This window comes from Gemmatimonadota bacterium, assembly GCA_041390125.1.
In the GTDB taxonomy this organism is placed as follows: Bacteria; Gemmatimonadota; Gemmatimonadetes; order Longimicrobiales; family Gaopeijiaceae; genus JAGQIF01.
Genome location: JAWKQN010000002.1, coordinates 288,358 through 346,028, shown reverse-complemented (window position 1 = coordinate 346,028; position 57,671 = coordinate 288,358). Strand labels below are relative to the sequence as shown.

The window sequence follows — 57,671 nt, the reverse complement described above, 5'->3', positions numbered from 1 at the left end:
ATGGACTTCCGTGGGCGGAACCGGAGGCGGTGTGCGCGGACGAATGAAGGCGGGACTCATCCTCGGGCTGGCGGGGCTCGGCGTGACCACCAGCGGGTGCGAACCCGGCCGCGAGGGCCGGGCCTACGCGGCCGGGGGCGAGGCCGACGGGCAGCCCCTCACCGGCGTGGAGGTGACCTTCATCGCCGAGGACGGCTCGGGGGTGCATCGGGCCACGACGGGAGCGGACGGGACCTACGCGCTGCCCCTGCTGCCGGGTGGATATCGGGTCGTCGCCACGCATCCGGACCGCACCGACTGGAGCGGCCGCACGGTGGTGGAGGGGTCGCGAACCGAGCGTCTCGACCTTCCGTTGCCGGCGCCGGCGTCGACCACCGTCTTCGTGGTCCGGCACGCCGAGAAGATCCACCCGGACTCGAACGGTGTGGAGGTGCCCCTGAGCGCCGAGGGAGCTGCGCGAGCGGAGGCGCTGGCGCACGTCCTGGCCGACGCCGGCGTCACCGCCGTCTACTCCACCGCGACGACGCGCACGCGCGCCACGGCGGGCCCCCTGGCCGACCGCTGGGGTCTGGCTCCCACCGACTACGGGAATCCGGCCGAGCTGGCCGGCGCCCTGCAGCATCGGAACGCGGGCGACGCCGTCCTGGTCTCCGGTCATTCCAACACCGTCGGGCCCACGGTCGCCGCGTTGGGGGCCGCGGTGGATCCGTCGACGATCGGGGACTACGACAACCTCTACGTGGTGACGCTCACGCCGGAGGGCGCGAGCGCGGTGAACCTGCAGTACGGCGCCGACACCGGCCCCGACGAGCGCAAGACGGCCGTGGTGGTCCCCACCGTGTTGCTGGTGGAGACCGCGGGTCCCGACCCGGCACGCACGGCGAGGATCGCCCATGCGCTCGCGAAGAGCGGTGTCGACGACCTGTGGGCCACCAACGGGGACAACCCGCTCGTGGAGCTGGCCACGGCCCTGGAGACGCAGGTGCGGCCGTTCGATCCCGCAACCGATGCGCAGGAGTGGCTGGCGGCGCGCCCCGTGGGCGTGACCACGCTCGCCGCCGGGCCCGAGGTGGTGACGCGCATCCTGGAGGCGGCGGGGGTTCCCGATCCAGGGGGCAGCGCCGGGGCGCGCACGATCGTGCTCACGCGCTCCAGCGCCGGCGCCGTGGCCCGGGCGCTGGCGTTCTGACGGACCGGAAATCCGGCACAGCGGTGAAGGTCGAATCACGTCGTCTCTCGCTGCGGGCAAAGGTGGCGGCCGCGTTCGCGGCGCTCGCGTTGGTGCCCCTCCTCGTGCTGACGGGGGTGGCCGTGGGGAGCGCGGTGCGGTACCTGCGCACCCAAGCGCAGGCCTCCCTCGAGTACGATCTCGAGATCGCCCGTCTGCGCGCGGCGCGTTCCCTGCGACAGGTGGGCCAGAACCTCGATTTCCTCGTCGAGGCCGTGCTGCGCGAGCGGATGCAGGGCGATGGCGACGACGAAGCGGCCCGAGCCCTGACGGCGACGTTCCTGCGAACGGATTCCACCGCGATCCTGCGGGTGAAGGCGATCGACGCCGGTGGCGATCTCGTGTTCATGAGCACCGTCCTCGCCGGCGACGAGGCGACGCCCGGGGCGAGCGGCGAGATCTTCTACCTGCTGCAGGCGGAGGAAGCCGAGCGCGGTCGGACGCTGTACCTGCCCGTGGAGCTGAGGGCTCCGGGGTCCGCGGCCGAGCCCGGCGTCATCCCGGCGATCGCGATCGTGGAACCCGTCTACGACGCGGCCGAGCTCGTCGGGGTCGCCGTGGCTGAAGCGAGCCTCGCGGAGTTGTTCGAGGGCCTGGAGTACGCATCGCCTGGACTGGGGGGCGTGACCGGGCTCGTCGACGAATCCGGCCGCTTTCTCTACCACTCCGAGCGCAAGAACGACTGGGCGAGCCTGCTGGCCTCCCAGGGAGGCATCAACGTTCGCACCGATTTCCAGGAGGCCGTGGCCGACGAGCTCCTGTCGGGGGGCGCCGCCACACGCCGTATCCCGGGTGGCGGCATCGTCAGCTTCCGGCCCCTCGCTGCGGTAGATCTCGATGCGCCGCTCCTGGTGCTCTACCGGGCCCTGGCTCCGGGGACGCTCGAAGCGTCGGTACGGCAGTTCCTGCTTCTCACCTCCGGCATCGTCGCGGGGACGCTCGTGCTGGTGCTGGGAGCTGCGACGGTGAGCGCCCGTCAGTTGACGCGTCCGCTGTACGAGCTACGCACAGCGGCACGCGGACTGGCTCGAGGCGAAGCGCGCCGACCCTTCCACTTCCAGACCGGGGACGAGCTGCAGGATCTGGCGGACGACTTCACGCGCATGGCCGACGCGCTGCAGACCCAACAGCAGCAACTCGAGGACCTCCTCGTCACGCGGACCGCTGCGCTGCAGACCACCCGAGCCGAGCTGGCGCAAGTCGTGATGCACGCCGCGGACGCGATCATCGGTCTCGATGGGCAAGGCCGGATCCGGTTCTGGAATCGGGGCGCCGAAACGCTGTTCGGCTACTCCGAACCGGAGGCCCTCGACCAGGACGTCGACCAGCTCATCGGCGGGCGGGCTTCGGCAACGGAACAGGACTTCATCCGCCGCGCCATGGAGCAGCGCCGTACCGTGTCCAATCTCCTGACGCGGCGGACCCCGAAGTCCGGGGAGCCGTTTCCGGTCACGCTCACGCAGGCGCCGGTCGTCGACCCGGACGGCCACGTCGTGGGCGCGTCGTTGGTCGTGCGCGACCACCGCGCCCAGAGCCGCATCGAAGAGCAGATGCGCCACTCGGAGCGTCTGGCGGCCGTGAGCATCATGGCGGCGGGTCTGGCGCACGAGATCAACAACCCGTTGGCGATCCTGCAGAACCGCATCGAGCTGATGCAGCGGGACGCCGAGGATGGGACGGCGCTCGCGCGGGACCTGGAGGTCCTGCTGGCGCACGTGGACCGGCTCCGCGGGATCACCAGCGACCTGCTCGCCTTCGCCCGCGAGGAGTCGAGCGGAACCGATCGGGTCCAGGTCGATCGCGTGGCCGAGCGACTCGTGGGATTGCTGGAACGCACCTTCGTGACCCAGGGACTGGAGCTGGTGGCCGACGTGGTGGCGCTTCCCGCGGTGCAGGGGGACGAGAAGGCGATCGAAGCGGTGCTCGTCAATCTCCTCACGAACGCGGCGCAGGCTACGCCGGACGGTGGCCTGGTGCGCCTGACCATGGGGCTGAACCAGGAGCGTCGACGCGTCTGGGTATGGGTCGAGGACTCCGGTCCGGGCATTCCGGCGGAATTGCGCGAGCGCATCTTCGAGCCCTTCTTCACCACCAAGGGTGGTACCGGCCTCGGGCTGACGCTCTGCCGCACGATCGTGGAGCGTCACGGTGGCGTGCTGCGTCTGGACGACTCTTTCGAGGCGGGTACCCGATTCGTCCTGGAATTGCCCATCCATGGAGATGCGTCGTGAAGGGATCGCGCATCCTCATCCTCGACGACGAGCCCGAGATGCTCGAGAACCTCAGCCGTCTGCTCACGGGGGACGGCTTCGTCTGCCACACCCGTAGCTCCGCCACGGGCCTGGAGCAGGAGCTGGAGGAGTTCCGACCGGCGATCTTGATCTCGGACCTGCGGATGCCAGGCGCCGACGGGATGGAGGTGCTGGACCGGGCCCGCGCCGTGGACGAGGGGCTGCCCGTCATCCTCATCACGGGGCACGCGACCGTCTCCTCCGCCGTTGCAGCCATCCAGAAGGGTGCGTTCGACTATCTGGCCAAGCCGTTCTCCGCAGACCAGCTCTCCGTCGCGGTGCAGCGGGCGTTGCGGTACCGTGGCCTCTTGATCGAGAACGAATCCTTGCGCCTCCGCGTCGGGCCGACCGCCGTCCAGCGGATCGTCGGAGAGAGCCCGGCCGTCCGGCGCATCTTCGCACAGATCGAACGCGTGGCCCCGACCGAGGCCAGCGTGCTGATCACCGGCGAGAGCGGCACGGGGAAGGAGCTCCTGGCACGAGCGGTCCACGAGGCCAGCGCCCGCAGATCCGGACCCTTCGTGCCGGTCGACTGCGCCGCCCTCCCGGAGGGGCTGCTCGAATCGGAGCTGTATGGTCACGAGAAGGGGGCGTTCACCGGGGCCGTGGGTCGCAGGGAAGGACTGATCGCCTCGGCCAACGGAGGCACCCTGTTCCTGGACGAGATCGGGGAGATGCCGCTTGCCTTGCAGGCCAAGCTGCTGCGGGCGCTCGAAGAGCGTCAGGTGCGCAGCGTGGGGTCGTCCCGCTATCAACCCATCGACGTTCGGATGATCGCCGCCACCAACGTGGATCTGGCCGAGGAAGTGGACCGGGGCTCCTTCCGGGGGGACCTCTACTACCGCCTCAACGTCGTCCACTTCGAGCTTCCCCCGCTGCGGGAGCGGGCCGGCGACGTCCCGCTCCTGGTCCAACGCTTCGTGGAGCGGTTCGCTCGGGAGTCCGGACGCAAGCTGCCGCATCTCGAGCCTGGGTTCCTGGCGACCCTGGAGGCCTACGCCTGGCCCGGCAACGTGCGGCAGCTCCGGAATGCCATCGAGCGAGCGGTGATCCTGGATCAGGACGGTCGGCTCGGAGTGGATGATCTGCCTCCGGAGGTGACGGCGGCGGCGGGGGGCCCGGCGGCGTCCCCGTCTCCCGTGTCGGGTCCCTCCCTGGCGGCGCTACCCTACGGGGAAGCGCGGGAGCGCGCCTTGAAGGCGTTTCGCACGGGCTACCTGGACGCCCTCCTCCGCGAGCACGGCGGCAACGTCTCCAGCGCCGCGCGTGCGGCCGGGGTCAGTCGTCGCTCCCTCCACCGCTGGATCGCCGAGGGGGACGCGGCGGGCGAGCTGGACCCGTCGGACGGATGAGCGCCGTGCGCATGATCCTGCTGCTGACGGCCCTCCTCGCGTGCACCGGGGCGCTGCACCGCCTCGACGCCCAGGGCCAGCTCTCCGGTCGCGTGTCCTGGCGTGGAGCGCCTGCCGGCGACGCCGTGGTGGAGCTCATCCCGGACGATGGCGCCCCACCCCCGGCGGTGCCGGACACGCTGTTCATCGATCAGCTCCACCTGCGCTTCACACCGGGCGTGCTCGGCATCCCGGTGGGTTCGGCGGTCGAGTTCCACAACTCCGACCAGATCATGCACAACGTCTTCTCGCCGGAGCGGCGGGGAGACGATTTCGACCTGGGAACCTATCCCACCGGGGAGAGTCGCTATCACGTCTTCGACCGCGCGGGCAGCTTCGTGGTCCTCTGCCACGTCCACCCGGAGATGGCGGCCTGGATCGTGGTGAGTGCAAGCCCCTGGGTCGCGGCGACCGATGGAGAAGGCCGGTTCCACCTGACGGACGTGCCGCCCGGGCGGTACCGCCTGGTGGGATGGTACCGACGTCGCGTGGTCCACGATGTGCAAGTGCGCATCGTGGAAGGGCAGGATACGCTCGACGTGGAGATGGGACGATGATCCGCAGATGGTACCGACGCCTTCTTGTTCGCTCGAACGCCGCCCGCGCGCTCGCCTCGACCGCCGTCGTGGCGGTGTGCGCGGGAGCGCTACCTGCGGATCTCGCAGGGGAGGACGGGCCTGCCCGCGACGGATCGACCCGAAGCCATCGGCACGCGAGCGGTCCGGCGGGTCCGCTCGATGGGGCCGGTCTGCACCTGCCCATCCCCGCCTTCTCACGCCAGTTCCGGACGGCATGCTCCACGTGCCACACGGCCGCTCCCAAGCTGAACGTGCTCGGGGAGGCGTTTCGCCTGAACGGCTATCGGATGCCGGACAACCAGCTGTTGCTGCGCGAGGACGAGCCGGTGTCCCTCGGCGATGAGGCGTGGAAGGACCAATGGCCGCGCGCGATCTGGCCCGGTGATGTGCCCGGGCAGTCCCCACTGGCGGTGCGGATCCAGAGCGACATGCAATGGACGCGCGACGAGGCGGTCGACTACGACTTCACGTACCGCTTTCCCCACGAGGTCTATCTTCTGGCGGGGACCAGTCTCGGCAACAGCATCGGCGTGTTCCTGGAGACGGAGTGGAGCCGGGACGAGGGGCTCAACGTCGTACAGGCCAAGTTCAAGTTCCAGGACGTCATCCCCGGCGTGGCTCCACGTCGGGCCAACCTCTGGCTCGGCCTCCAGAACCCCTATCTCCTGTCGTTCGCGGATCGCCAGATCGATCGCGCCGCACGGCAGCAGTTCGCCTGGCAGGACTTCCGCGCCTCAGACCTGCGCTTCGTCGATGCCAACAGCGGTCAGGACCTCGTCTCGCGCAACGCCTTCCGGCTCGGCTGGACGCAACCGTCCCTCGAGCTCAACGGCCTGCTCACCCACCGACTGTACTACGGCGTGGGTCTGGCGCAGGGCACGGCCCGGCAGACGGAGGACAACAACACCGCGAAGGACCTGTATCTGAAGCTGCGCTACAAGCTCGGCGGTCTCGATCTCCAGGGCCAGTACGCCGATGGCGACGGCCCCGTGGTCGGGGCGGGCGGTCAGCTCCTGGACCGCTCGCTGACGCTCGAGACGTTCGGCTACTTCGGCTCCCAACCGGCGTCCCAGGGCGTCGAGGATCGCACGCGTGCGCTCGGTGGCGCGCTCCGCGCCATCTCCGGTCCCCTGGACGTCGGGGTCGGTGTCGTGCACTCACACCACGACGCGCCTTGGGGGCGTGACGCAGAGGGCACGCTGGACTACTGGTCCACGTTCGGCAAGCTGGAGTATCTGCTCTTCCCCTGGGTGATCGGCTCGCTCAAGGTGGAGCGCTTCGAGGCGCCCATCCCCGAGAACCTGCGGTCGCTCGGCTACTCCATCGGCGAGCGACGCCGGACCACGCTGGTGCCGGGCGTCGTGGTCCTCTTGCGCCAGAACGTGCGCGGGGTCGTGGAGGGCGAGTTCTTCCTCCGGGAGACCCAATCGCGCGAGCTCGGGCGACGCCTGCCCCACAGCCTGTGGGTCCGTCTGGACGTGGCGTTCTGAGTCGGTAACGCCTGTGTCACGGGTCCGCGACGGCCGGGTCCCACCTGTGACGCTGGGTGTCCCACCCCAGGCCGCAGGGCCTGGCGCCGGGCGTGACGCGTAGCTCCTAAACCAATTCGTAGCAAGCAGTTGCCTGTCTGCGCCCGGATCCTGGTCGGGCGGTACAGCGGTTGCCCTCCTCCCGTGCGGCCTTCGTCGTCTTCTGCCTCTGCCCTGACGAAATGGCCACCGGGAAAGCCCGGTGGGTGCAGGTCCGACCCACCGGGCATCCCGAAGCAGGCACCTTCGGACACAGGAGCGGCATACGCGCGTCCTCACGTTCTGCCACGACTCGTTCGGGCTCGGTCACCTGCGTCGGACCACCACGCTGGCGCGTGCCATCGTCGCGCGGGATCCCGCCAGCAGCGTCGTCTGCGTCACGGGGTCCCCACGGCCCGACCTCTTCGACGTTCCCTTCGGCATCGACCTCGTCCGGCTCCCCGGCATCACCAAGGCGGAAGGCGGTGCCTACGTCCCGCGCGCGCTGGCGATGCCCACGGCGGATGTGGTCTCGCTCCGCGCGGGCTTGATCAGCGCCGTGGCCCGCGAGTTCCGTCCCGACGTCATCGTGGTGGATCATTCCGCGATCGGGGTGGGCGGTGAGCTGCTCCCGATGCTGGAGGAGCAACGGCGTCTGGGGAACGCGCTGCTGGTCCTGGGCATGCGCGACATCGTCGACGAGCCCCTGCGAGCGCGGAAGGAGCTCGCGCGTGAGCATACCCGCTTCGCGATGGAGTCGTTGTACCACCGGATCTTCGTCTACGGACATCCGCACGTATGCGACGTGGCCCTGGAGTACGGCCTGGGTGCCGAGATCACGCGCAAGGTGCGGTACGTGGGCGTCGCTTGCGAGACCCACGCGGACGCTTCGGATACGCCGCACGCTGGGCCGCTCGTGACCGTCGGTGGCGGCGAGGATGGGCATCCCGTGCTGGAGGCGGTCTGCGATTGGATGGCCGCACGTCCCGAAGTGGCTCGCGGAGCCACGGTGGTCACAGGTCCGATGATGGAAGGCGCGCACAGGAGCGACGTGGTCCGTCGGGCCCGAGACGCCGGAGTGCGCGTGCTCGAGAGCTCCTCCGACTTCGGCCGCCTGCTGGCGAGCGCGTCGCTCGTGATCGGGATGGGTGGATACAACACCGTGTACGAGTCGCTGGCTCTTCGCAAACGCCTCGTCATCGTGCCGCGGGTCCACCCGCGTCGCGAGCAATGGGAGCGCGCACGCCGCCTCGCGGGGCTGGAGCTGGTGGATGTCGTCGAACCGACCGCGCTGACCTGCCCCGGACAGCTCGACCGCGTCATTGCCCGGGCCTCCGGGCGCACCCCCGTGGACCCGGCGGACGTCGGTCTGCGCTTCGACGGTGCCCGGGTCGCCGCGGAGACCCTCCTGCGCGAGGCCACCGGGCACGCGCTCCCTCTCGCGTCCTGACCGGGAGTCCTTCCGTGAAGATCGGCTATGTGCTGAAGTACTTCCCCAAGCTGTCGGAGACGTTCGTGCTCCACGAGATGGTGGCGGCGGAGGAAGCGGGTGCCGAGGTGACGGTCTTCGCCCTGGGGGCCTCGAGCGGCGACCCGGCGGCCCCGGCCCTGGGGCGGCTGGCCGCCCCCGTCCACTACCTCGGAGCGGTAGGCGACGACGCCCTCGTCTCGGCGCTGGCGGACGACGCTGGTTGGCTGCGGACGCGCCTCACGCTCCACCTGCCCGCTCTGCTGGCAGAAGTGCAGCAGGAGAAGGGTGCGCTGTCCACGCTCCGCAGGGTGGCGGAGCTGGTCGCACTCGTGCGGCAACTGGGGATCGAGCACCTGCACGCCCACTTCGCTGGACCGGCCGCGGACCTCGCGCGCCTGGCCGCGCGTCTCGCAGGTATTCCCTACAGCGTGACGTGTCACGCCAAGGACATCTATCACGATAGCGTCACTCCCGCGGCCTTCCGCCGTCGCGTCTCGGGTGCTCGCGCAGTCGTCACCGTTTGCGAAGCGAACCGCCGCCATATCCTCACCCACCTTGCACCGGAGCTCGCGCCGCGGCTGCACGTCGTGTACAACGGCGTCGACCTGGATGCCTTCCGACCCACGGGTCCGGCTTCCGTGGTCACACCCCCTCGGGTGCTCGGCGTGGGCCGACTCGTGGCCAAGAAGGGGTTCTCCGTGCTGGTCGAGGCGCTGGCTCGCGTGGGGGCCGACGGCGGGCGTCCCGTGGAGGGAGTGATCCTGGGTGAGGGTCGGGAGCGCGAGGACCTGGAGCACCGTGCGCGTGCGCTCGGCGCGCCCGTGCGGCTCCCCGGTTCGGCGCGGCACGACCAGGTGCGTGCCGCCCTGGCGGAGTCGTCCGTGTTGGCGCTTCCCTGCGTCGTGGACGTGGACGGGAATCGCGATGCGCTTCCCACGGTCCTGCTCGAGGCCATGGCGGCGGGTGTGCCCGTCGTCAGCACTCCGGTGACGGGAGTCACGGAGATCATCGAGGACGGCGTGAGCGGCGTCCTGGTCCCCGAAGGCGACCCCGAGGCGCTCGCGGTCGCACTGCGCCGCATCCTGGACGACCCGAGCCACGCGGAGTCGCTGGCGCGAGCGGGTCGGGCGCGCGCCGAAGAACGGTTCGATCTGCGCCGCAATGTGCGCCACCTGATGGAGTTGTTGGCGGCGGAGCCGACGGCCGAGGCGGTCGCGTGAGGGCCCCGGGCAGGTTGGCCTACGTGTGCGCGGACGCGGGAATCCCGCCCGACGGCGCCAAGGGCGCGTCGGTCCACTTCCGCGAGCTCGGGCGGGCCCTGGTCCGTGAGGGCTACGACGTGCAGGCCGTGACACGACGGCCCCCGACCGGGGCGTGGAACGACTTCCCGCTGCGCGCGGTCGGTGGGGGCGGCCGAGGCGTGCCCGCCCCGCTGGTCCGCGAGCTCGCCGAGCTCACCGATCAGCGCGGGCTGGCGGAGGCGCTCACGGAATGCGGGCCCGTCCAGGCTGTCTACGAACGCTACAGCCTCTGGGGTCTTTCGGGCCTGCGCCATGCGCGCGCATTGGGCGTACCGTTCTTCCTCGAGGTCAATGCCCCTCTATGGGAGGAGGCCGAGCGGTACCGCGCCCTGGCCCTGGGCGCGCCTGCGCGCGCGGTCGCACGCGAGCTCTTCCGGCGCGCGAGCCGGGTCCTGGTCGTCTCGGCCCCGCTGCGCGACCGGATCATCGCGGAGGGCGCGGAGCCGGACCGCGTGATCGTGTTCCCCAACGGCGTGGCGCCAGCCTTCCTCGAGGATACAGCGCCGGCCGACGTGCCGACCGCGCTACGCGGACGCTTCATCCTCACGTTCGTCGGGTCCCTCAAGCCCTGGCATGGGATCGAGATGCTGCTCGACGCGGTGCTGGCGCTGCCGACGTCCCTGAACGTCGGGTTGTGGGTGGTGGGCGATGGTCCCGAGGCCCCCCGGGTGGACGAAGCGGCTCGCCTCCATCCCGACCGGGTCGTGCGTACCGCGAGTGTTCCACACGAGCAGGTGCCGTCGGTGCTTCGGGCCTCCGATGCCACCGTCGCCCCGTACACGAGCTCGAGCCCCACCTACTTCTGTCCCTTGAAGGTGGTCGAGGCGTTCGCCGCCGGCGTGCCGTTGCTCGCGAGTGCCGTTCCTGCGGTGCAACGCCTCGACCTCCGTGGCTTGACCCTCGGCACGTTCCAACCCGGCTCGCGCAGCAGCTTCCGCTGCGCGCTCGAACGCCTGCTCGCGGATCCGACCGCGGCCCGGGCGTCCGCCGACCACAACCGGTCCGTCGCTCGCGGGCGCTTCACCTGGGATCAGCGCGCGCGGGAGCTGGGAGCGCTGCTGGAGGATGGCGCGCCGCTGTCTACGGTAGGTGCCGCGTGAAGGCGGACGAGCGGGGAGGCGGGATCGGGAGGAGCTGGGCCCGGTACCGCACGTTGGGGGCCTACGCGCGCCCCCACCGGATGACCTTCGTCAGCGCCGGCGTCCTCACGCTGGTCGTCATCCTGGGCGAGCTCCTGCGGCCGTGGCCGACCAAGATCGTCCTGGATCAGGTGATCCTCGGCCAGCCATGGCCCGTGCTCCCTCCCGCGCTCCAGGGGTCGGACGGACGCCTCCGGCTTCTGGCGGTGAGTTGCGCCGCGCTGCTCCTCATCGCCGGCCTCGCGGGCCTCGCCGACTACGCGCGCACCGTGAGGATCGCCCAGGCGGGAAACCGCATCGTCTCCACGCTCCGAGCCGATCTGCACGCACGGCTCGTGCGCATGTCGCTCTCCTTCCACTCCGCCCACGCCAAGGGCGATCTGCTGGTGCGTCTCACCGGCGACGCGGCGATGCTCAAGATGCTCCTGCTGGAAGGGCTCGTCCTGCTCGCCCAGGAGCTGCTGCTGATCGTGGGTGTCGCCACGGTCGCGTTCTACCTCAACGCCCGCCTCACCGCGGTCGCCGTGATCACGATGCCCGTGGTCGTCGGGATCGTCTACGTCTACGGTCAGCGGATCCGGGGAGCTGCCCGTAAGCAGCGGCGCAAGGAAGGGAAGATCGCGGTCACCGCGGCGGAATCGCTCCAGGCGATTCCCGAGATCCAGGCCTACGGCCTCGAAGCCCAGGCGGGAGCGGCCTTCGGGAAGCATTCGCATCGGAGCGCCAAGGCGGCCGTGGCGGCCACGCGTCTCGAGAGCCAGATGGGTCGAGCGACGGATGTCGCGATCGCGCTGGGCACCGCGGTGGTGCTCTGGGTGGGCGCCCAGCAGGTCCTGCGGGGGAGTCTGACGCCCGGAGAGATGCTGGTCTTCGTCTCGTATGTCCGGGCGTTGTTCAAACCCCTTCGTCGCGTGACGACACTGGCTGCCAAGATGGCCAAGTCGGCTGCGGGCGCCGAGCGGCTCCTGGAGATCCTGGCGTCGGAGCCCGACCTGCGCGACCCGATCCCCGCACCGGCTCCCGTGACGCTGCGGGGTGACCTCCGGCTGTCGCATGTCAGCTATGCCTATGCCGACGACGGGCCCGACGTCCTCCACGACGTCGACCTCCACATCCGGGCGGGCGAGCACGTGGCCATCCTCGGCACGAACGGGGCAGGGAAGTCCACGCTCGCCTCCCTGATCCCTCGCCTCCGCGACGTGCGCACCGGACAGGTGCTCATCGACGGCCGGGACGTCCGTTCCCTGACGCTGGCCAACCTGAGAGCGCAGGTCGCCATGGTCTTCCAGCGCACCGTTCTCTTCGACGGGACCGTCGCGGAGAACGCCGCCCTCGGAGCCCCCGGGGTGGAGCCCGACCGGCTCGCCGATGCGCTCACGCTCTCGGGCGTGTCGGAGAGCGTACGGGACCTCCCGCTCGGGGCGGATACGCGGGTGGGGGAGGTGGGCGACGCGCTCTCCGGCGGGCAGCGTCAGCGCGTGGCTCTGGCGCGCGCGCTGATCCGCGACGCCGCGATCGTGGTTTTCGACGAGCCGACCAGCGCATTGGATCCGGCGGGCGTGCGTCGACTGGTGGACCGCGTCCTGCCGGCCCTGCGCGGGCGCACGGTGCTGCTGGTCACGCACGACCACCGGCTGGCGCGGGCCGTGGACCGGGCGGTGGTGCTGGAACGGGGCCGCGTGGCCTTCGACGGTACCCCCGAGGGAGCGGCGCGCTGGATGGAGCGTCGCAGGGCGACGTCGGAGCTGCAGGTCGTGGGGGTCGGATCATGAGTGCCGTGCCGCTCCCGCGGGGTGACGAGCACGCCGTCCCCCTGGGCCGCGCGGTCGAGGACTCGCGGAGCCCGCGCATGGTGCGACGACTCGTGCAGCGCCACCTGGTGTCGGAAGGATGGGAGGTGCGTGGTCTGGCCCCGGTGTACTCCCGCTACAAGGGTGTCGACGGCGGGCTGGTCACCTACCGGGTCGACGTCGCACAGCGGCGCGGCGAGGCGCGGACCAGCTTCGTGAGCGTCCGCACAGGCCCACCGTCCCGTCTCGAGTCCCAGGCGGAGCGATTCCGCGATCCCTCCTGGGCGAAGCGTGCCCTGCCGTTGCAGCCTTTCCACCTCGACGCGGACACGCAGCTGCTCCTCTACGCGTTTCCTCTGGATCGAGGGATGCGGGACCTGCATCGCGCGCTTCGTCCCAAGTGGATCGGGCGCTGGCTCGCCGAGGCGCCGCTGTCCCCGCCCGCCTCGACCACGCCGCTGCTCCATCGCAAGAGCACCGTCACGGTTCTGAGCTACCGGCCGGAGCGGCGTGCCGTGCTCCGTCTGGACGCCGCATTCGAGGGTCGCGCGTTCGGGAGTGACTCGTTCGTCCTCCGGATGCACGCCGATCCCAGGAGGGCCAGGCCCGCGGTCGTCGCCGGCGCTGCGCTCCAGGTGGCAGGCGTGGCCGCTCCGGCCACGTTGGGGATGCTCCGCCCCGACCTGAGCATCGAGCGCCATTGCACCGGTACGCCGCTCCCCGCGACGTCCATCGACAATGACGTGTTGATGCGCGCCGTGGGTCGGCATCTGGCGCGTGTGCATGCGGTCGTCCCGCCCACGACACTCGAGGTGTTGGACCACAGCGAGCTCCACCTGCGCGCGTTGCGCTGCGCGCAGGATCTCGCGCGGGTCCACGTCGGACTTGGAGCGTGGGCGGAGCGTTGTGCCATGGCCCTGCTTCCCGCGCCTCCTGTGGGCCCCCGCGTACTCCTGCATGGAGATCTGCACCCGGGTCAGGTCCTGGTGGAGGGCCCGCGACTCCTCTTCGTGGATTGGGACCGGAGTTGTGCGGGCGACCCGGAATACGACCTCGGCGTGCTTGCCGCCCATCTCTTCCACGGATATGGGCGGCGCGCGGAGCGCGCCTTCCAGGCCGTGACCAGGGGTTACCGAGACGGCGGTGGCCTGCTGGACGAACCCCGTCTGCACTGGCACCAGGCTCATGCGCTGCTGCGCCTGGTGGACACCCCCCATCGCAGCGTGCGCCCGGATTGGCCGGAGCGCACCGAGTGGATCCTGACTCGATTGGAGGAGGTGGCGCGGTGTTGAAGACGAAGACGGATCCGGCACTCGATCATGGTCCCCTCCGTCGGACGATCATCCGCTCCGCTGCGGACGCCGTGCAGGCGACTGCGCCGCTCGATGTGATCGATCCGCGGGGGATGATCTTCGATCGCGCGCCGGACGACCAATGGACGTTGCGGGTGCGAGGCAGCGACCGTCAGCGCGTCCTGGGCCTCGGGTCCGGTCCGCAGGTGTGGGACCGCGCGGACCGATTCGCCTGGACCGAGCTACCGCTCGACGAGGACGACGCACTCCCCGGGCGCCGGCTCCCGGGGGACCCGCACGCGCTCGGGGATCTGCTGGGCACGGCGGAGGCGGTGGACGTTGCTCCGGTCACCTATCGCAGGGGGCGGCGCGCCGTCCTGCGGGTCGTCGAACGCTCCAGCGGCCGGACCCACTACGTCAAGCTCCTCTCGCGCAAGGCATGGCGGAAGGCCGATCGAGCCCTGCAGACGGCTCGTAGCCTGCAGGCGGACGCCGTCCTGCAACCCCGCGTCGCCGAGCCGTCGCGCGCCTTGCTGGTGTTCGATGCGCTGCAGATGGGCTCGCTCCACGACCGCCTCTGGGCGGGTGAGCGCGTCGACCTCGAGCCCCTCCTGGAGGGGATGCGCCGCTTCGCTGCCCTGACCGCGCCGGTGGACCTGCCTCGACGCGATCTCGAGACCGAGCGCAGCGCCGCGGCCCGCCAGCTACGCACCTCTCTCGACTTCCTGCCCGCGCTCGGGAGCCTCCTGGCGGCCGTCGAGCGCGTCGAGCCCCTTCGGCTTCCGGGCGACGGCCTCGTACACGGGGACCTCCACGACAAGCAGATCTTCCTCTCCGGCGACCGGCTGCGCCTGATCGATGCGGAGAGCCTGGCCTCGGGCTCGCCGCTGCTCGATGTCGTGAACCTTGCCGAGCATCTCCGCCTCCGAGGCCTGCAGGGGTGTGAAGGAGCGCCCGGCGCCGCCGAGCGCTTGTGGCGCCAGGCGGCGCTCGATCCGGCGGACCCCGCCATCCGGCAGCTGCGCGGACTGGTACGCGCGCGTCTGGCCGCGGTCTACGCCCGCCGACCCTGGTGGTGGGATCTCGCGCTGGAGATCGCACGGGACGCGGGCGACCTCCTGGGGCAGCGACCGTGACCGCCGGAGGCCGCGGGTGGGGGGCGGTCCGTGCGGTCGGCTGGGGGCTTGCGGCCCTGCTGGCTCCGACGGTGCCGCACCTGGCTGGGCAGGTCCTCATCCCCGGTCAGGGCGTGTCGATCGATCTGGTGGAGGATGGCGCGGGCGCGCTGCTCGCCACGGACATCGAGATCCTGGCACTCCCCCACGGGCTGTCGCTGCGGGGGCCCATCGAGGCGGTCGATCCAGCCGACGGACGGGTGCGCGTCCTCGGTCGTTGGATCCTCGTCTCGCCCGAGGTCACGAGGGTCGTACCCGAACGGACCGCGCTGGCCCTCTCTGCGTTCGAGATCGGAGAATGGGTCGAGATCCGGCTGGTCGATGCAGGAGCGCAGCCGTGGACGGCGCGCCGGGTCGAGCTGTACGCCAAGCGGACGCGCACCATCGAGGGCACGACCGGTCGGGTCGTTCGCGGGCCGGACGGGACGATCCTGGACGTCGGCGGCATCCCCGTGAAGCTGAGCCGCGCCACCGACGTCGACGAGGAAGCCGGGGGCATGTTCGCCGAGTTGTTCGGCGAGATGAAAGCGGATGACATGATCGGGGACGACCCGGGCTATCGGCAGGTCGGCCACCATCTCTTCTTCTCGGGGAGCGTCCGTCCCATCGCACGCGTCGAACGGGGCTTTGGCCTGGCCGCTGGCGCGGACGACATCTTCAGTGTCGGCGAGCCGTCGATACGGCTGGAGGGCATGGCGGTGTTGCCGGAAGGCATGCGACTGTTCGCCCAGGGACAGATTCGCAGCCGCTACGAGCTGTACCGTTCGTCGGACGCCCACGCGGACGACGTCGCGAACGCCCCCGAGCTCCAGATGCGACAGCTCTTCCTGTCGGCGCCGTCCCTGGCGGGTGCGCCCCTGGGAGTGACCGTGGGGAAACAGCGTGTACGCGACACGCGCGAATTCCTGTTCGACGAATACCTGGACGGAATCCGGCTCTACGCATACCCGCTGCAACCTCTCGTGCTGGAAGCATCCTTCTTCACTCCGGTCCTGCCGCTTCGGGAGCGGTACGAGACCTGGCGCGACCTCCTGCTCCAGGCCCGTTGGTTCCCCAACGACGATTGGCGCGCCGCCGTCTACGCGCTGCGCCGCTGGGACTCCGACCCGGAGCGGGGACGGAACGTTCGCTACTACGGCGGCTCCCTCGAGGGGGAGCACGATGCGCTGAGGGTCTGGGCCCTGGGCGCGCTGCTGCGCGGGAGTGACAAGGGAAGGGAGCAACGGGCCTGGGCCTGGGACACCGGCCTGGCGCTACGGGCGCGGCATCTCGCCCTCCAACCCGGCATCAGCCTCTCCCTGGCGCGCGGGTCGGGAGAGACCGCTGGGGGAACGGAGTTCCGCCAGTCGGGCTATCACGACAACTCCTCGCGGGTCTGGGGCTTGGCGTCGTTCAACCACTATGGTGAGGCGCTGGACCCCGAGCTGACCAACCTGGAGGTCGCCACCGCCAGCGTCGGGATCCGCCACGGGTCGCGCACCTCACTCGACCTGGTGGCTCACCGATACCGTCTGGTCCAGCCCACCGATGAGCTCGACACCATCGGGCTCGACGTCGCGGACGAGCCATTGACCGGTGAGAGCCTGGATGTGGGGCACGGGGTCGACGGGATCCTGGCCGTCCGGGACCTGCTCCCCGGGATCCACTTCACCTACAAGCTCGGAGTCTTCCTCTCTGGCCACGCGTTCGTGGATACGGCGGATCCGGCCTGGCTGCACAAGCTCGAGCTCCGGATCGACTTCTGACGGCTGCCGTGGCGCCGCCCGGAGGAGGCTCCTGGGTGCTGCCCTGGGAGCCGCGACGGCCGCGTTCAGCGGATGCTCCGCCCCGCCCGTGGGCGTGGCGTACACGCCGCGCGTCACCGTGTCCCTGTCATCCGGTTGGACGCAGGCCGGGGTGGCGAGCGCCGACATCGTCCAGACGGACGGGGTGCGCACGCTCCGCCTCACCCGCGTCCAGCTCGTGGTGCGGTCGCTGGAGTTGAAGCGGCGGTACCAGAGCGGATGTGCAGCGTCCGGCGGCGCCCCGGGCGCCTGCCGCGCCTACGTGGTGGGCCCGTTGTTGCTGGACCTGCCGCTCGACCGCGAGTCCTCCTCCTTGCTGGCGCTCGACGTGCCTCCCGGCGTGTACGACGAAGTCGACTTCGATCTCCACAAGCCCGACGACGACAGCCCGCAGGACATCGCGTTCCTGGCGGAGCATCCCGCGTTCCGCGGTGTGTCCGTCCGTGCGGAGGGGGAGTTCGAAGGCACCTGGTTCGTCTTCGTGCAGGACCTGAATGGCCGCCAGGAGGCGGACCTCGTCCCACCTCTCCAGATCCAGACCGACGCGCCCGAGACGGTCGTCACCCTGCGCGTCGACGCACGGCGGTGGTTCTGGGACGGGCCCACCCTGTTGGATCCACGCTCGGGCCTGAAGGGCCATCCGAACGAGCGGATCATCGAAGACAACATCGAGGCCTCGATCGAGGCCTTCGAGGATCGGGACCGGGACGGCGCTCCCGACGCCTGAAGGCGCGCGCGTGTCCGCACGCGCCCTGATCGCGCCTGCCGACTGCGCGTGCAGCTATCCCGCGGGCTCCTTCTGCAGGGCCTGGAAGCGCGGATCGTCCCGGATCGGCGCCCAGGTCAGGCGCGTGCGCAGGGACGCCCGGGTGACCTCCGACGGTACCGAGAGCAGGTAGGCCAGGTCGGCGACGGCGCGATCCACCTCGCCCAGCTCCGCCCAGGCCTGGGCCCGTCGCCGGATCACCTGGATGCGCTCGAGATCGGTCACCTCGATTGCGTCGGCACGCGCGAGCTCGTTGCGGGCTTCGTCCACGCGGCCGGCGCGCGCCAGGTCGCGCGCGACGCGGGCCCGCCATTCCGCCTCTTCGAACGCCGTGAGACCGTCCGGAACCTCCCGCCGGGTGGCGGCCAAGGAGTCCCAGTAGATGCGAGCCAGGTCGGGTCGCCCTGCCGCCCGATGCATCCAGGCGCGCTGGGCGTAGCAGGCACAGCGATACGCCTCGTCCTCGGCATCCGAGCGGAGCCGTGTGACGAGCGTATCCCAGGCGCCGCCGACCAGCAGCTCCGGAAAGGCGTTGAGCCACCCCGCGACCACGGTCGGCGGCATGGGGTGCTCGGCGTGCTCCTCGGCGAACACCTGCTGGACCACGCCGATCCCGGCTCCGGTGGCCAGGTGGAGCCAGAGGTTCTCGCTGAGCACCTGGTTCCGGTCGCCGCCGCTGCGCGCCATCCGCTCGGCACGGGCCAGGTAGTAGCGGGCGTCGTCGAAGCGGCGCAGGTAGCGCGCGAGCCGCGCGGCGGCCACCCGTTCGGCGGTGCCCGCCGAATCGGCGTCCGCGATCTGGGCGACCCGCTCGTACTCGGCTTCGACCGCCTTGTCGGCCTGGGCGGCCAGCGGGGGTGCCGCGAGCAGCCCCGCGGTGAACAGGAGTGCAGCACGTGGCGTCATGGCGTCCTTCCGGTCTTCGAGACCCCTCAAGATAGGGGCTCGGGGCCGTGCAGGCGCGCGGCGCCGCTGCGACACCCCTCCGGGGCTTGCGGTGGGGCGGCCCGGCTCTCCTCTTGGGACCCGAGGAGAGGTTCCCCGCCCGAACCCGTCCGATCCCCGTTCCGGAGTCCCCATGCGTCGGATCCTGCTGGCCGCCTCGCTCACGCTCGCCGGGGCCGCGCCCGCCGCCGCCCAGCTGCCGCGTCCGGAGCCGGCCGCGCCGAGCACCCGCGTGCTCACGCACCGGGAGGAGGCGCCCATCATCCATGCCCGGATCCAGGAGCGCTTCCGGACCGTGCTGCCCGAGCTCATGCGGCGCGAAGGCATCGACCTCTGGCTGATCGTCTCCCGGGAGTACAACGACGATCCGGTCTTCCGGTCCATGGCACCGCTCACCACGTACTCGTCGCGCCGCCGGACCGTGTTGGCCTTCCACGACCGGGGTGGTGTCGAGGGTGTGCAGGCCCTCTCGATCGGTCGCTTCGACTACGAGGGGCTCTTCGAGCTGTACCGGACGCACAACGACTCGCAGTACGTCGGCCTGCGCCGACTGGTGGAGGAGCGTCAGCCGCGCCGGATCGGCATCAACGTCTCGAACGCCTGGAACCACGCCGACGGCCTCACACAGAATGAGCATCAGCGCATCGTGGAGGCGTTGGGGCCGTTCGCCGACCGGTTGGTCAGCGCCGAGATGCTCGCCGTGGGATGGCTGGAGACCAAGCTGCCCTCCGAGACGGAGCACTACCGCTATGCCCAACGGCTCGCGCACCAGGTGATCGCGGAGGCGTTCTCGAACGCCGTGATCGTCCCGGGTGTGACCACCAACCAGGACGTGGCCTGGTGGATGCGCCAGCGCGTCGCGGAGCTGGGGCTCGGCGCCTGGTTCCATCCTTCGGTCAGCGTGCAGCGCGCGGGCGGCACGCCGGATGCGGGTCCGCACGGTGTGGTGATCGAGCGCGGAGACCTGCTGCACACGGACTTCGGCCTGATCGCGCTCGGCTACTCCACCGACACGCAGCACCACGCCTACGTGCTGCGCGCGGGGGAGGACGACGCACCGGCCGGCCTCAAGGCCGGTCTGGCCGCCGCCAACCGGCTGCAGGACCTGACGATGATGCATGCGAAGGTGGGCCGCACGGGCAACGAGGCGCTCGCCGACGCGCTGGCCCAGGCGAAGCGGGAAGGTCTGACGCCGTCCATCTATTGCCATCCGATCGGCTACCACGGCCACGCAGCCGGGCCTCCGATCGGAATGACCGACTATCAGGACGGGGTGCCGGTGCGCGGCGACTACGTCTTCCGCCCGAACACGTGGCACTCGATCGAGCTGAACGTCCGGCACCCCGTTCCCGAGTGGGGCGGGCAGGAGGTGCGCTTCGCCCTCGAGGAGGACGCGGCCCTGCTCGACGACGGCTGGCAGTGGCTCGACGGACGCCAGTCCACCTTCTATCTGATCCGCTGACGCCCGCGCTGGACGAGGAGGTCCCATGACGTTGCCGCTGCGCTGTCTCGGTTCCGCGACGATGCTGGTCGCGCTCGCGGCGCCCGTCGCGGGCCAGGATCAGTTCGGGCGCAGCGTGGCCATTGCCGCCGGGGACGTGGTGGTCACCAAGCCCGTGGTGGGACGCGGACCGGCGATGCTGTACGTGTTCGCATCCGACGGGACCGAGCGGGCGCGTCTGGTCGTGGGCCGGAGCGCGGAGACCGGAGAGGGCGTGAGCCCGTCCGTGGCCGCGGACGGAGCGCGCGTGCTGGTGGGGAGCGGCGATCCCGGGACGCGCCTCGCGGGACACCTCTTCGGACGCGAGGACGGTGGCACGTGGAGCGATCAGGGCAGCCTGCCCCTGGACGCCGCCCGGCGCGACGCGGCCGCCGCGGGGACGCTCGACTTTGCGGGAATCCTGCGCATCCTGGAGCCGCCGGCTCGGATCGTGGCGCTGGACGGCGCGCGGGCGCTGGCGGCCGTGGTCGGGGGCCCGGGTGCCGTGGACGTGCGCGTCCTGGAGCGGGCGCAAGGCGAGTGGCGGCCGGCCGCGGTGCTGCCGGCCCCGGCCGGCGCCGACGTGCGCTTCGGAAGTGCGCTCCGCCTCGACGGTGCGCGCGCGTACGTGGGCGCTCCCGGGCTCGGGGGGACGGGTGCGGTCTTCGTCTTCGAGCGCGACGACGCGGGGGCATGGAGCGAGGTTGCGCGCCTGGGAGCGGTGGACCTTCCGCCGGGCAGCCGCCTCGGCGAGGCGCTCGCGATCGGAGACGACGTGCTGGTCGCGGGCGCCCCCGGATTCGACGGCTCGCGGGGCGCGGTCCTGGCCTTCGCGCGCGACGCGAGCGGCGGGTGGACGGAGGTGCAGCGGCTGGAGGGCGGCGAGGGCGGGGACAGCTTCGGGGCTGCGCTCGCGCTGTCGGACGGAGAGCTGTGGGTGGGCGCGCCGCAGCGCGAAGGCCGCGCCGGTGGGGTGGAGCGCTACCGCCGGGAGGGAGGCGGCTTCACCGCGGCCGGACCGCTCTCGCTCGAGGGGGTGGAGCCCGGGTTCCTCGCCGGCACCGCGCTCGACCTGGAAGCCGACCAGGGCGTGGTCGGCGCGCCGGGCGCCGACGGCGGTCGGGGACGCGCCGCGCTCCTGTCCCGGAGCGGGGAGGGCTGGCGCAGCGTGCGCTGGGTGGAGCCCATGGCCCGCCTCCGCTCGGCCGACCAGGGCGAGATCCGCTGCGAGGAGGGCGAGGCCGCAGGGTTCGGGTGCGACAACGTGGATCTCCTCTCGTTCGTGTCGCTCGCGGACCTGGGCTCCGCGCCCGGCGAGCGGGTGAGCGACCTGTGGGGCTGGACCGATCCCGCCACCGGCCGCGAATACGCGCTCGTGGGCCGCACGGCCGGGGCGGCCATCGTCGACGTGACGGACGCCGCCGCGCCGCGCTTCCTGGGCCTGGTCCGCGCCAATCCCAGCGGCGCGCGCGATCTCAAGGTGTATCGCGACCACCTGTTCTTCACGGGCGACGGAGCGGGCGAACACGGCCTGGTCGTCTTCGACCTGACGCGCCTGCGGACCCTCGCTTCGCCCGGCGCCGATCTCGCGCCCGACACGGTGTACCGGGGCATCGCCAGCGCGCACAACCTGGTCATCGACACGGGAAGCGGATTCGCCTTCCCGGTCGGCGCCAGCGGCGGGGGGCAGACGTGCGGCGGCGGCCTCCACATGGTGGACATCCGGGATCCCAAGGCGCCCACCTTCGCCGGATGCTTCACGGACACGGAAGGCCTGATCTGGCAGGGACGCACGCACGACGCGCAGTGCGTCGTCTATGCAGGGCCGGACGAGCAACACCGGGGTCGTCAGATCTGCTTCGCCTCCAACGAGACGGCCATCCGCATCGTGGACGTCACCGACAAGGCCCAGCCCGTCCCGATCGGCGTGGCCACCTACCCGGGTCGGGCGTACGTGCACCAGGGCTGGTTGTCGGACGATCAGCGCTACTTCTACATGAACGACGAGCTGGACGAGCTCGTGGGCACGGTGCCGCGCACCCGCACGTACGTCTGGGACGTGGCCGAGCTCGACGATCCCATCCTGGTGGCCACCGTGGACGGGCCCGACGGCTCCACCGACCACAACCTCTACGTGAAGGGCGACCGGATGTACCAGGCCAACTACCAGGCCGGCTTCCGCGTCTTCGACCTGACCGATCCCGAGCGGCCCCAGGAGATCGGCTGGTTCGACACCACGCCGTACGAAGGCAATCCGCCGGGCTTCGTCGGGGCCTGGACCGCCTATCCCTTCTTCGAGAGCGGCACCGTGCTGGTCTCGAGCATGAACGAGGGGCTGTTCCTGCTGCGCCCGCGCGGACGCCCGTTGATCCCCTGACCGCCGCCCGGGACGGCGCACGCTGAAGGCGGACGATCCGCCAGGAGGACGCCATGGCCGAGATCCGACTCCGACCCACCTTCGAACTGCCGCTGTCGCTTCCTGCCGACGCGGCGCTCGAGCGCATGCGTCGCCGCCTGAACGAGGAGGACCTCCCCCGCTGCTCGGCGGCCGCGGGCCGCTGCATCGATCTGCGCGTGGCGGACGAGGAGCGGCGACTGTGGTCACCCCACCTGTCCATCCAGGTGGAGGACGCCGCGGAGGGTGCGACGCTCTACGGACGGTATGCACCTCATCCCGAGGTGTGGACCTTCTTCATGTTCGTCTACTTCGCGGCCGCCTTCGCGGTGGTGCTGGGGGGTTCGTGGGCGTACGCGCAGTGGGTCTCGGGTGAGCCGGCCACCGCGCTCTGGGCCGTGCCCGCCGGCTTGGCGGTGATCTTCGGCATCCACGCCGCGGGTGCCGTGGGCCGGCGCCTGGGGACCCCGCAGATGTACCAGCTGCGCACGCGGTTGGAACGGCTCCTGGGCGAGGTGACGTGACCCCGGGGCCCGATCGCCGCGCGTTCTTCGAGCAGGTCGGTCTGGCGCTGACCGCAGGTCTGGTGGCGTGTGGGGGCGGAACGGCGTCCGGATCGGCGGGGACGGCCCGCCGGCGCATCGAGCGCATCGGTCTGCAGCTCTATACGGTGCGTTCGGCCATGCGCGTGGACGTCGAGGCGACGCTGGCTCGCGTCGCCGAGATCGGCTACCGCGAGGTCGAGTTCGCGGGCTGGTTCGATCGTTCGCCCGCCTGGTTGCGGTCGACGCTGGACGCGCTCGGGCTCGCGGCGCCGTCCTGCCACGTGGGCCTGGACGCGTTGCGCGCCGACCGGGACCGCGTGTTCTCCGACGCGGTCACGCTCGGGAATCAGTGGGTCGTGGTTCCGTCGTTGGCCGAAGCCGATCGCGCCACGCTCGATGCGTGGCGCCGTACGGCGGACGAGCTCAACGAGCTCGGCGTGGCGGCCCGGGCCGCGGGCCTGCGCCTCGCCTACCACAACCACGACGTCGAGCTGCACCCCCTCGAAGGACGGATCCCCTACGATCTGCTGCTGGAGTCCACCGACGCCACCCTGGTCGACCTGGAGATGGATCTCTACTGGATGGCGGAGGGCGGCGGAGACGCGGTACGGACCATGACACGGTGGCCGGGACGCTTTCCCTTGCTGCACGTGAAGGATCGCGATCGCAGCGGACGCATGGTGGATGTCGGCGCCGGTCGCCTGGATTTCGCCGGGATCTTCGCCCATGCAGACACTGCGGGCACGCGGCACTGGTTCGTGGAGCACGACCAGCCCGGCGAGGATCCGTTCCCCTCCATCGAAGCCAGCTTCCGTCACCTCTCCACGCTCGAGTACTGAGATGAACCGACCCGGACGCCGCGAAGCCCTTGCGACCCTGGCGCCCTTCGTGCGTCCCCGACAGGAGGTGCGCGACGTCGTCATCGTCGGCTCCGGAGCCGGAGGTGGGATGGCCGCCAAGGTGCTGACGGACGCGGGCGTGGACGTGCTCATGCTCGAGGCGGGAGCGCCTTGGGACAACCGTACGGACTCGGCCATGTTCACGTGGCCCTACGAGACCGCGTGGCGCGGAGCGAGCACGCCGGAGCGGCACTTCGGCGAGTTCGACGCCGGCCTGGGCGGTTGGTCCCTGCCGGGCGAGCCGTACACACGGGCGGAGGGCACGAGCTTCGACTGGTTCCGCCTGCGTATGGTGGGGGGCCGCACCAACCACTGGGGTCGGATCTCGCTGCGCTTCGGTCCAGACGATTTCCGGCGCCGTTCATTGGATGGGCTGGGCGATGACTGGCCCATCACGTACGAGGACCTGGCGCCCTGGTACGACCGGGTGGACCGCACCATCGGCGTGTTCGGAAGCAACGAAGGGATCCACAATCAACCGGACGGGCTCTTCCTGCCGCCCCCCGAGCCGCGCTGCTGGGAGAAGGTCGTCCAGCGCGCGTCGCAGCGCATGGACATCCCCTGCATTCCGTCACGGCTCTCCATCCTGACCCGTCCGGTGGAGGGGCGGGCGCCCTGCCACTACTGCGGCCAGTGCAACCGCGGGTGTGTGACCAACTCCAACTTCACCTCCACCAACGTGCTCATCCATCCGGCCGTGGAGTCCGGTCGCCTGGAGCTGCGCACGGGCGCGATGGTGCGGGAGGTGACGACGGATGCTCGGGGTTGGGCCAACGGCGTGATCTACATCGACAAGGAGACGGGCCAGGAGCGGCGCGTCGGTGCACGCGTGGTGCTCCTGGCGGCCAGCGCGTGCGAGTCCGCGCGCATCCTGCTCAACTCGGCGTCCACCCGCTTTCCCGACGGACTTGCGAACTCCAGCGGCGTGGTGGGCCGCTACCTGACCGACACCACCGGCACGGACGTCGCGGGCTTTGTCCCGGCCTTGATGGACGGGATCCCCCACAACGAGGACGGTGTGGGGGGCGCCCACCTCTACATGCCCTGGTGGTTGGACAACCGTCGGCTGGACTTCCCGCGCGGCTACCATATCGAGATCTGGGGCGGCCGCGGTCAGCCGAGCGCCGGCTTCATGGGTGGGATCCAGCGGTATCCCAACGGCGGAGGGTGGGGACAGGCGCTCAAGGACGACTACCGCCGCTACTACGGTGCCGTGGTGGGCTTCAGCGGCCGCGGGGAGATGATCCCCAACGCCGACACCTACTGCGAGATCGATCCCGACGTCGTGGACCAGTGGGGCATCCCGGTGTTGCGCTTCCACTTCCGGTGGAGCGACCACGAGTACCGCCAGGTGCGGCACATGCAGGAGACGTTCCGTGCGCTCATCACGGAGATGGGGGGCACGCCGTTCGGCGACATGCCGTCCGCCGAGAACGGATACGGCATCGCGGCCGGAGGCCGCATCATCCACGAGCTGGGTGTGACGCGCATGGGGACCGATCCCGGTGCGTCCGTGGTCGACGGGTTCGGGCGCGCGCACGACGTCCCCAACCTCTTCGTGGTGGACGGCGGTCCGTTCGTCTCGCAGGCGGACAAGAACCCCACCTGGACCATCCTGGCGCTGTCGTGGCGCGCGTCCGAGCACCTCCTGGAGCTGCGCTCCCGGAGGGAGGTGTGACGGCGCGGTCGGCCGGGGACGGCTCTTCTTCGACGGAGGCTCCATGACCCACCCCACACGCCGCGAAGCGCTCGGTGTCCTGACCGCCGCGGCCGCCGCCGGTGTGCTGCCCCTCCGGCCGGAGGAGCTGCACGCCGCCTGGTCGCACCTGGCCGGACTGCGCCAGAGCGGGCAGGCCTACCGTCCGCGTTTCTTCCAACCCGACGAGTGGGCCACGCTGCAGGTCCTGGTGGACATGATCCTCCCCGCCGACGAACGCTCGGGCAGCGCCACCGAAGCGGGGGTGCCGCCGTTCATCGACTTCGTGCTGGCGGAGGGGACGGACGAGAGCGCGCGCACCCAGGTGCGCGAGGGCCTGGCCTGGCTGGACGCCCAGGCGCAGCGAAACGGGGGCCGCACCTTCCGCGGGTCTTTCGAGGACGTGCGCTCCGCGGTGCTGGACCGCATCGCCTGGCCGGCGCGGGCCGCGGCGGCCGACGCCGAGGGCGTGCGGTTCTTCAATCGCCTCCGCGACCTCACCGCCAGCGGCTTCTGGTCCAGCCGCACGGGCGTCGAGGACCTCCAGTACATGGGCAACGTGATGATTCCCCAGTGGACGGGGTGTCCACCGGAGCAACTGCGCAAGATCGGACTGGAACCATGAGCGACGGCAGGCTCGGCATCGGCTTCGTGGGCAGTGGCTTCAACGCCCGTTTCCACATGCAGGCGTTCACCACCGTACGCGATGCCGACGTACGCGGGGTGTGGAGCCCCAACGCGAAGAACGCGGCCTCCGCCGCAGCCCTGGCACGCACGCTCGACGTGGGGCCGGCCAAAGCGTACGGGTCCATCGCCGCCATGGTGGAAGATCCGGCCATCCATGCGCTCTGGCTCTGCGGTCCCAACCACGCACGCATCGAGAACGTGGAGGAGATCGTCGACACCATCGAGCGCGGGCGTGGCACGCTGGTCGGTCTGGCGTGCGAGAAGCCACTCGCCCGCAACGTCGCCGAGGCCAAGCGCGTGTGCGCGCTCGTGGACCGCGTCGGGCTGCAGACCGGCTATCTCGAGAACCAGGTCTTCGCGCCGCAGGTCGAGCACGGGCGGGAGCTGCTGTGGAAGCGCGGCGCTTCGTTGACGGGCCGTCCGTATCTGGCGCGCGCGGCGGAGGAGCACAGCGGTCCGCACATGCCGTGGTTCTGGCGCGGGGACCTGCAGGGCGGCGGCGTCCTCAACGACATGATGTGCCACTCGGCGCTCGTCGTGCGCCATCTGCTCACCCGTCCGGGAGAGCCCCTCTCCACCGTACGCCCCGCCCGCGTCACGGGACACATCGCCAGCCTCAAATGGACGCGCCCGGAGTATGCGAAGCGCCTCGCGCGGACCATGGGCAAGGGTGTGGACTACACCCGCCAGCCCGCCGAGGACTTCGCGAGCCTGCTCGTCGAGTTCGAGACCGACGATGGACACACGGTCATCGGCGAGGCCAGCACGTCCTGGAGCTTCGTGGGGGCGGGCCTGCGCCTGTCGGCCGAGCTGCTGGGACCCGAATACTCGCTGGCGTGGAACACGCTCAGCTCCGGCCTCACGCTGTTCTTCAGCCGGGAGGTGCAGGGCAAGGCCGGCGAGGACCTCGTGGAGAAGCAGAACGCGGAGACGGGACTGATGCCGGTCGTGGCAGGCGAGGCCTGGGCCTACGGCTACGAGGCGGAGGACCGCCACTTCGTGCGAGCCTTCCTGGGGAAGGAGACGCCGCGTCTCACGTTCGCCGACGGGTTGGACGTGGTGCGCATCCTGATGGCCGCGTACATGAGCGCGGAGCGCGGCCGCACGCTGGAGTACCCGCCCCGCGGACTGGACCGGTTCGTGCCGGCGGTCGCCGAAGGGGACTGGCAGCCGCGCTGAGCCGGGGGCCGTAGCGCTGCGGCCTCCCGCGAAAGCCTCTGCGCGTGGGGGCGTACACCGTGGACGTCATGTCCAACGTCCCACGCCCCGCACGCACGCCGATCCGGCGTCCCTCCTGGCTGCGCGCTCCGTGGCTCGCCGCGACCGTGCTCGCCGCGGCCCTTCTGGCCTGCGGAGCCACGGAGGTGCCGTCGGCGCCCGAGCCCGACGCCGACCTCGCGCTCCTGTTCATCGGGAACAGCCTGACGTACGCGAACGGGCTGCCGGAGATCGTGGAGGCACTCCTGGCGGACGCCACCGGCGGGACGGTGGTCGCGCAGCAGGTGGCGCTCCCCAACTACGGGCTGGAGGACCATTGGCGGGAGGGCACCGCCTCGGCCGCCATCGCGCGGGGTGGGTGGGACTGGGTGGTGATGCAGCAGGGACCGTCCGCGACCGAGGGACGTCCCTCCCTGCTGGAGTACGCGCACCGCTTCGGTCTGGAAGCCACTGCGGTGGGCGCCCGGCCGGCGCTCTACATGGTGTGGCCGTCCCGCGTTCGCAGCTTCGACTTCGACGGCGTGGCCGAATCGTACGCCATGGCCGCCGACAGCGCGGACGGCGTGCTGTTCCCGGCCGGGGACGCCTGGCGGGCGGCCTGGCGCCGGAACCCGCAGCTGGCGTTGTACGACTTCGACGGCTTCCACCCGAGCGTGCTGGGCACCTGGCTGGCCGCCCTCACCATCGCCGACCGCATCGTCGGCGGCACGCTCGACCCGGACTTCAGCGGCGCGCCGATCCCGGTCGGCGTGGGGCCGCTGCTGCTCGAGGCCGCACGCGAGGCCAACGCCGCCTGGCCGTAGGCGCGCACGGCGGGCGGCGGAGTCGCGACCGCTAGATCCGCCAGCCGGCCCGGTAGTCGGGCTGCACCCAGGCGCGCGGCACCTCCACGTTGGTGATCCGGCCCGTCTCCGGCTCCACCTCCAGCGAGCGTCCCATCCGCACGGCGAGGTTGCCGAGCAGGATCATCTCCGTGAACGGCGCCGCGTACCCCGGGAAGTTGGAGCCGGGCTCCGGCCCGCCCTTCACGGCGGCGGCGAACTCCGCATACACGCTCTCCAGGCGGGGGAAGCGCTGCGGCAGGGGCTCGGCCTCCACCTGCGCTCGCCGGGCTGGATCCAGCAAGCGCGGCTCCTGTCCGTACGTCCCCGCGATCAGCTTGCCTTCGCTGCCGATCCAGAGCTGGCCCCCGTCCTCCGCGGGCGGCCAGGCACTGCGCTCCGCGACCTCGGGCGGGGCGGGCGGGAGCAGCCCGCCGTCCCGCCACACGAGCGTGACCGCGGGACGTCCCTCACGCGCCGGGAAGGCGAAGTCCACACGGGAGGCGCGTGGTCCGGTCTCGTCGAAGACGGCCGTGCTCTCCACGTCCACGCGCGCGGGGTAGCGCAGGCCCAGCGTCCAGTACGCCGCATCCATGATGTGGCAGGCCATGTCCCCGAACGCACCTGTGCCGAAGTCCCACCACCCGCGCCAGCGGAAGGGTGCGTACGCCGGGTGGTAGGGCCGATCCGCTGCGGGCCCCAGCCACAGGTCCCAATCGAGATGGGCCGGTACGTGGTGCATCTCCGTGGGGCGCTCGATGGCCTGCGGCCAGATCGGCCGATTGGTCCAGAAGTGGACCTCGCGCACGGTGCCGATCAGGCCGGCGTCCACCCACTCACGGATGAGCCGGATGCCCTCGCCGGCGTGGCCCTGATTGCCCATCACGGTCGGGACACCGGCCTGACGGGCGGCGTCGGCCATCGCGCGGACCTCGCCGATGGTGCGCGCCAGTGGTTTCTGGCAATACACGGGCTTGCCCGCGCGCAGGGCGGCGATGGCGGCCACCGCGTGGGTGTGATCCGGGGTGCTGACCGTGACCGCGTCGATGGAGCCCGCTTCGCGGTCCAGCATCTCGCGGAAGTCCCGATAGAACTTTGCGCCGGGGAAGGCCTGCACGCTCTCGCGCGCGCTCTTCGTGTCCACGTCGCACAGCGCGTAGATGTTCTCGCCGCGCATCCCGCGCACGTCGGAGGCGCCCATGCCGCCGACGCCGATGCAGGCGACGTTCAGCGTGTCGCTGGGTGCGGTACGGCCCCGTCCGCCCAGGACGTGCCCGGGCACAATGGTGAACGCGGCGCCGGCCAGGCCGACGTCGCCCAGGAACTCACGTCGTGACGGGAGAGGGCTGCGTGGCTCCATCGAGGGCGCTCCGGGAACGGAAGAAGAGGAGGAACAGCACGAGCACGAGGGCGGCGCCCGCGGCGGGGATCCGCCAGATGAGATCCCAGTGGTGACCGGGTGTGCCGGCGACGCCAGCGGCGGGGAACGCGTCCACGACCACCCCGGCCACCCAGGACCCGATGAACCAGCCTACGCCCAGCGTGACGAACGCGATGAAGCCCTGGGCAGCGGCCCGGATGTGCGGGCCCGCGCGCTGGTCCACGTAGATCTGACCGGTCACGAAGAAGAAGTCGTAGCAGACGCCATGCAACAGGATGCCCGCATAGAGCATCCAGGCGCCGGATCCGAGGTCGCCGCTGGCGAAGAACAGGTAGCGCAACGACCAGGCGGCCATCCCCACCACCAGGATGCGCTTCACTCCCCAGCGCGTCAGGAACCAGGGCAGCGCCACCAGGAACGCGATCTCCGACATCTGACCGAGGGTCATCTTGGCCGCCGCGGCCGTCATGCCCAGCTCGTTCAGGAAGAGATTGGTGAAGCCGTAGTAGAACTGGAGCGGGATGACCAGCAGGAACGACGCGACCACGAAGGTGGCGAAGGAGCGGTCCTTCATCAGGGCCAGGGCGTCCAGCCCGAGCACGTCGCGCGCGCGCACCGGCCCCTCGGCCGGCTGCGGAGGCGTGTGGGGCAGGGTGAGGCAATACAGGCCGAGCACGAAGGAGGCGCCGGCCGCCAGGCGCAGCGGGATCACGGTCGGCTCGACCGCGAGCCAGCCGATGAGCAGCCCCGCCGCGATCCAGCCCAGCGTGCCCAACACCCGGATGGTGGGGAAGTCCTTGGCGGGATCGGCGACGTTGTGGAAGGAGATGGAGTTGGTCAGCGCGAGCGTCGGCATGTAGAGCAGCGAGTACGCGATCATCGCCGGATAGAAGCGCGCAAAATCGGTCTGCGCCGCGGCCAGCAGCATGAGCGCGCCCCCACCCAGGTGCAACGCCGCCAGGATGCGTTCGGTGGCGAAGAAGCGATCCGCCACCATGCCCACGAAGAACGGCGAGACCATGGCCGCGATGGCCGTCGAGCCGTACACCAGCCCGATCTCGGTCCCCTCGAACGAGAGGGTCTGACCGAGGTAGGTGCTCAGTGTCACCGCCCAGGAACCCCACACGAAGTACTGGAGGAACATCATGACCTGCAGGCGCAGGCGGACGCTCACGGGAGTTCCAGCAGCTTGATGTTTCGGTAGGAGACGCGGTCGCCGTGGTCCTGCAGCCCGATGTGGCCGCTGCGCGCGCGGCCGTACTCCGGCCACTGCGCGAACTTGCTCCCCTGCACGAGCGCTTCCCACTCGGGTGTCCAGAGCTCGTACTCGACCACCTTGCGGCCGTTCAGCCACTGCTGGACATGGGCGCCTTCCACGATCAGGCGCACCTGGTTCCACTCGCCGGCGGGTCGCACCACGCCTTCCGGGGCGGGGTGCAGCGCATAGTTGGCGCCGGCCGCGGTCAGCCGCGACAGACCGTCCTGGTGTCCGGCGTCGTCCAGCACCTGCATCTCGGGAGCCGAGTGGTAGGTCTCCTCTGCGCTCTCGTCGATGCGGTACAAGATCCCGCTGTTGCCGGCCGGACCCACCTTCCACTCCAGGGTCAGCTCGAAGTTCTCGAACTGCTCCTCGGTGATGAGGTCGGCGCCGCCGTCCGTGCGCGTGAGCTCACCCTCCACCACGGACCACCCGGCGTCCGCGCCGTGGAAGCCGCGCCAGCCGGTCACGTCGCGGCCGTTGAACAGGAGACGCCAGCCGGCGGCCTCCTCGTCGGCGGTCAGCTGATTGGTCATGGGGCGCGTCGAGGCAGCGGTGTCCTGGGCGGCGCCCCCACAGCCGGGCGCGCCGAGCAGGCTGCCAGCCACCAGGAGGCACAGGGTCGGGGTGGGGCGCATGGCGGTCTCCTGCAGGGTGTCCCGCACAATACGGAGCCCCGGGGCGCGCCGCCACGCCGTACCAGGCGCCTGGAGGCGCGCGGTCCCCGACCGGGGTCGCACGAGGCGCGGCGCCTCCGCGGCCTCACGCACCCGGGCTCCGGTCCTGGTGTAGAACCGGGCAGGTCGTAGCGCACCGTCGGTGCTGCGGGGTCGGGTGACCTGCCGACATTGCCGCCGTGCCAAAGGAGAGAGGGAGATGGAAGTCCGGGCGATCCTGGAGCAGAAAGGCCGCAACGTCCACACGGTGCAGCCGGGGATGACCGTGGGTGCCGCGGCGGAGCTCATGAAGCTGCACAACGTCGGCGCGCTCGTGGTCTCGCCGGACGGTCACCGCGTGGAGGGGCTCTACGCCGAACGGGACCTGGCGCGCGACCTGGTCCGGCTCGGGCCGGATCTGCTCAAGACGCGGGTGGAGGAGGTCATGCAGACGGCGCTCAAGACCTGCGGACCCGGTGATCGCCTCACCGACGTGATGCGCACGATGACGCGCTTCCGGGCCCGGCACATCCCCGTGCTGGAGCAGGATCGTCTCGTGGGTCTCGTCAGCATCGGGGATGTGGTCAAAGCCCGCCTGGACGAACTGGAGACCGAGACCGGAGTGCTGCGCGACCGCCTGGCAGGCCTGGGCGGCTGAGCCGCCCGCGCCCTACCAGCCCCAGAGGATGGGCACCCCGATCACGATCGCGGTGATCATCACGATCGTGAGCGGGAAGCCCAGGCGGAAGTAGTCCCCGAAGCGGTATCCGCCGGGGCCGTAGACCATGGTGTTGGTCTGGTAGCCGATCGGCGTCAGGAACGAGCAGGAGGCCGCCACCGCGACGGCCACGGCGAACGCACGGGGATCGAGACCGAGCTCGTGGGCCGCGGCCAGCCCCACAGGGAACATCAAGGCGGCGGCCGCGTTGTTGGTGACCAGCTCCGTGAGCACAACTGTGCCGACGACGATCCCGAACAGCACCGCCTGCGGGCCCAACGGACCGGTCAGGGTCTCGATGCCGTGCGCCACCACGGCGGCCAGGCCCGTCTTCTCGATCGCCAGCCCGTACGCGAAGGACGCGGCGATCAGCAGGACCACGTCCAGGTCCACCGAATCGCGCGCCTCGACGGCCGTGAGCACACCCGCGAACAGGAGCACGGCCACGCCGGCCAGCGCCGCCTGCAGGATGGGCAGCAGCCCGAGCCCGCCTGCGAACACGATCCCGATCGCGGTGGCGGCCACGATCCAGGCTTTCCGTGTCACACCCGGTGGCGTGCCGCGCATCGGCGCGACCAGCAGGAAGTCGTTGCGGTCCCGCCAGCGCGCGCGGAAGTCGGGATCGGCCAGCAGCAGCAGCGTGTCACCCACCCGCAGCCGCACGTCCCCGGGCTTGGAGTGCACGTGCTCTCCGGAGCGGTGGATGGCCACGACGGCCGCCTGGTAGCGCGAGCGGAACTCGACCTCCTTGACCGTCCGGTTCACCAGGGGCGACGCGGGCCCGATCACGGCCTCGAAGAACGCGTGGCGCGCCGTGTCGTAGTGCACCATCTGGTGCTGCTCGCTGGAGCGCAGCCCCTTCTGGGACTGCAGGTCCACGATCAGGTCCACGCGTCCTGCGAAGCAGAGTCGGTCGCCGGCGTGCAGGGCCATCGTGGGCGGCACCGGAGCCAGCACTTCCTCATCCCGTTCGATGTGCGCCAGGAAGACGCCTTCGAGATTCCGGAGCCCCGCTTCCTCGATGGTGCGTCCCACGAGCGGCCCCTCGCCGTCGACGTCCATGAAGACGACGAACTCGCGCAGGCTCTGCTCCAGGTGGCCGCGGACGGGCGCGCGCTGGCGCAGCAGGATCGGCGCGGCCAGCACCAGCACCGCGAGCCCACTCGCGAGGACGGGCAACCCGATGGGCGTGAGCTCGAACAGGCGGAACGGCTCCATCCCCTCCGCTTCCAGCAGCCCGCTCACCACGAGATTCGTGGATGTGCCGATGGTGGTCACCACCCCGCCGAGCACCACCGCGAACGACAGGGGCATGAGGTAAAGCGAGGGCGACTGCCCGCGGCGCTCCGACCAGGAGAGCACCACCGGGATCAGCATGGCGATGATCGGCGTGTTGTTGAGGAAGGCCGACGCCAGGGCGGCGGGGATCAGGAGACGGAGCAAGGTCCAGCGGCCGGGCTGCGAGCGCCGTCCCAGCAGTCCGTAGACCAGCGGGTTCAGCAGGCCCGTCTTCTCGACCGCCCGGGCCAGGATGTACAGGGCAGCGACGGTGATGGGCGCCGGGTTGCCGAAGCCGGCGAACGCCTCCACGGGGGTCAGCACGCCCGCCAGCAGCAGGAACACCGCGCCCCCCATCATGGTGGTGGCCGGAGCGACGAGGTCGCGGGCCAGCACGACGACGGTGACGAGGACGACCGCGAGGGTGAACCAGGCGTGCCAGGGCATGGAGGTGGGGCGAAATCCCGCTGGGGTTTCCTCTCCGGGTAGGACGAGCGCCGTCCGGGCGCAAGGCGCGTGCCGGCGGCAGACCGGGAAGGAAGGCCCGGGCGGGTCCCCGCGGGGCTGCCGGGACCGCACGGCTGCGCCCGGGCCGCCCGTGTGGTGGCGGCCTTTCCGCAGCCCCTCCGTCGGGCTACCCTGGCCCCTCCCACCGACGTCCAGACCGACCAGGAGCATCGCCATGAAACGGACCGCCCGCGCCGTGTGGAAGGGGACGGGACTCGAAGGATCCGGAACGCTGGCCACCCAGAGCGGCGTGTTCGACGGACAGCCGTACTCCGCGAAGCTGCGCTTCCAGAACGAGGACGGGACGCTCGGGACCAACCCCGAGGAGCTCATCGCCGCCGCGCACGCCGGCTGCTTCGCGATGGCGCTCAGCTTCCAGCTGTCCGGCGCCGGCACCCCGCCGGAGTCGTTGGACGTCCAGGCCGTCCTGACGATGGAGAAGGAGGACGCGGGTTGGACCATCCAGAAGATCCGCCTGGAGCTCCAGGGACGGGTGCCCGGCGTCAGCGAGGACCAGTTCCAGGAGCTCGCCGCGAAGGCCAAGGCGGGGTGCCCGGTCTCGCGTGTGCTGAACGCGGAGATCGAGCTGGACGCGCGGCTGGTCTCGTGACGGCGACGGGAGGTGTCCGATGAGCCCGGCCACCGTGCGGGCGCTGATCTACGTGGCGCTGGCCGTGGTGGGCGTGGCCTACTGTGTGGGATGGGTGCGCTCCCTGTTGCGCTCGGGCGGCATCCCGCGGCCGTCGTGGCTGGAGAGCGCCATCGGGTTCGTGACCAACTTCTTCGATACGCTGGGCATCGGTTCCTTCGCGCCGACCACGTCGCTCTACAAGCTCAAGAACGTGGTGGCGGACGAGCGCATCCCCGGCACCATGCACGTCGGCCACACGCCCCCCGTGTTCATCCAGGCATTCATCTTCATCGCCTTGATCGAGGTGGGCACCGCCACGCTCGTGGCCATGATCGCGGCCGCCGTGCTGGGCGCATGGCTGGGCGCGGGTGTCGTGGCGAGCTGGCCGCGACGTCGCATCCAGATCGGGATGGGGGTGGCGCTGCTGATCGCAGCCGTGTCCTTCCTGTTCTCCATCTTCGAGTTGCTCCCGCTCGGGGGCGCGGCCACCGGTCTGGATCCGGTGCGACTGCTGATCGCGAGCGCGGCCATGTTCGTCTTCGGCGCGCTCATGACGCTGGGGATCGGGATCTACGCGCCCTGCATGATCACGATCGCGTTCCTGGGCATGAATCCCGGGGTGGCGTTCCCGATCATGATGGGAGCCTCCGCGTTCCTGATGCCGGTGGCGGCCACGCGCTTCATCCAGGCGGATCGCTACGACAAGCCGGCGGCCGTGGGGCTGACGCTCGGGGGCCTGCCCGCGGTGTTGATCGCCGCCTTCATCGTGAAGTCGCTGCCGCTCAACCTGCTGCGCTGGCTGGTGGTGATCGTGGTGCTGTACGCCGCGCAGGCGATGCTGCGCTCGGCAGCCCGCGAGTCCCGAGGGGCCGCGCGGGCTACGCCGGACCCGGCGCCGACGGTCTGACGGAGAGCGGGGCGAGCGGGCTTCCCGGGCGGGGGCCCGCCGCCTCGTCCGCCCCCGCGCGGGGCCCGCCGCCCCATCGTCCACGCGGGGCCGCTCCCGGGCCCGTTCGCAGCCCGGTGTGCAGGAATGCGGGCTTCGATCGTCCTGGACAGTGAGGGAGGCCGGAGTCGGCCTCTCGGCACCCCGACCGGGATGTAGACCATGACGCCGTTCCCCGCCGTTCGTCCCGCCCTGGTGGCCACCGCCGCGCTGGGCCTGCTGCCCTTCGCGCCGGTGCCCGCTCCATCCGCCGGAAGCGCCCTCCCTCCCGTCGTGCGCTCCAGCGCGGACGACCGCGAGAGCGTCACCGTCACGGTCTACAACCAGAACTTCGGCTTGGTGCGCGAGGTGCGCACGCTGTCGCTCCCGGGGGGAACCACCCCGGTCGAGTATGCGGACGTGGCCTCGCAGATCCAGGCGCAGACGGTGCACGTGCGCCCGCTGGGACGCACGCCCTTCCGGCTGCTGGAGCAGAACTACCGCTACGACCTGCTCAGCCCCGAAACGCTCCTGCAGAAGTACGTGGGCCGCACGGTGCGGATCTATCGCCGCCTGCCCGACGGCTCCGAGTCCCCGGTGGAGGCCGAGGTTCTGGCGGTCAACGGACGTCCCGTGCTGCGCGTGGACGGGGAGATCACGTTCGACGTGCCGGGCCGCTTCGCGTTCTCGGAGGTGCCGGGCGACCTGATCGCCAGCCCCTCGCTCGTGTGGCAGGTGGAGGCACCGGCCGGGCCCGCGCCCACGGAGGTCTCGTATCTGACGGGCGGGCTCAACTGGTCGGCGGACTACGTGCTGGTGCTGGACGAGAACGATGCGCACGGCGACCTGACCGGCTGGGTGACGCTGGTCAACCAGAGCGGGACCACGTTCGATGGCGCGCGTCTCAAGCTCGTGGCCGGCGATGTCCGGCGTGTCGTGGACAACGTGGGCTGGGAGGACCGCATGCGCCGGGACGCCGTGATGGCGGAGGCCGCCCAGGCCGCACCCTTCTCCGAGGAAGGTCTCTTCGAGTACCACCTGTACACGCTGGACCGCCCCACGGACCTCAAGAACAACGAGCAGAAGCAGGTCGTGCTCCTGGAGGGTCGCGGCTTCGCGGTGGAGAAGGAGCTGGTCTTCCGTGGCGAGTCCTGGCTGTTCCGGAGCCAGTACGGGGACGTGAGCCAGAACCAGAAGGCCGGCGTGTTCCTGCGCTTCCAGAACCGGGAGCGGGAGGGCCTGGGCATGCCGCTGCCGCGCGGCGTGGTGCGGGTCTACAAGGCGGATCGCTCCGGCGCGCAGCAGTTCGTGGGCGAGGACCGGATCGACCACACCCCGCGGAACGAGACCGTGGGCATCCGTATCGGTGAGGCCTTCGACGTGGTGGCCGACCGACGCCAGACGGCCTTCGACATCCTCGGATCCTGTGTGACCGAGAGCGAATGGACGCTGTCGCTGCGCAACCGCAAGGACGAGCCGCAGACCGTCACCGTGGTCGAGCCGGTGGGCGGCGACTGGACGATGCTCCGGGCGTCGCACCCGCACGAGGAGATGGACGCCTGGACGTTCCGCTTCCGTGTGGACCTGGCGGCGAACGCCGAGACGGAGCTGACCTACCGCGTGCGCGTGCGCTGGTGCTGACCCGTCACGGGTGCGTGCGCTCACGCGTTTCCTGGGGAGACCGTCGGGCCGGCCGCGTGGAGGCCGGTCCGGCGGCTCGCTCGCGGTGGCGGCACGCTCCTGGCAGGAGCGCCGACCGCGTCCTGATCCGATACGCCCGGAGGCCTCCGATGCGCCGACTCTCCCTGTTCGTGACCGCCCTGCTGCTCGCATGCGGGGAGGGAAGCACCGGCCCCGGCGCGCCGATCACGCAGCTGCCCCGCACGTTGTCCAGCGACGAGCGTCTGCTCATCGAGCGCAGCACGTCGTTCGGCTTCGACCTGCTCGGACCCCTGTCCGCGGACGATCCGGAGGCCAACCTGTTCTTCTCGCCGCTGTCCGCGTCGATGGCGCTGGGGATGACCCTCAACGGCGCGGCCGGCACCACCTTCGACGGGATGGCCGGTGCGCTCGGGTTCGGAGGCCTGGACGAGAGCGCCATCAACCAGGGCTACGAAGACCTGATCGGTCTGCTGACCGGGCTGGATCCCGTGGTCGACGTCCGGATCGCCAACTCGGTCTGGGCGCGGTTGGGCTACCCCATCCTCGGCGACTTCCTGGACCGCGTGGCAGAGCACTTCGACGCCACGGCCGAGATGGTGGACTTCGCCGCCCCCGGGACGCTCGCCCGGATCAACGGATGGGTGTCGGACGGGACCGGTGGAAAGATCCCGCGCATGTATGACGATCTCCCGCCGGATCTGGTCGTGTTGCTGCTGAACGCCGTGTACTTCAAGGCGGACTGGACCGAGACCTTCGACCGCGACGACACCCGCACCGAGCCGTTCGCCACGCCGGGCGGGCCGGTCCACGTGCCGCTCATGCGGCGGGAGGGCACGATGTCCATGTACGGTGACGCGGGCCTCTCTGCGGTCGAGCTCCCGTACGGCGGGGGTGCCTTCTCGTTCGTGGCGCTGCTGCCGCGGGAGGGGACCAGCGCGGGCGCGTTGGCCCGCGCTCTGGATGCGGAGCGCTGGCGCGGCATCACGGAGGGCCTGATCGAGACCGAAGGCACCGTGGTGCTCCCCCGCTTCGAGCTGGCGTGGGAGAAGCAGCTGAACGACGTGCTGATCGCGCTGGGGATGGATGCGGCGTTCGACGCGGCCCGGGCGGACTTCAGCCGAATGGTACAGAACGGAGGCGTCTACATCGACGAGGTGAAGCAGAAGAGCTTCATCGCTGTGGACGAGAAGGGCACGGAGGCCGCGGCCGCCACGGGCGTGGCCGTCCTGGAGGCGGCGGCGTCGCCCGAGATCCGCTTCGACCGGCCCTTCGTCTTCGCCATCCGGGAACGGCTGTCGGGGACGCTGCTGTTCCTGGGGGTGTTGAACGACCCGAGCTGAAAAGGCGGGGGGCGGCGCCCTCGCCTCAGCGCAAGGCCGCCACCACGGCTTCGGCCGCCTGCACGGTGGTGGCGCTCCCCCCCAGGTCGCGCGTGCGCGTGTCCGGCCGTTCGATGGACGTCTCGATGGCGTGCTCCAGCTCGCGGGCCGCATCCGGCTGCCCCAGGTGTTCGAGCATGAGCGCGGCGCTCCAGATGGCCGCCACCGGGTTGGCGATCCCCTGCCCGGCGATATCGGGCGCCGAGCCGTGCACGGGCTCGAACATCGACGGATACGCGCGCTCCGGATTCAAGTTGGCGGAGGGCGCGATGCCGATGGAGCCCGCCACCGCGGGCCCGAGATCCGACAGGATGTCGCCGAACAGGTTGGACCCCACGACCACGTCGAACCAGTCCGGGTGCAGCACGAAGTGCGCGGTCAGGATGTCGATGTGGAACTGCGCGGTGCCCACGTCCGGATGGCGGGCCGCGGCGGCGCGGAAGCGCTCATCCCAGAACGGCATGGTGTGCACGATGCCGTTGGACTTGGTGGCGGAGGTGACGTGCCGGCGCGGGCGCGTGCTGGCCAATCCGAACGCGTAGTCGAGGATCCGGTCCACGCCGCGCCGGGTGAAGACGGACTCCTGCACCACGGTCTCGCGCTCCGTCCCGGCGTAGACGCGTCCGCCCACTTCGGAGTATTCCCCTTCCACGTTCTCGCGCACGACCACGAAGTCGATGTCGGAGGCGTCGCGGTCCGCCAGCGGCGAGCGCACCCCCCGCAGCAGCCGCACCGGGCGCACGTTGGCGTATTGATCCAGCTCCCGCCGGAGTGGGATGAGCAACCCCCACAGCGACACGTGGTCGGGCACGTCGGGCGCGCCGACGGCACCCAGGTAGATGGCGTCGTGCGCGCTCACCTGCGCGATGCCGTCTTCCGGCATCAGACGTCCGGTGGCCTGGTAGCGGGCACAGGACCAGTCGAAGACGTCCCAGGTCACGGTGAAGCCGTGGCGGCGGCCCACCGCGTCCACGACGTGCTGTCCGGCGGGGATCACCTCCGCGCCGATGCCGTCTCCGGGGATGGTGGCGATCCGGTATCGTGCAGGGGAGGGCATCGGTTCAATCCTTTCCGACGAGGAAGTCCAGGGTCTGTTCGGCGACCTGCTCGGGCAGCTCCTCCGCCAGGTAGTGCCCGCCGGAGAGGCTCTGACCGTCCACATGGTCGGCGCGCTCGCGCCAGAGCGCCAGGCAGTCGAAGCAGCGCTCGATGACGCCGCGCGCGCCCCAGAGCACGCGCACGGGGCAGCCGATCTTCCGGCCCCCGTCCTCGTCGTCGTGCCGCAGGTCGATGGTGGCGGCCGCGCGATAGTCCTCGCAGCTCGCGGCGATGGCGGCGGGATCGTCGAAGGCGTCCAGGTACGCTCGGAGCGCGTCGTCCGTGAAGGGCGTGAGGCCGGCGGAGCCGCCGCCACACTTCTCCAGCCAATAGGCGCGCGGATCGGCGCCGATCATGCGCTCGGGCATGGGCGCCGGCCGGATCAGGAAGAACCAGTGCCAGTAGGCACGGGCGAAGTCGTCCGTGGCGTCCCGGTACATCTCCCGGGTGGGCGCGATGTCCAGGAGCACCATGCCGCTCACACGGGCCGGGTGGTCGAGCGCGAGACGGTGCGCGACCCGCGCCCCCCGGTCGTGCGCCAGGACGCCGAAGCGCGCGAAGCCCAGGTGTTCCATGAGGCCCACCAGGTCCGCGGCCATGGCGCGCTTGGAGTAGGGCGCGTGGTCCGGCGTGGAGGACGGCTTGGAGGACCCGCCGTAGCCGCGCAGATCGGCCACGACGAGCGTGAAGTGGTCCCGCAGCAGCGGTGCCACCTTGTGCCACATGACGTGCGTCTGCGGATACCCGTGCAGCAGGAGGAGCGGGGGGCCGGAGCCGCCAAGGACGCCGTGGAGGTCGATGCCGTCCACGGTCTGGGTGAAGGGGCGGAAGCCGTCGAACATGGGGCGGTGGGGGCCGGGGGTGACGTAGGAGCGGGCGCTGGACCGCTCCGCCAAAGCACGGAGTGGGCGGTGCTGAAGATAGGGTCCGTGGATGCCGGGGCCACCCGCAGTCATCTGGCGGGCGTGCTGGTTGTGGGACTTCGTCGGACCCCATATCTCTGTTGTTGTCCAAACACATGGAGCATCACCCAAGACTTGCGACATGTAAACAGCCGTTCCTGGTGCGGGCGGCCGAGCGCTCACCCGACGCCTCCTCTCGGCTCTTGTGTCAAGGCGGAGGGTCGAAGCGCCTCGAGGCGAAGACGCGTCGGGGAGGTGGACCACTGGCTGGGGTCCGGAGCCGCCCCCTCGTCGCCCGGCCTAGCAGACGGATGTCGGACGGCGACTGAAGACGCCTGAACGATCCTGGGGCGCCCTCCTCGACAGGCTTCCTACCGAAGAGCTTCCGAGGCGGAGCAGCGCGCCGCTCGTGACCGTCGGATCCGAGAAGCACCTGGAGGCCACGCGGGCTCAGGGAAGCGGAGGGACCGAGGGGGGTGAGGGGGTCACCGAGGGGGGTGAGGGGGTCCACGTACGGTAGCAGCACCGGGAGGACCTCAGCTCCGTGGGTCGCGGCCCAGCAGGAGCGGCTCAGTGGGGGTGCTGAGGATCCAGCTCGATGGTATCGCCCGGCTGGGCGCCGAGCTGCGGGGTCTCGGACCGGCGGGTGGACACGAGAGACATTAGAGGAGACCTTCGGCTGGAGATGTATATTCGGTCCAGCGTAGGTGAAGCTTTTCAGAACCGTATCAACGAGGTCGCTTCGTGAGCATGGCTGAATAGTTCAACCCAGCCCGCGCGATCCCCCGTCCCCCGACACAACTGAGCCGACCCATGGACTTCCTCGACCAGTTGATGGCCCTCGCTTCTCGAGTCTCGAAGCAGGTGGACCGGCTAGCCACTGAGGAGGCGACGAAGAATGCTCTGGTCATGCCGTTCATCAATGCGCTCGGCTACAACGTCTTCGACCCGACAGAGGTGACCCCAGAGCTGACCGCTGATGTGGGGGTCAAGAAGGGAGAGAAGGTCGACTACGCCATCCTGAAGGATGGACAGGTGATCATGCTCTTCGAGTGTAAGGCCGTGAACGCCAACCTCGATCGCATCACACCATCCCAGCTCTACAGGTACTTCAGTGTGACTCAGGCGCGCATCGGTGTGCTGACCAACGGCCTCATATACCGGTTCTTCTCGGACCTGGACGCACCCAACAAGATGGACTCGCGCCCCTTCCTTGAGTTCAATCTTCTCGACATTCAGGACGCCGTGGTTCCGGAGTTGAAGAAGCTCACTAAGTCCCACTTCGACCAGAACGCGATCATCGAAGCAGCGTCCGACCTGAAGTACACTCGAGAGATCAAACGTCTGCTTGCTGAACAACTCAACGACCCGTCCGAGGAGCTGGTTCGGCTGTTTATTTCCGCCGTCTATTCGGGGCGGGTGACCCAGGCGGTAAAGGACCAGTTCAAGCCGCTCGTCCAGAAGGCGTTCCGGCTCTTCGTAAACGAGCAGATCAGCGACCGCCTCAAGTCAGCGCTGGCCTCGACCGAAGAATCGGCCGAACCAATGGCCCGCGACGCCGGCACCCTTGGGGACGCAAAGTCGTCTGGAAGCTCCGAGGTCGCGACGACCGACGAAGAACTCGAGGCCTTCCATACGGTTAAGGCGATCCTACGCCAGCGTATCTCCGCTGACCGGATCGCACCGCGTGATGTGAAGAGCTACTTCGGTGTCCTGCTCGATGACAACAATCGTAAGCCTCTGTGTCGCTTCTATTTCAACACGTCTCAGAAGTACGTCGGGCTGTTCGATAGGGGAAAGGCACAGGAAGCGAGGGTGCCAATCGATTCCATCGACGACATCTACTCCCTCGCAGACCGGCTCGTCGGAACGCTGGCGCTCTATGCAGACGAAGAGGAGGTAACATCCTGAGCGGCCGTGACCTGGCAGTCAGCTTCGATGGCCGCGTGTTCTGCTTCACCGGCGGGATGCTGAGCCTGAAACGGACGGCCGGCCAGCGCGAGGTGAGGGCGCGAGGAGGCCAGACCCAGACTGAAGTGAATGAGAGGCTCGACTATTTGGTCGTCGGGGCGAAGGGCTCTCCCCACTGGAAGCATGGCGGCTACGGCAGGAAGATCGAGAAAGCGATGGAGCTCCGCGCCCTCGCGCGTAGGCCGCACATCCTGAACGAGACCCAGTTCATGGACGCGCTGGCAACCTGTGCAGAGGTCAACGTCGGCGAGATCGACGCGAAGGTCATCGTCGTGACCTACCGGTTCCTCCGCTCCAGCCGCGAGTACGTCCAGTTCGCAGACTTTCACCAGGCACTGAACCGCCTGCGGCGCGAGGGGGCCCACGTGTCCGCCCAAGGGCACTACGTCGGCGCATTCCGGGAGCTGTACGACGACGCGATCCTCGGTGAGGTCACTGACATCGTCGTCGAGGTTCGAGTCGTAAGGCAGGTCCCCCTTGAGGCGAGCTCTCGCGCCTGGGTCGACGAGATCGAACGGGTCTTCGAGGAGGTCGAGGGCATCGATGGCGAGTCGCGGTGGTTCGAGCGGGAGGAGGGGTCGGCGGCCTACGTCCGCCTGATGCAGGAGATCCCACAGGAGCTCCAGCTGCCGGGATACTGAACGTAGGAGTTACGCACCATTCTGTTGGAGACCGCGGGCATGCCTGAAACGACGTCGACCCTTCCGAGGCTCCCCACTCGCATAGCCGTCCACCGAGGTCCTCAGGGGCTCCACTTCTACGAGCACGACTCTCTGTGGGAGCAGGCCGCTGGCATCCTCACGATTCCCCCACCGCTAAGGTACCTTCCAGGACCAAGCGTGATAGCCGCCCCCGACGATTCAGTGATGTTCCTCGAGGAAGCGGTCGACCGCGGAGTCGCGAAGTTCGAGCCCAGGGGGTCGATCGAGGAGGTTTTCAAGGTCATGTGCCTCGGCGCGAGGAACTCGATTTGGGGGTTCATTCAGCCACAGTTGCTCTTTCGCGCTCCCAACTCCATAAAGTCAGCCGAAGACGGCATCAAGTGGCTCGGGGAGTGGCACCTTGAGGAGGATATCAAGAGCTTGAGGCTGACGGGACCTGGCGTGCAGGACATTCCCTCTCAGAATGGGAACTGGTGGCGAGTAGATGCCGAGGAGGCTCATCGGGCCGTGGCTCAGGCCATCATCGACGCCCTACCCCAGGCCTTCTAGGAACCACTCCACCACCAGGGTTCGTTGGATCGGGAGAGCCCGGCCGCGACAGCGTCGCGGCAGGGGCCTTCTCCACATCGATCCGGAGTCCAGCCGCGATCTCCTGATCGGGCAGGTGGCCAGCGGCCTCGTGAGGCGACGGCCGAGGGCACGGCGGTCGTCACATCACTTGAGCGGAGGCGTGGTGCGACGGACACCAAGAGTACTAACCATGGCTACTCCAGCGAAGATCGACGGGCCTCTCTATCGCTACTTCCCGGCGGAGGAGTATGCCATGGATTTCGCCCGAGGCCGCGTACGGATATCCACCCTGAATGCATGCCGAGCTACCGAAGATCCTTCTAGGGGCGACGCGCTTGAGGGCACGCGTTTCTATAGCACTGGGGCAATAGAAGGGGGAACCGATGACCCGGACTTCAGGACCGTCGCGAGCCGTATCGGCTTTCACGGACGGATCCAAGAAGGGTCTATCCGGAACAATGTGAGGATTGATCTTATCCCGGATGCGTGGCTCCTCTGCCTCACGAAGAGGCCGGACGGGGTGGACGAGAAATTCGGCCGCTTCGCCGTCGAGATTGTCGACCCGGACCCGTTCTTCGCCCTTCTGTCTGACGTGCTCGCCGGTGAGGGCTTGATCCGGGCCGCGCTGTGCCAAGAGGTCACCTACGGCGACCTGTCGTTCACCGGAGTCGACCCCGAACCGGGCGAGACGGGATTTCACAAGCGCAGCGAGTTCAGTCCCGAACAGGAAGTACGCATGCTTTGGGTGCCCGCTGGACCGCCGGTGCTATTCGTCCAGGCGTTTATCCTGTCTTGCTCGGCGCTCGCCCAGTGGTGTCGGCTAGTGGATGCCTCACCAACAGAGCAAACCGCAGACGAAGGCACCGACCCCTCCGGCCGGGGACGTCATGAGTGACTTCGCCGCGCGAAGGGCCGGAGGGGTTGCCATCGTTGACCGGTGGATCCGGTTGTTGCAGGACCATCGAGCTCCGGGTGGAGCCGTGGAGATGGGCTCCGACGACTTCAACACGTCCAGTGCCACCTGGAAGGTGACCGATTCCAGCGGTCGAGCGGTCTACTTCTTCGGCGTCACGGAATCGGCGCTTACCGAGCACGCCCCCCTTCGATCGGACCTTGATCGGGTAGCGAGCCTTGGGTGGTTAGAGAGGTGGGGGGCGGACCCTCCGCCTCGCGTGATCCTCACCACGACAGGCTTCGCTGAGAAGGACGCAAGCAACTGGCCTTAGTGGTCGAACCGCTCGAGGAACCGCTCCACCACGAGCGTCCGCTGGGTAGAAGGGGTCCGGCCCGCCTCGACAGCCATCCGCCGAAGTTCGTCACCCACGCCCGCGCCTGGGACACGCGCCCGCGGATCCAGCCGCGGCCCTGAGCGCGGGGGCCCGGTACGAGTTCCGAACGAAGAGGAAGTCCGCTGACCACCTTGAGCGCAGGTCCTCGCGCCACTCGAGGAGTGCCCGTCATGGATTCAGCAGGGGGGTGCTGCTCCGCGGACCCGAGCGTCGCCCTTAGCACGATCGCGCACATGTCGTCGACACGAAGTCGTGCGGGATCGACTCAGTCCCCAGCATCGCGGTCCAGACCGCGAGCGAAGCAAGCCAGGTCTCGACCTCCCCGGAGATCCGGGTCCGGCAGGGGCAGTAGGGCTCGCCGTCGACGGTGACCCATTCGCCGTAAGCCCCGACCCGGGCGGGGTCGAGCCGCTCGCGGATGAGCACGCTCACGCGGCGAGCTCCAGGTCGCGGCGCTTGAGGTCGAGGTCGCGGATGATGATGGCCAGCTCCCGTCGCTCTGCGGCTTCGGCGAGGCGGGGGTATAGGCGGACGTTGGCGGCCTCGCTGCGCTGGAGCGTCATGTCCCACGAGGCCAGGTCGCCCAGCAGGATGCAGCCGGCGGTGTCGTCGTCGTCGTTCCCGATGTGGATCAGCACCCACTCGAAGCCGGGGACGTCCTGGAGCCCCGCTCGAAGGCGACCCGGTACCTCCCTACTCCGCCGCCAACGCCACCTTGGGATCCACCCGCGTGGCCCGCCGCGCGGGGATCCACGAGGCCAGGGCGGTCGCGGCGAGCAACAGGGTGGGCACGAGCACCCAGGTCGCCGGATCGGACGGAGCGGTCTCGTAGAGCAGCGTAGCCACCGCACGGGCGCCGCCCAGCGCGGCGAGCACGCCGATCGCCGTGCCGACCAGCGCGAGCTTGAGGCTCGACCCCAACACCAGGCCGCGCATCTCGGAGGGCTCGGCCCCCAGCGCCAGGCGGATGCCGATCTCGCGCTCGCGCCGACGCACCGCCCAGGACGTCACACCGTACACGCCGATCAGCGCGAGCAGCAGGCCGACCACCCCGAACGTGCCCACCAGCACCGCATTGAAGCGCGGGGCCGCCAGCGCCTGCGTCACGTCCACCGAGAGCGGTCGCACCGGAGGCACGGGCAGGCCGGGCGCCACCTCGCGCACGGCCTGGCGGACGGCTGCGCCCACCGCCGGGAGCGGTCCGTCCACGTGCGCCACCACCGTCATGGCGGCCCAGGGGATCTGGCGGTGGCTCCGGAACACCATCGGTTGCGCCGCCTCCGTGAGTTGCACGTCCCGCACGTCGTCCACGATCCCTACGATGCGGAGGCGCGATCCTTCCGGGTCCCCCCAGACGAGGGTGCCCCCCACCGCGTCCTCGCCCGGCCAGAGCTGCTCGGCGAGCGCGGCGTTGATCAGCGTGGGCGTCCCGTCCTCCCAGTCGTCTCCCGGCCCGAACGCACGTCCGTTACGCACGTCGATGCCCATGGCCTCGAACCAGCCCGGCGTGACCACGCGCCAGCCGATGGGCAGGAAGCCGGTGGCTTCGGTGGGCATCCGGTCGGCACGGGCCGCGAAGTTGGCCAGGTTGAACCCGCTGAAGACCTGCACCGCGCTGGCGCCCGCCGCCGTGACGCCGGGAACGCCACGCACCCGCTCCAGGATCTGGTCCAGCAGGACGTGTCGCTGCTCCGGTCCGTACAGCCGGTCGGGCATGTCCACGCGCACCGCGACGCGCTGCTCCACCTCGAAGCCCGGATCCACGGCCGACAGGCGGAGGAAGGAGCGGAGCAACAGGCCGGTGCCGAGCAACAGGAACACCGACAGCGCCACCTGTCCCGTGACGAGCACGGACCGGAGGCGCAGCGCCCGGGCCGTCCCTCCGCTGCCCGGAGTCTCCCGGAGCGTGGAGGCCTGGGGGCGGCGCAGATCCAGCAGCGGTGCCAGCCCGAAGACCGCCGCGGACAGCAGCACCGCACCCGCGCAGGCGGCCAGCGTCCACGGATCCAGGGTCGCCTGGTCCAGCCGCGGCACCTGGCCGGCGCCCAGCGATTGGACGAGCGGCAGCAGCGCTCGCGCCAGCCCGAGCCCCAGCAGCCCGCCGGCGGCGGCCAGGAGCAATCCCTCGGTGAAGAGCTGGGCGCCGATGCGGCCCCGGCTGGCGCCGAGCGCCGCCCGCACGCTCAGCTCACCCGCGCGTACGCTGTTACGGGCCAGGAGCAGGTTGGAGACGTTCACGCAGGCGATCAGCAGGAGCAGAATCGCCGCCACCAGGAGCACGCTCCCGGCGCGGGCCAGGCTCTCGCCGATCAGCACGTCGGAGATGGGCCGCGCCCGCACGCCCCAGCCCTCCACCACGGGATGGATCTCGGCGATGCGTCGGGCCACCCCATCCAGCTCGCGGTCGGCGGCGGTGGCCGACGCGTCCGGCGCGAGCCGGGCCACCACGGCCAGGTCGTGGTCGTCCCGGGGGGCCGACGCGTCCGCACCCAGGGGGACCAGCACGTCCGGCTGGTCCAGGAAGGAGGTCTGCTCGGGCAGCACGCCGACCACGCGGTGGGCGACGCCGTCCAGCACGATGTCCCGGCCGATCACGTCGGCGTCCGCACCGAACGCGTCCCGCCAGAGCGCATCGCCCAGCACCGCCACGGCGGCGGGCGCGCTGGCGCGGTCCTCGTCCTCGGTGAATCCACGCCCGAGCCGCGGCGCCACGCCCAGCGTGGGCAACAGCGAGGCGCTGGACCGGCCGACGCGCAGGGCGCGCGGTTCGTCGCCGCTCAGCGTCCCGATCTGGGAGCGCAGGGCCCCGACGTCCGAGAGGGTGGACGCGCTCGCGCGCCAGTCGACGTAGTTGCCTTCCGCCACGGAGAAGCCCGCCCCTGCCGGCGTGGTCTCGTCCAGCCACACCAGACGATCGGGCTCGCTGAACGGCAGCGGTTGCAGCACCACGGCACGCACGACGCCCACGATGGTGGTGGTGGCCCCGATGCCGAGCGCGAGCGTGGCCAGGGCCACGGCCGCGAACCCGGGACTGCGGCGCAGCTGGCGCACCGCGAACGCGAGATCCTGCGCCACCCGCGAGCGGGCTCGACGCAGCGCCGAGCCGATGCGCTCCCGCCGCTCGATCTCGGCACACTCCCGGTGCCAGCGCTGCACGTCCCCGAACTCCGCGCGTGCGCGCCGCCGGGCCGCGTCGGGGTCGAGACCCTCCTCCATCAGGGCGTCCACGCGGTGCGCGAGATGGGCTTCGATCTCCTCGGCGATCTCGCGCTCCGCCTCCTCCGGGCGACGCCCGCCCAGCCCCCGGCTCACGCGCCCTCCCGCGGCACGTCCGCGAGCACGCGCCCCACCGCGCCGGCGTAGCGGTCCCAGCCGCTGGCTTCCCGCGCCAAGGCGTCCTGACCGGCGGCGGTCAGCCGATAGAAGCGGGCGCGCCGCTTGTTCTCGGACAGCCCCCACTCCGCGATCACCCACCCGCGCGCCTTGAGGCGGTGCAGGGCAGGGTAGAGCGCGCCTTCCTCCACCTGGAGCACCTCCTCCGAGAGCGCCTTGATGGTGCGCGCGATCTGGTAGCCGTGGCGGGGCCCGGCCGTCAGCGTGCGCAGGATCAGCACGTCGAGGGTGCCCTGCAGGATGTCCATCCGGCTCATGCGCAGCTCCGTTGGAGCGGATCGGGTGGGGGCCACGCGTGCCGGACCACAGTGGTCCACGGGGCCCGGGCTGCGGGGGTCAGAAGGCCCGGGCTGCGGAGGCATTCCCCAAAGATGTTTAGGGGAACGCTCGCGGGATTCCCCTAAGATGTCAATGGGAGGGGCGGGGCGGTTCAGCCGCGTGGGCCGCGGATCCGCAGCATCGTGTTGCTCCGCTCTCGGCCGACGACCTCGTAGCCCAGTCGATCGAGGATGGGGAAGCAGTCCCTCTTCCAGGCCGGACGTGCCGAATGCTCGAGCACGAGATGTGAGGGCAGCCGCGTCGGGGCAGCGCTCTCGAGGTACGGCAGCAGCGCCCGATCCTCGAAGCCCTCGATGTCCGCCTTCACCGAGTCCACGCGCTCGAGGCCCGCTTCGCCCACCAGGGCGGCGAGGGTGCGGACCGGGATGGGCCCCGCGGGATCCTCCGCCACCTCCACGATCGCGAGGTCGTCCTTGCGGATTTCCAGGTGGGCACGCCCCTCTTCGTCCGAGACCGCCGCGTGCACGAGCCGCACGTTCGCGCACCCGGAGGCGTGCGCGTTGAAGGCGAGGGCGCGCAGGATCTCCGCATTGGCGTCGACCGCGAGCACCCGCCCGGCGGCGCCGACGTGCAAGGCCAGGGGAAGCGTGTACAGCCCGACGTTGGCCCCCAGGTCCACGAAGACCCCGCCGATCGGCGTGCCGGCAATCAGGAAGTCGATCTCGCGGCGGTTGTAGCCGGGACGGACGAGGATGGCGTCCTCGATGAGATTCCTGCGTCCACGCAAGCGGAAGGCCGCACCGCGCATGCGCGTGTCCACGACACCGTCGGGCGCAAAGCGTCGCACGAGATCGGCCACGCGGCGGCGGGAGCGGCCGCGATTCAGCGGTTGGATGCGCACGATCCGGAGCAGGAGCGCCTGGAGCCCGCGGGGGCGGAAGGCCCCGAAGCCCGGCTCGTCGTCGGGAACGAAGGGCTCGACGTCGTAGAGATCGCTCAGGTCCGGCTCCTCGATCGAGGCGCGGAAAGGCGCGTGTGTCGCCTGCACCATACGCGCGCGCTGGCGGGGATCAACGTTCCCCACGGCGGCCGCGCAGACGCGCATCGGCGCCCGGGCTTGTACGAGAACGCGTGCGGCCCGACCGTGCAGGGTCGTCGTCCGCCGGTCGTGCTGCCCGCACCTCGGAGTCCTCCTCATGTCCCTGCCTGCCCGTTCCGCGTCCGTCCTGGCAGTCCCGTGGGTCCTGCTCGCCGCCGTGGTTCCCCTGCACGGCTCGGCCCAGACCCCCGAGCAACCCTACTTCGCCTGGACCGCCATGGACGAGCCCGCGTCCGAGTTGCAGGCGCGGCGCGACCGCACCCGGGAGGCGCTGACGGCCCTGGGTGGCGCCGGCGCGCCCGTCCTGCTGGTGCCTGGCGCGGAAGGCTTGTCGGACGGGGAGACCTTCCGCCAGGACGACGACTTCTGGTGGCTCACCGGCCTGGAGGTGCCACGCTCGCTGGTCGCGATCGATGCGGAGGGCGCCACGCTGTTCGTGCCCGAGCGCGACTTCCGCTTCGAGAATCCCTCCCGCAGGAACGACTTCCCGGGCCGCGCCCTCGCGTCCGATCCAGAGTTGGCGCGGCGCACCGGCATCGCGCGCGTGCTGCCTGCGGACTCCCTCGACGGATGGCTGGAGCGCGTAGCCACGGCGGGCCGCGCCGTCTACGTGCATGCACCCCCGGAGCCGCCGGCGCCGGCGCTCTTCGGACCTCCGCCCACGCCGGCCCAGCGGCTCGTCGCCTGGCTGGCCGCGCACCATCCGGACGTGGAGCGGCGCGACGCCACGCCCGTCTTCCAGCGCGTGCGCGCCGTGAAGACGGAGGCCGAGATGACCCGCGTGCGTCGGGTCGCGCAGCTCACCTCCTCCGCCATCGCGGAGGCGGCGGCCCTGGTCCGGCCTGGCGTGACCGAGCGCGACCTCGAGGCTTCGTTCGAAGCCGCCTGCAAGCGCGGGGGTGCGCAACGCATCCCGTTCCACCCCATCATCAAGTCGGGTCCCAACTCGCTCTGGCCCTGGCGCATCCTGGCGGCGCACTACGATCGCCGGAACCGCGCGCTCCAGGCCGGCGACCTCGTGATCTTCGACGTGGGCTGCGAGCTGGACCACTACGTCAGCGACGTGGGGCGGACCTTCCCGGTCTCGGGCCGCTTCAGCGCCGAGCAGCGCGAGGTGCTGACCATGGAGGTGGGCGTCTCCGACCGGATCCTGGCAGCGATCCGACCCGGCGTGACGTTCGCCGACCTGCGCCGGGTGGCGGACGAGGCCATCCCCGACCACGAGAAGCCCTACATGCAGGTGGGCCTGTTCTTCGGCCACGCCATCGGACTCAGCACCGGCGATCCGTTCGACGAGACCGAGCCGCTGCGGCCGGGGACCGTCTTCACGGTGGAGCCCTGGTACTACAACCATGAGCGCGGGATCAGCGTCTTCACCGAGGACGTCGTGGTGGTGACCGAGGACGGCGTGGAGGTCCTGACGGCGGGCCTGCCGCGGGAGCCGGCGGCCTTGGAGGCGCTGGTGGGTGCGGTGGTGCCGTAGCACCACGGCCTGGCGACGCGCCTCGCGTCCTTCCAGGCGGCCACCGCGCGTCCGCGATCTGACCGGCGCCGTCCGTGGTGATGCGCGAAGGGCGATCGAGGCCGGCGCTCGTTGCCGGCCGCGGCCGCCGGTCCTAGCATTCCCCGTGTGCACCGACAGGGTGCCCCCGGTCCGCGGGAAGGGCTGCGCCCACCTGTCTCTCCACACGGCTCGACCGGTCACCCTTCTTCGGGGCCGAACGCGCGGACACCGGCCGTACACGAAGGAGGATCGGTGTCCGCTCCACGGCGTCCCCTGCCCGCGCAGCCCTCGCTCGAACAACAGAAGAAGCTCGCCAAGGACCTCCTCCGGGCCCACCGGGCGGCGGATCCCGACGCGACCGCCCGCATCCGACAGCACCTCCCGGACAAGCGCGACATCGGCCTCGCCGACGCCCAGTTCACGCTGGCCCGCGAGTACGGATTCGCCGACTGGGCGGCGCTCGCGGCGCACGTCGCGGCGTCCGAGGCCCTCCGGGACGGTGCTCTGCACGAGACATTTCGCCGTGCGTTCGCGGCCGGAGATCTCTCCGAGCTGCGCGCCCTGTTCGAGCGCCATCCGGTTGCCCGCCGGATGATCGACGCCCCGCTCTTCTCCTTCGACGCTCCCGCGCTGGTCCACTTCGCCGGCCAGGGCAACCTGCAGATGGTGGAGCTGCTGCTGGAGCTGGGGGCCGATCCCAATCGGCGCAGCGACTGGTGGGCCGGAGGCTTCCACACGCTCCACGTGGCGAAGGGTGAGGTCGCCCAACGCCTGTTGGCTGCGGGCGCCGACCCCGACGCCTGCGGGGCCGCGCACCTCGATCGGCCCGACCTCCTGGCTCGGATGATCCAAGACGATCCGTCCTGTGTCCACCAGCGCGGGGGGGACGGACAGACCCCGTTGCACTTCGCCCGCTCGCGCGAGGTGGTCGATCTGCTGCTCGCGCATGGCGCCGACATCGACGCGTTGGACGTCGACCACCGTGCGTCACCGGCGCAGTGGATGCTCGAGCGACGCCGCGATGCCGGTCGCTTCCCTCTGGCCGCGTACCTCGTGCAACGGGGTGCGCGCGCCGACGTGTTCCTGGCCGCCGCGCTGGGCCGGGCCGACCTGCTGCGTGAGATGCTGGAGGCGGACCCCACGCTCCTCGGTGCGCGCACGGGGCAGGGGGACTTTGCCGAGCAGCCACCGAGCAGCGTCCACATCTACACGTGGACCATCGGCCAGAACCTCTCGCCGCTGCAGGTGGCCGCGCAGTTCGATCAGGAGGAGGCCTTCCAGGTGCTCCAGGCGTTCGCCACGCCCAGGCAACGGTTCCTGGCGGCGTGCGTCCGTGGCAACGCCGCCGAGGCCCATGCCCTGCTCCGGGAGCACCCTCACGTCATGGATGAGCTGACCCCCGCGGACCAGCGCGCCCTTCCCGACGCCGCCTGGGCCGGGCAGGCCCGACCCGTGGAGCTGATGCTGGAGTTGGGGTTCGATCCGGCGGCCCGGGGCCAGGACGGGGGCACGCTGCTGCACTGCGCGGCCTGGGAGGGTGCCCTCGAGTGCGTGCAGGTGGCGCTACGCCACCCCGGCGTGCGGGCGCTGCTGGAGGTGCGCGATCCGACACACGGAAGCACGCCGCTCGGGTGGTGCTGTCACGGCTCCCGCTACTGTGCCAGGCCCGAGGGCGACTATCCGGGCGTGGCCCGGCTGCTCCTCAAGGCCGGTGCCGAGCCCGGTCCCAACCGGAACGACGCCACGGAGGAGGTGCTCGCCGTGCTCCGCGCCGCGCGCGGTTGACCGCGGTCGGGGGCCGATGTCCATTGCCCTCCACTCGAACAGGATGGGATGGATGACATCGATGGCCCCGTTCCGGGCCGGGGTGCTGGGCGGTGCGGCCGTGCTCGCGCTGTCGGCGTGCACCGCGACCGAACCCGGCCCCTCCGCCGCAGCGCCCGGCGCGGACTGGACGCACTACGCCGCCGACGCCGGCAGCAGCAAGTACTCGCCCCTCGACCAGATCGACGCCACCAACGTGTCGGACCTGGAGGTGGCGTGGACGTGGGAGTCGGCGGACTACGACCTGCTCGCGCGCTTCCCCGACCTCGACGTGGAGCCCGTGCTGCAGTCCACGCCCATCAAGGTGGGCGGGCGTCTCTACACGTCCACCAACCTGGGCCAGGCCGCCGCGATCGATCCCGTGACCGGACGCACGCTGTGGACCTGGAGCCCCTGGGAAGGGACGGACGCGCGCCCGTCCGGCCGCGCCAATCGCGGCGTGGCCTGGTGGAGCGGACCCGACGGCGGGGAGCGGATCTTCATCGGATCGGGTCAACACCTGGTGGCGCTGGACGCCGCGACGGGAGAGCCCATCCCGACGTTCGGCGACGGGGGTCGCATCGACCTCACGGACGATCCCGACACGCGCGTCACCTTCTACCGCTGGACGTCGGCGCCGCTCGTGGTCCGCGACGTGGTCATCGTGGGGGCACAGCAGCTCACCCCCACGCGCAACTGGACCACTCATCCGCCCAGCTACATCCGCGCCTACGACGTACGCACAGGAGCGCTGCGCTGGCGGTTCGATCCCGTGGCCCAACCCGGGCAGGCCGACAATGTCAGCTCTGCGGATACGCTGTGGTCCCGCACGGGCTACGCGGGCGTCTGGACCCTGCTGACGGCCGATCCCGAGCTCGGCTACGTCTACCTGCCGCTCAAGACCACCACCAACGACTGGTACGGCGGGCATCGTCCGGGGGACAACCTGTACGGTGAGAGCCTGGTCTGCCTCGACGCCACCACCGGAGAGCTGGTCTGGCACTACCAGATGGTGCACCACGGTCTGTGGGACTACGACCTGCCGGCGGCACCGAACCTCGTCGACCTCACCGTTGACGGACGGCCCATCAAGGCGGTGGCCCAGGTCACCAAGCAGGCCTTCGTGTTCGTCTTCGACCGCGTCACCGGCGAGCCGGTGTGGCCCATCGAGGAGCGGCCGGTCCCCGCGTCCACCGTCCCGGGTGAGGTGGCGGCCCCCACGCAGCCGTTCCCGACGCGACCGGCGCCGTTCGACCTGCAAGGCATCACGCGCGACGACCTGATCGACTTCACCCCGGAGCTGCGGGCCGAGGCGGAGCGGATCTTGGACGGGTTCGTCTGGGGCGAGATGTTCACGCCGCCCAGCGTCCGGGACGACCGGCCCGGTGGGACGCAGGGCACCCTCCTCATGCCCGGCTGGGTGGGTGGTGCGAACTGGAACGGTGCGGCCGTAGACCCCGAGACCGGCGTGCTCTACGTCCCGTCGGTGACGTCGCCGAACGTGACCGCGCTCGTGGCCCCCGACCCGGACAGCTCGGACTTCGCCTATGTGCGGGGCCTGCCCCGCGAGGTGCCGATGCCGCAGGGCCTGCCCCTGCTCAAGCCGCCCTACGGACGCATCACGGCCATCGACCTCGACACGGGCGAGCACCTCTGGATGAAGGCCAACGGACCCGGGCCGCGCGACCATCCGCTGCTGCGCGATCTCGACGTGCCCTGGCTGGGACAGCGCGGGCGGCCCGCTCCGCTGCTGACGAAGACGCTGCTGTTCCTGGGCGAAGGCTCCAAGGACGCGCTGTCGGTGCTGCCCATCGCCGGTGGGCGCGCCTTCCGCGCGTGGGACAAGCGCACCGGTGAGGTGGTCTGGGAGACCGAGTTGGCCGCGGGCACGTCCGGTGCGCCCATGACGTACCTGGCGGACGGGAAGCAGTACATCGTGGTGCCGATCGGCGATCACGAAACGCGCGGGCAGTTCGTGGCGCTGCGGCTGCCGTAGGGGCGCGCGGCCGGGGAGGACACCCGACCGGTTGACCCCGGTCAACCCACCCCGATATTCCGGCTCGCATGCCGATCCCGCCCGGGCCGCGCCGCCGGTCATGACCTCCCCCGAGCCCCGCTCCCAGGCGGCCATCCTCCGCTTCTGGTTCCCGCTCGCGGCCACGTGGGTGATGATGGCCGTGGAGGGCCCGTTCGTGGCGGCGGTCATCGCGCGCCTGGCCGATCCCGCCTTCAATCTCGCGGCCTACGGCGTCACGTTCGCGTTCGGCTTCCTGGTCGAAGCGCCGATCATCATGCTGTTGTCGGCGTCGACGGCCCTGGCCACCGACGGCGAGATGTTCCGCCGCCTGCGTCGGTTCGCCTACGCGCTGTGCGGTCTGTCCACCGCGGCGCTGGTGCTGATCCTGATCCCGCCGGTCTTCCATTTCGTGATGGACCGGCTCATCGCCTTGCCGCCGGAGGTGTCACGCCTCACCGCGCAGTCGCTGTGGATCCTGCTGCCCTGGCCGGCGGCCATCGGCTACCGTCGCTTCTACCAGGGCATCCTGATCCGGGACGACCGCACGCGTCTGGTGGCGGTCGGCACGGTCGTGCGGTTGGTGGGCATGGCCGCGACGTCCCTGACGCTGTACGCCTTCGCCCCGCTGCCGGGCGCGGTCATCGCCGCGTGCGCCCTGGTCTTCGGCGTCGTGGGCGAATCGGCGGCGACCCGGTGGATGGCGAGGGACAGCGTCCAGCGCCTCGAAGCGCTCCCGCGCGCCGCGGACGCGGGGCCCGCGCTCGACTACGGCGCCATCGCCCGCTTCTACTATCCGCTCGCGCTCACCTCGTTGATCGGGCTGGCCGTGCAGCCCATGCTCACGTTCTTCATGGGACGCGCGCCCGCCCCCATCGAGTCGCTCGCGGTCTTCCCGGTCGTGCATTCGCTGGGCTTCGTCTTCCGCGCGGCCTGCCTGGCCTTCCAGGAGGTCGCCATCGCCCTGCTGGGGCCGCGCGCGCAGCATCTGCCCGAGCTGCGCCGCTTCACGTGGGGGCTCGCCACGGCCACCACGGCCATCCTCGTGGCGGTCGCCGCCACCCCGCTGGCGCGCGTGTGGTACGAGGGCGTCTCCGGGCTGAGCCCCGACCTGGCCCGCTACGCCTTCCTTCCCACGCTGCTCCTGGCCCCCGTGCCGTTCGCCACGGCGTGGCTCTCCTTGTACCGGGGCATCCTGGTCGTGGCCCACCGCACGGGTCCCATCACCACCTCCACCGCGGTCGAGGTCGCGGTGATCCTCCTGGCGTTCCCGGTGCTCACCGGGCTCCTGGGCGTGGTGGGGGTCACCGCCGCGCTCGGGGCCTTCCTGGTCGGTCGGGTGGCCGGGGTCGTGGTACTGTTCCGCCCGGTGGGACGGGCCCTCCAGGGGGCGTCAACGCCGCATTGACACTGGCACGCCTCTTCCTTTTTCCGTCCGGCACTGTCCGGAAGGCGTGGCAGACGTCCCACAGGAGCGGGCAAATCTCCCGTGGGGGCGTGAGGCGACGTCGTCCCATCCCCGGGGCCCACAGGAACAGAGTATCGGACCAGCGGCATGAAGCACCTTCTCCGCTCCTTGCGCACGGCGCTCCTCGAGGGCTCGGGCGGCGCGATCGTGTACGCCGGCTCCCTGTTCCTCTGCGCCGTGGGCCTGCTGGTGTCGGGAGGGCTCTACATCCGGAGCCGCAGCACCGTGGACGAGATCGCCTCGTTCGGTCAGGGGCTTCGCCTGTTGCGGATGGAGCGCGAGGTGGGGTACGCCGCCGGAGAGGCCGAGCTGGCCCTGTTGTGGTGGATGTACAGCGGAGAGGGCGACGAGGCGTTCCGGAGCAAGCTGGCCCGGTTCGCGCGGGAGCTGGAGCGGGCGCGACAGGACCTGGCCGACTTCCAGCCCGAGCCCGCGTGGCGTGCGACGGTGGACCGTCTCGGGGTGCTGGCGGAGGAGGGCGCCGCCTACCTGGAGGAGGAGCACGACCGGGCGCAGGACCGGATCTGGTTGGAGGACTTCCCGACCCGGTTCACGGGCATCTTCCCCAGTGATCCCCTGGGCCGCTTCTCGACGATGCTCGAGGCGGTGCTCGGGGCCCAGTACTCGATCTACACCGCCGGTCAGTACGGCGAGCTCCTGCTCAGCCGGCACGCGTTCCAGAACGGCACGACGCCCGCGGACGGCGCGCTCGTGGGCGTCTTCACCTCCAACGCCGCCTACCTCGAGCAGCTGGGCGTTGCCAATCCCGGTGCCTTCTCGCCGTTCGAGGACGATCTGGCCCTCGCGCGGGCACGCGATACCGA

Annotated in this window: 47 protein-coding genes (1 of these 47 running past the window's edge); 35 read left to right on the top strand and 12 right to left on the bottom strand. The window is 70.6% G+C overall.

What is annotated here, in order from left to right; genetic code table 11:
• Positions 1 to 31: 31 nt before the first annotated feature.
• The 13 genes from R3E98_01330 (at position 32) to R3E98_01270 (ending at position 17,675) form a co-directional block, all read left to right on the top strand.
• Positions 32 to 1,189 carry a histidine phosphatase family protein gene (locus R3E98_01330; GenBank protein MEZ4422024.1) on the top strand — a complete coding sequence of 386 codons (1,158 nt, stop codon included), beginning with the start codon at positions 32 to 34 and terminating at the stop codon, positions 1,187 to 1,189.
• 23 nt (positions 1,190 to 1,212) lie between these two features.
• Positions 1,213 to 3,459, top strand: coding sequence for an ATP-binding protein (locus tag R3E98_01325; protein ID MEZ4422023.1), 2,247 nt, complete (start codon positions 1,213 to 1,215; stop codon positions 3,457 to 3,459).
• Entirely contained in the window at positions 3,456 to 4,871 is a 1,416-nt protein-coding gene (locus R3E98_01320) for a sigma-54 dependent transcriptional regulator (GenBank protein ID MEZ4422022.1), read from the top strand. The genes R3E98_01325 and R3E98_01320 overlap by 4 nt, the downstream gene beginning before the upstream one ends.
• Positions 4,868 to 5,467 carry a carboxypeptidase regulatory-like domain-containing protein gene (locus R3E98_01315; protein ID MEZ4422021.1) on the top strand — a complete coding sequence of 200 codons (600 nt, stop codon included), beginning with the start codon at positions 4,868 to 4,870 and terminating at the stop codon, positions 5,465 to 5,467. Before R3E98_01320 ends, R3E98_01315 begins: the two co-directional genes overlap by 4 nt.
• Positions 5,464 to 6,978, top strand: coding sequence for a hypothetical protein (locus tag R3E98_01310; GenBank protein ID MEZ4422020.1), 1,515 nt, complete (start codon positions 5,464 to 5,466; stop codon positions 6,976 to 6,978). Before R3E98_01315 ends, R3E98_01310 begins: the two co-directional genes overlap by 4 nt.
• A 241-nt stretch (positions 6,979 to 7,219) precedes the next feature.
• A complete protein-coding gene (locus tag R3E98_01305) occupies positions 7,220 to 8,446 on the top strand; it encodes a glycosyltransferase (protein ID MEZ4422019.1) in 1,227 nt (408 codons plus the stop codon).
• Positions 8,447 to 8,460: 14 nt separating this feature from the next.
• Positions 8,461 to 9,687, top strand: a complete 1,227-nt coding sequence (locus tag R3E98_01300; GenBank protein MEZ4422018.1) for a glycosyltransferase family 4 protein — start codon at positions 8,461 to 8,463, stop codon at positions 9,685 to 9,687.
• Positions 9,684 to 10,868, top strand: coding sequence for a glycosyltransferase family 4 protein (locus R3E98_01295; protein MEZ4422017.1), 1,185 nt, complete (start codon positions 9,684 to 9,686; stop codon positions 10,866 to 10,868). The genes R3E98_01300 and R3E98_01295 overlap by 4 nt, the downstream gene beginning before the upstream one ends.
• The gene (locus R3E98_01290) at positions 10,865 to 12,679 is read left to right on the top strand and encodes an ABC transporter ATP-binding protein (GenBank protein ID MEZ4422016.1); all 1,815 of its coding nucleotides are present in this window, start codon (positions 10,865 to 10,867) and stop codon (positions 12,677 to 12,679) included. The genes R3E98_01295 and R3E98_01290 overlap by 4 nt, the downstream gene beginning before the upstream one ends.
• The gene (locus R3E98_01285) at positions 12,676 to 13,989 is read left to right on the top strand and encodes an aminoglycoside phosphotransferase family protein (protein MEZ4422015.1); all 1,314 of its coding nucleotides are present in this window, start codon (positions 12,676 to 12,678) and stop codon (positions 13,987 to 13,989) included. The genes R3E98_01290 and R3E98_01285 overlap by 4 nt, the downstream gene beginning before the upstream one ends.
• Positions 13,983 to 15,125 (top strand): hypothetical protein, encoded by a 1,143-nt coding sequence (locus tag R3E98_01280; GenBank protein MEZ4422014.1) that lies wholly within the window; start codon positions 13,983 to 13,985, stop codon positions 15,123 to 15,125. The genes R3E98_01285 and R3E98_01280 overlap by 7 nt, the downstream gene beginning before the upstream one ends.
• Complete coding sequence (locus tag R3E98_01275) at positions 15,122 to 16,909, top strand: alginate export family protein (protein ID MEZ4422013.1); 1,788 nt, start codon at positions 15,122 to 15,124, stop codon at positions 16,907 to 16,909. Before R3E98_01280 ends, R3E98_01275 begins: the two co-directional genes overlap by 4 nt.
• Positions 16,910 to 16,997: 88 nt before the next feature.
• The gene (locus R3E98_01270; GenBank protein MEZ4422012.1) at positions 16,998 to 17,675 is read left to right on the top strand and encodes a hypothetical protein; all 678 of its coding nucleotides are present in this window, start codon (positions 16,998 to 17,000) and stop codon (positions 17,673 to 17,675) included.
• 54 nt (positions 17,676 to 17,729) lie between these two features.
• Here the strand turns inward: R3E98_01270 and R3E98_01265 are convergent, their stop codons facing one another.
• Positions 17,730 to 18,620 carry a hypothetical protein gene (locus tag R3E98_01265; GenBank protein MEZ4422011.1) on the bottom strand — a complete coding sequence of 297 codons (891 nt, stop codon included), beginning with the start codon at positions 18,618 to 18,620 and terminating at the stop codon, positions 17,730 to 17,732.
• 172 nt (positions 18,621 to 18,792) lie between these two features.
• On the opposite strand from R3E98_01265, the gene R3E98_01260 reads away from it, so the two are divergent.
• The 8 genes from R3E98_01260 (at position 18,793) to R3E98_01225 (ending at position 28,382) form a co-directional block, all read left to right on the top strand.
• Positions 18,793 to 20,121, top strand: a complete 1,329-nt coding sequence (locus R3E98_01260; protein MEZ4422010.1) for a M24 family metallopeptidase — start codon at positions 18,793 to 18,795, stop codon at positions 20,119 to 20,121.
• A 25-nt stretch (positions 20,122 to 20,146) separates the two neighbouring features.
• Positions 20,147 to 22,516, top strand: a complete 2,370-nt coding sequence (locus R3E98_01255; GenBank protein ID MEZ4422009.1) for a choice-of-anchor B family protein — start codon at positions 20,147 to 20,149, stop codon at positions 22,514 to 22,516.
• Between the two features lie 53 nt (positions 22,517 to 22,569).
• A complete protein-coding gene (locus tag R3E98_01250) occupies positions 22,570 to 23,058 on the top strand; it encodes a hypothetical protein (protein MEZ4422008.1) in 489 nt (162 codons plus the stop codon).
• Positions 23,055 to 23,918 carry a sugar phosphate isomerase/epimerase gene (locus R3E98_01245; protein ID MEZ4422007.1) on the top strand — a complete coding sequence of 288 codons (864 nt, stop codon included), beginning with the start codon at positions 23,055 to 23,057 and terminating at the stop codon, positions 23,916 to 23,918. Before R3E98_01250 ends, R3E98_01245 begins: the two co-directional genes overlap by 4 nt.
• A gap of 1 nt (position 23,919) precedes the next feature.
• Positions 23,920 to 25,656 carry a GMC family oxidoreductase gene (locus R3E98_01240; protein ID MEZ4422006.1) on the top strand — a complete coding sequence of 579 codons (1,737 nt, stop codon included), beginning with the start codon at positions 23,920 to 23,922 and terminating at the stop codon, positions 25,654 to 25,656.
• A 43-nt stretch (positions 25,657 to 25,699) separates the two neighbouring features.
• The gene (locus R3E98_01235) at positions 25,700 to 26,299 is read left to right on the top strand and encodes a gluconate 2-dehydrogenase subunit 3 family protein (GenBank protein MEZ4422005.1); all 600 of its coding nucleotides are present in this window, start codon (positions 25,700 to 25,702) and stop codon (positions 26,297 to 26,299) included.
• The gene (locus R3E98_01230; GenBank protein ID MEZ4422004.1) at positions 26,296 to 27,540 is read left to right on the top strand and encodes a Gfo/Idh/MocA family oxidoreductase; all 1,245 of its coding nucleotides are present in this window, start codon (positions 26,296 to 26,298) and stop codon (positions 27,538 to 27,540) included. Before R3E98_01235 ends, R3E98_01230 begins: the two co-directional genes overlap by 4 nt.
• A gap of 68 nt (positions 27,541 to 27,608) precedes the next feature.
• Positions 27,609 to 28,382, top strand: coding sequence for an SGNH/GDSL hydrolase family protein (locus R3E98_01225; GenBank protein MEZ4422003.1), 774 nt, complete (start codon positions 27,609 to 27,611; stop codon positions 28,380 to 28,382).
• Positions 28,383 to 28,413: 31 nt separating this feature from the next.
• Here the strand turns inward: R3E98_01225 and R3E98_01220 are convergent, their stop codons facing one another.
• The 3 genes from R3E98_01220 to R3E98_01210 are packed head-to-tail and all read right to left on the bottom strand — an operon-like array spanning position 28,414 to position 31,677.
• On the bottom strand, positions 28,414 to 29,760 hold the full coding sequence (locus tag R3E98_01220; GenBank protein MEZ4422002.1) for a Gfo/Idh/MocA family oxidoreductase: 1,347 nt from the start codon (positions 29,758 to 29,760) through the stop codon (positions 28,414 to 28,416).
• Positions 29,726 to 30,955 carry a nucleoside permease gene (locus R3E98_01215; protein MEZ4422001.1) on the bottom strand — a complete coding sequence of 410 codons (1,230 nt, stop codon included), beginning with the start codon at positions 30,953 to 30,955 and terminating at the stop codon, positions 29,726 to 29,728. The genes R3E98_01220 and R3E98_01215 overlap by 35 nt, the downstream gene beginning before the upstream one ends.
• Positions 30,952 to 31,677 carry a DUF1080 domain-containing protein gene (locus tag R3E98_01210; GenBank protein MEZ4422000.1) on the bottom strand — a complete coding sequence of 242 codons (726 nt, stop codon included), beginning with the start codon at positions 31,675 to 31,677 and terminating at the stop codon, positions 30,952 to 30,954. The genes R3E98_01215 and R3E98_01210 overlap by 4 nt, the downstream gene beginning before the upstream one ends.
• Before the next feature lie 238 nt (positions 31,678 to 31,915).
• On the opposite strand from R3E98_01210, the gene R3E98_01205 reads away from it, so the two are divergent.
• Positions 31,916 to 32,353, top strand: a complete 438-nt coding sequence (locus R3E98_01205) for a CBS domain-containing protein (GenBank protein ID MEZ4421999.1) — start codon at positions 31,916 to 31,918, stop codon at positions 32,351 to 32,353.
• A gap of 12 nt (positions 32,354 to 32,365) precedes the next feature.
• Here R3E98_01205 and R3E98_01200 read toward each other — a convergent pair whose 3' ends face one another.
• Entirely contained in the window at positions 32,366 to 34,138 is a 1,773-nt protein-coding gene (locus R3E98_01200) for an SLC13 family permease (GenBank protein MEZ4421998.1), read from the bottom strand.
• Between the two features lie 235 nt (positions 34,139 to 34,373).
• On the opposite strand from R3E98_01200, the gene R3E98_01195 reads away from it, so the two are divergent.
• From R3E98_01195 to R3E98_01180, 4 genes are all read left to right on the top strand, one after another.
• Positions 34,374 to 34,808 (top strand): OsmC family protein, encoded by a 435-nt coding sequence (locus R3E98_01195; GenBank protein MEZ4421997.1) that lies wholly within the window; start codon positions 34,374 to 34,376, stop codon positions 34,806 to 34,808.
• A gap of 19 nt (positions 34,809 to 34,827) precedes the next feature.
• Positions 34,828 to 35,736, top strand: coding sequence for a sulfite exporter TauE/SafE family protein (locus tag R3E98_01190; protein MEZ4421996.1), 909 nt, complete (start codon positions 34,828 to 34,830; stop codon positions 35,734 to 35,736).
• A gap of 201 nt (positions 35,737 to 35,937) precedes the next feature.
• Positions 35,938 to 37,395 carry a DUF4139 domain-containing protein gene (locus R3E98_01185; GenBank protein ID MEZ4421995.1) on the top strand — a complete coding sequence of 486 codons (1,458 nt, stop codon included), beginning with the start codon at positions 35,938 to 35,940 and terminating at the stop codon, positions 37,393 to 37,395.
• A 149-nt stretch (positions 37,396 to 37,544) separates the two neighbouring features.
• The gene (locus R3E98_01180; GenBank protein MEZ4421994.1) at positions 37,545 to 38,756 is read left to right on the top strand and encodes a serpin family protein; all 1,212 of its coding nucleotides are present in this window, start codon (positions 37,545 to 37,547) and stop codon (positions 38,754 to 38,756) included.
• 25 nt (positions 38,757 to 38,781) lie between these two features.
• Here R3E98_01180 and R3E98_01175 read toward each other — a convergent pair whose 3' ends face one another.
• Both R3E98_01175 and R3E98_01170 read right to left on the bottom strand, forming a co-directional pair.
• Positions 38,782 to 39,852 (bottom strand): tartrate dehydrogenase, encoded by a 1,071-nt coding sequence (locus R3E98_01175; protein ID MEZ4421993.1) that lies wholly within the window; start codon positions 39,850 to 39,852, stop codon positions 38,782 to 38,784.
• A gap of 4 nt (positions 39,853 to 39,856) precedes the next feature.
• Positions 39,857 to 40,735: an alpha/beta hydrolase gene (locus R3E98_01170; GenBank protein ID MEZ4421992.1), complete on the bottom strand. Its 879-nt coding sequence runs from the start codon at positions 40,733 to 40,735 to the stop codon at positions 39,857 to 39,859.
• A gap of 873 nt (positions 40,736 to 41,608) precedes the next feature.
• Here R3E98_01170 and R3E98_01165 point away from each other — a divergent pair.
• The 4 genes from R3E98_01165 (at position 41,609) to R3E98_01150 (ending at position 44,893) form a co-directional block, all read left to right on the top strand.
• Entirely contained in the window at positions 41,609 to 42,706 is a 1,098-nt protein-coding gene (locus R3E98_01165; protein ID MEZ4421991.1) for a type I restriction endonuclease, read from the top strand.
• A gap of 35 nt (positions 42,707 to 42,741) precedes the next feature.
• The gene (locus R3E98_01160; GenBank protein MEZ4421990.1) at positions 42,742 to 43,407 is read left to right on the top strand and encodes a BRCT domain-containing protein; all 666 of its coding nucleotides are present in this window, start codon (positions 42,742 to 42,744) and stop codon (positions 43,405 to 43,407) included.
• A 39-nt stretch (positions 43,408 to 43,446) separates the two neighbouring features.
• A complete protein-coding gene (locus R3E98_01155; protein ID MEZ4421989.1) occupies positions 43,447 to 43,977 on the top strand; it encodes a hypothetical protein in 531 nt (176 codons plus the stop codon).
• Between the two features lie 541 nt (positions 43,978 to 44,518).
• Positions 44,519 to 44,893, top strand: coding sequence for a hypothetical protein (locus R3E98_01150; GenBank protein ID MEZ4421988.1), 375 nt, complete (start codon positions 44,519 to 44,521; stop codon positions 44,891 to 44,893).
• Between the two features lie 610 nt (positions 44,894 to 45,503).
• Here the strand turns inward: R3E98_01150 and R3E98_01145 are convergent.
• The 5 genes from R3E98_01145 to R3E98_01125 form a co-directional block, all read right to left on the bottom strand.
• Positions 45,504 to 45,719, bottom strand: a complete 216-nt coding sequence (locus R3E98_01145; protein MEZ4421987.1) for a hypothetical protein — start codon at positions 45,717 to 45,719, stop codon at positions 45,504 to 45,506.
• A complete protein-coding gene (locus tag R3E98_01140) occupies positions 45,716 to 46,009 on the bottom strand; it encodes a DUF5675 family protein (GenBank protein MEZ4421986.1) in 294 nt (97 codons plus the stop codon). Before R3E98_01140 ends, R3E98_01145 begins: the two co-directional genes overlap by 4 nt.
• A complete protein-coding gene (locus tag R3E98_01135) occupies positions 45,981 to 48,599 on the bottom strand; it encodes an ADOP family duplicated permease (GenBank protein ID MEZ4421985.1) in 2,619 nt (872 codons plus the stop codon). The genes R3E98_01140 and R3E98_01135 overlap by 29 nt, the downstream gene beginning before the upstream one ends.
• Entirely contained in the window at positions 48,596 to 48,937 is a 342-nt protein-coding gene (locus R3E98_01130; protein ID MEZ4421984.1) for a PadR family transcriptional regulator, read from the bottom strand. The genes R3E98_01135 and R3E98_01130 overlap by 4 nt, the downstream gene beginning before the upstream one ends.
• 173 nt (positions 48,938 to 49,110) lie before the next feature.
• Complete coding sequence (locus R3E98_01125; GenBank protein MEZ4421983.1) at positions 49,111 to 50,010, bottom strand: FkbM family methyltransferase; 900 nt, start codon at positions 50,008 to 50,010, stop codon at positions 49,111 to 49,113.
• Between the two features lie 145 nt (positions 50,011 to 50,155).
• Between R3E98_01125 and R3E98_01120 the strand changes: the two genes are divergently transcribed.
• The 5 genes from R3E98_01120 to R3E98_01100 all read left to right on the top strand — a co-directional run.
• The gene (locus R3E98_01120) at positions 50,156 to 51,541 is read left to right on the top strand and encodes a Xaa-Pro peptidase family protein (GenBank protein MEZ4421982.1); all 1,386 of its coding nucleotides are present in this window, start codon (positions 50,156 to 50,158) and stop codon (positions 51,539 to 51,541) included.
• 273 nt (positions 51,542 to 51,814) lie between these two features.
• Positions 51,815 to 53,347, top strand: coding sequence for an ankyrin repeat domain-containing protein (locus tag R3E98_01115; protein MEZ4421981.1), 1,533 nt, complete (start codon positions 51,815 to 51,817; stop codon positions 53,345 to 53,347).
• 52 nt (positions 53,348 to 53,399) lie between these two features.
• Entirely contained in the window at positions 53,400 to 55,361 is a 1,962-nt protein-coding gene (locus R3E98_01110) for a pyrroloquinoline quinone-dependent dehydrogenase (protein MEZ4421980.1), read from the top strand.
• A gap of 100 nt (positions 55,362 to 55,461) precedes the next feature.
• Positions 55,462 to 56,787 carry a hypothetical protein gene (locus tag R3E98_01105; protein MEZ4421979.1) on the top strand — a complete coding sequence of 442 codons (1,326 nt, stop codon included), beginning with the start codon at positions 55,462 to 55,464 and terminating at the stop codon, positions 56,785 to 56,787.
• A gap of 147 nt (positions 56,788 to 56,934) precedes the next feature.
• A protein-coding gene (locus R3E98_01100) for an EAL domain-containing protein (GenBank protein MEZ4421978.1) crosses the window boundary here: on the top strand, positions 56,935 to 57,671 show its 5' portion. The gene runs 1,618 nt beyond the window's last position; only the first 737 of its 2,355 coding nucleotides appear in the window; it begins with the start codon at positions 56,935 to 56,937; its stop codon lies off the right edge, out of view.

What these genes read in the sequence shown, in the direction of transcription:
- R3E98_01110 (MEZ4421980.1), top strand. Translation starts at nt 53,400, where the DNA reads ATGACATCGATGGCCCCGTTCCGGGCCGGGGTGCTGGGCGGTGCGGCC.
- R3E98_01225 (MEZ4422003.1), top strand. Translation starts at nt 27,609, where the DNA reads ATGTCCAACGTCCCACGCCCCGCACGCACGCCGATCCGGCGTCCCTCC.
- R3E98_01170 (MEZ4421992.1), bottom strand. Translation starts at nt 40,735, where the DNA reads ATGTTCGACGGCTTCCGCCCCTTCACCCAGACCGTGGACGGCATCGAC.
- R3E98_01175 (MEZ4421993.1), bottom strand. Translation starts at nt 39,852, where the DNA reads ATGCCCTCCCCTGCACGATACCGGATCGCCACCATCCCCGGAGACGGC.
- R3E98_01155 (MEZ4421989.1), top strand. Translation starts at nt 43,447, where the DNA reads ATGCCTGAAACGACGTCGACCCTTCCGAGGCTCCCCACTCGCATAGCC.
- R3E98_01255 (MEZ4422009.1), top strand. Translation starts at nt 20,147, where the DNA reads ATGACGTTGCCGCTGCGCTGTCTCGGTTCCGCGACGATGCTGGTCGCG.
- R3E98_01105 (MEZ4421979.1), top strand. Translation starts at nt 55,462, where the DNA reads ATGACCTCCCCCGAGCCCCGCTCCCAGGCGGCCATCCTCCGCTTCTGG.
- R3E98_01210 (MEZ4422000.1), bottom strand. Translation starts at nt 31,677, where the DNA reads ATGCGCCCCACCCCGACCCTGTGCCTCCTGGTGGCTGGCAGCCTGCTC.
- R3E98_01180 (MEZ4421994.1), top strand. Translation starts at nt 37,545, where the DNA reads ATGCGCCGACTCTCCCTGTTCGTGACCGCCCTGCTGCTCGCATGCGGG.
- R3E98_01165 (MEZ4421991.1), top strand. Translation starts at nt 41,609, where the DNA reads ATGGACTTCCTCGACCAGTTGATGGCCCTCGCTTCTCGAGTCTCGAAG.
- R3E98_01130 (MEZ4421984.1), bottom strand. Translation starts at nt 48,937, where the DNA reads ATGAGCCGGATGGACATCCTGCAGGGCACCCTCGACGTGCTGATCCTG.
- R3E98_01250 (MEZ4422008.1), top strand. Translation starts at nt 22,570, where the DNA reads ATGGCCGAGATCCGACTCCGACCCACCTTCGAACTGCCGCTGTCGCTT.
- R3E98_01310 (MEZ4422020.1), top strand. Translation starts at nt 5,464, where the DNA reads ATGATCCGCAGATGGTACCGACGCCTTCTTGTTCGCTCGAACGCCGCC.
- R3E98_01265 (MEZ4422011.1), bottom strand. Translation starts at nt 18,620, where the DNA reads ATGACGCCACGTGCTGCACTCCTGTTCACCGCGGGGCTGCTCGCGGCA.
- R3E98_01235 (MEZ4422005.1), top strand. Translation starts at nt 25,700, where the DNA reads ATGACCCACCCCACACGCCGCGAAGCGCTCGGTGTCCTGACCGCCGCG.
- R3E98_01220 (MEZ4422002.1), bottom strand. Translation starts at nt 29,760, where the DNA reads ATGGAGCCACGCAGCCCTCTCCCGTCACGACGTGAGTTCCTGGGCGAC.
- R3E98_01240 (MEZ4422006.1), top strand. Translation starts at nt 23,920, where the DNA reads ATGAACCGACCCGGACGCCGCGAAGCCCTTGCGACCCTGGCGCCCTTC.
- R3E98_01195 (MEZ4421997.1), top strand. Translation starts at nt 34,374, where the DNA reads ATGAAACGGACCGCCCGCGCCGTGTGGAAGGGGACGGGACTCGAAGGA.
- R3E98_01205 (MEZ4421999.1), top strand. Translation starts at nt 31,916, where the DNA reads ATGGAAGTCCGGGCGATCCTGGAGCAGAAAGGCCGCAACGTCCACACG.
- R3E98_01315 (MEZ4422021.1), top strand. Translation starts at nt 4,868, where the DNA reads ATGAGCGCCGTGCGCATGATCCTGCTGCTGACGGCCCTCCTCGCGTGC.
- R3E98_01190 (MEZ4421996.1), top strand. Translation starts at nt 34,828, where the DNA reads ATGAGCCCGGCCACCGTGCGGGCGCTGATCTACGTGGCGCTGGCCGTG.
- R3E98_01230 (MEZ4422004.1), top strand. Translation starts at nt 26,296, where the DNA reads ATGAGCGACGGCAGGCTCGGCATCGGCTTCGTGGGCAGTGGCTTCAAC.
- R3E98_01185 (MEZ4421995.1), top strand. Translation starts at nt 35,938, where the DNA reads ATGACGCCGTTCCCCGCCGTTCGTCCCGCCCTGGTGGCCACCGCCGCG.
- R3E98_01285 (MEZ4422015.1), top strand. Translation starts at nt 12,676, where the DNA reads ATGAGTGCCGTGCCGCTCCCGCGGGGTGACGAGCACGCCGTCCCCCTG.
- R3E98_01120 (MEZ4421982.1), top strand. Translation starts at nt 50,156, where the DNA reads ATGTCCCTGCCTGCCCGTTCCGCGTCCGTCCTGGCAGTCCCGTGGGTC.
- R3E98_01200 (MEZ4421998.1), bottom strand. Translation starts at nt 34,138, where the DNA reads ATGCCCTGGCACGCCTGGTTCACCCTCGCGGTCGTCCTCGTCACCGTC.
- R3E98_01260 (MEZ4422010.1), top strand. Translation starts at nt 18,793, where the DNA reads ATGCGTCGGATCCTGCTGGCCGCCTCGCTCACGCTCGCCGGGGCCGCG.
- R3E98_01125 (MEZ4421983.1), bottom strand. Translation starts at nt 50,010, where the DNA reads ATGGTGCAGGCGACACACGCGCCTTTCCGCGCCTCGATCGAGGAGCCG.